Raw genomic sequence first — 57,671 nt, forward strand, 5'->3', positions numbered from 1 at the left:
CCTCAAAACCTGTTGGCGGGCTTACCAATATACCTGCATTCATATTGCTGCCTGATACATTGAAACTTTCCGACGTTGAAGCGCTTCCATAGGTACTGTTTAAACCACTTAATGTTCCGCTGGCTGCTATGATCGGGCTGGGTATTGTTACTGTAAAAGTTGTCGAAGGTCCTGCTGTGCCGGCTGTATTGCCTGCATTATCAGATGCGGTACCTGCCGGAAGGCTGATTCCCATCGTGCCTGCCCCGGTTATGGAACCGATCGTAATAGTTCGGGTGGCGCCTGATCCGGTTACCGCTATCGATCCATAGTTAGCCGTACCCGTAGTATTGATGATTACCTGTGCTGCTGACAATGAAATGGATGCAGTGTTCAGGTTTGGATCTGTCCAGGTTACTGTATAGCTTACCGGGCCAGTACTGGTGCTGCTCACCGATGGTGAACTGAAAGTTATGGTTGGTGGCGTGTTATCGATAATCACACTGCTGGATGCTACAGAGGCCGCAGAGGTATTCCCTGCATTATCAGATACTGTACCCGCCGGAACCGTAAAGCTCAGCGTACCGTCACCGGTCATATCATTGAAAGTTACCGGAAAAGTATAATTGTTGCCCGAATGGGTATATGCCCCCACTGAAATGCTGTTGATCGTGGCGGTGCCCGTTACCTGCGAATTCTCAAAAACCAAAAGCGCCCCGAAATTCGATAAGGTACTGGTATTCATATTGGCATCAGTAAACGTTACCGTATAGCTGATCGCTGCACTTGAATTGACTATCGTTACCGATGGTGCACTGATCGTTACTGTTGGAGCCGTTTTATCAATGGTATAAGTACTACCTGTAAATGGCAAAGTCGTGCTGATGCCTGGCGATATGCCGGTCGCATTGGCCAGGTTTAATCCTATCGTGCCATCCCCCGTTCCGGTATTTACTGTAATAGTATAAGTAGTACCAGAGCCGGAAATAGCAGTAATACTTGCTCCACTTACACCGGTGGTAGTTAATGAAAAATTACTGGTGCTTAATCCTGTTACCGATGCTCCGAATGTTGCTGTATATTGTACCGTTGCAGCATTCGTTAGGCTGGAGCTTACATCAGTGATTGAACTGATAGTGGTTGGCGCGGGAGCTACCGTAAAAGTTGTGGAAGGTCCTGCTGCTCCGGCGGTATTGCCTGCATTATCTGAGGCAGTACCTGAGGGAAGGCTGATTCCCATAGTGCCTGTTCCGCTGATCGAACCGATCGTAACAGTACGCGTGGCCCCTGATCCGGTGACTGCTATAGATCCATAATTGGCTGTTCCCGTAGTATTGATGATTACCTGAGCTGCTGACAAAGAAATTGAAGCGGTATTCAAATTAGCATCCGCCCAGGTTACTGTATAGCTTACCGGACCTGTGGAAGTACTGCTTACTGATGGTGCACTGATCGTTACCGTTGGTACTGTTTTATCAATAGTATAAGTACTGCCTGCAAATGGCAGGGTAGTACTTATACCCGGCGATACACCTGTGGCATTGGCCAGGTTTAAACCGATTGTGCCATCCCCTGTGCCAGTATTTACTGTAATAGTATAAGTAGTACCAGAGCCGGAAATAGCAGTAATACTTGCTCCACTTACACCGGTGGTAGTTAATGAAAAATTACTGGTGCTTAATCCTGTTACCGATGCTCCGAATGTTGCTGTATATTGTACCGTAGCAGCATTCGTTAGGCTGGAGCTTACATCAGTGATCGAACTGATAGTGGTTGGCGCAGGAGCTACCGTAAAAGTAGCAGAAGGCCCTGCTGCTCCGGCGGTATTGCCTGCATTATCTGAAGCAGTGCCTGAAGGCAGGCTGATTCCCATCGTGCCTGCCCCGGTTATGGAACCGATCGTAATAGTTCGGGTGGCGCCTGATCCGGTTACCGCTATAGATCCATAATTGGCTGTTCCCGTAGTATTGATGATTACCTGAGCTGCTGACAAAGAAATTGAAGCGGTATTCAAATTAGCATCCGCCCAGGTTACTGTATAGCTTACCGGACCTGTGGAAGTACTGCTTACTGATGGTGCACTGATCGTTACCGTTGGTGCTGTTTTATCAATAGTATAAGTACTGCCTGCAAATGGCAGGGTAGTACTTATACCCGGCGATACACCTGTGGCATTGGCCAGGTTTAAACCGATTGTGCCATCCCCTGTGCCAGTATTTACTGTAATAGTATAAGTAGTACCAGAGCCGGAAATAGCAGTAATACTTGCTCCACTTACACCGGTGGTAGTTAATGAAAAATTACTGGTGCTTAATCCTGTTACCGATGCTCCGAATGTTGCTGTATATTGTACCGTTGCAGCATTCGTTAGGCTGGAGCTTACATCAGTGATTGAACTGATAGTGGTTGGCGCAGGAGCTACCGTAAAAGTAGCAGAAGGCCCTGCTGCTCCGGCGGTATTGCCTGCATTATCTGAGGCAGTACCTGAGGGAAGGCTGATTCCCATAGTGCCTGTTCCGCTGATCGAACCGATCGTAACAGTACGCGTGGCCCCTGATCCGGTGACTGCTATAGATCCATAATTGGCTGTTCCCGTAGTATTGATGATTACCTGAGCTGCTGACAAAGAAATTGAAGCGGTATTCAAATTAGCATCCGCCCAGGTTACTGTATAGCTTACCGGACCTGTGGAAGTACTGCTTGCTGATGGTGCACTGATCGTTACCGTTGGTACTGTTTTATCAATAGTATAAGTACTGCCTGTAAATGGCAGGGTAGTATTTATACCCGGCGATACACCTGTGGCATTGGCCAGGTTTAAACCGATTGTGCCATCCCCTGTGCCAGTATTTACTGTAATAGTATAAGTAGTACCAGAGCCGGAAATAGCAGTAATACTTGCTCCACTTACACCGGTGGTAGTTAATGAAAAATTACTGGTGCTTAATCCTGTTACCGATGCTCCGAATGTTGCTGTATATTGTACCGTTGCAGCATTCGTTAGGCTGGAGCTTACATCTGTGATCGAACTGATAGTGGTTGGGGCAGGAGCTACTGTAAAAGTAGCAGAAGGCCCTGCTGCTCCGGCGGTATTGCCTGCATTATCTGAGGCAGTACCTGAGGGAAGGCTGATTCCCATAGTGCCTGTTCCGCTGATCGAACCGATCGTAACAGTACGCGTGGCCCCTGATCCGGTGACTGCTATAGATCCATAATTGGCTGTTCCCGTAGTATTGATGATTACCTGAGCTGCTGACAAAGAAATTGAAGCGGTATTCAAATTAGCATCCGCCCAGGTTACTGTATAGCTTACCGGACCTGTGGAAGTACTGCTTACTGATGGTGCACTGATCGTTACCGTTGGTACTGTTTTATCAATAGTATAAGTACTGCCTGCAAATGGCAGGGTAGTACTTATACCCGGCGATACACCTGTGGCATTGGCCAGGTTTAAACCGATTGTGCCATCCCCTGTGCCAGTATTTACTGTAATAGTATAAGTAGTACCAGAGCCGGAAATAGCAGTAATACTTGCTCCACTTACACCGGTGGTAGTTAATGAAAAATTACTTGTGCTTAATCCTGTTACTGATGCTCCGAATGTTGCTGTATATTGTACTGTAGCGGCATTCGTTAGGCTGGAGCTTACATCTGTGATCGAACTGATAGTGGTTGGGGCAGCAGTAACTGTGCTGCTGGCTGTAGCAACATTTACACTTGTTGCTCCTGAACTACTCAATACTATATTACCAGAATAAGTATTCACAGCATCTGCAGCAGCTAATCGTACATAAATTGTTGTAGCCGCAAGGGTGCCCGAAGAACCAACGGTTACTGTACTGCTAAAAGTAGAATTATCTGTACTCACTTCAAAGCCAGATGGTGGTGTAACTAACACGCCAGCAGTTAAGGCAGTTGCCGAAACACTAAAACTAGTAGATGATGAAGCAGTACCTGAGGTAGTACTTAATGCTGCTAATGTTCCACTTGCAGTAATAGTAGGCGATGAAAGATTAAATATCGGGTTACTTGAAGAGAAATAAGTACCTCCCACAGCCAAATTATAAGGAGCCGTTGCAGTAGCGGTTGCCGTCCAGTTGGCGTAGTTACCTATATCCGTCAGCAGCGTTGTTTGTGATCCTACTAAAGGACCTGTATAAACTGCATTATAGCGGGCTGTCTCCAGGGTAAAAGGTAATGCAGAAGGTGCTGAAACAGTACCGTTAAAAGGATTGGCATTAGTTAATCCGGTAGGTAATGCGCTTTGTGCTGCATTGTTTCCTACTGTTCCGGTAACCCATCCGGTAGTACCGACATTGGTGGCATTGGTATTGATACCATAAATAAATGTAGGAGAAGCCTGCGTTCCCTGGAAAATAAGAATCTGATTGCCCGTGGATGGAGAATACCCTACGGTACTGGTAAATTCTGTATTGGTTACACCACTGATGGTTCCGTTTGACGGCGTTACCGTAATTGTTGCTGGTAAGGTACCATTGGCAACAGAGAAATTGAACACCGTACCAGCAGTAATATTAGATCCCACTGTCCAGGTGAAGACTCCATCTATCGTGCCTGTACTGGTAAAGGCGCTTCCAGTCCAGCCCTTACTGGTAAACTGTATTACCGTTCCGGCAGTAACGTCTTTTAATACTACAATATCAAAATTATCGTTTCCTATAGGCGCCGTTGTTGTGGTATTGTAGCTAAAATCATAGCCAACAACCGCTATGTCACCCGGCGAAAGTGTTGTTTGCCCCTCTACGATAGAGGAAATAAACAAAAGAAATAATGCAGCGGTAAGCGCAAGTAATTGTTTCTTCATATCTGCAAGGTTTATCTATTCTTATAAAATAGCTTCTTTAATTTTTTATACTATTTGAATTTATAAATTATCAACAATGACGTAATCATCTTAGATTATCAGCATGGTTCCCAAAAAGCTGACCTGTTTTAAAACCATAAAGTCCGGCAAATCTTTTCGGAACAAAACAGTTATTTATCTTGAAGTAATCAATATTCAGCAACTTCCCATCTTTACAAACCACACTAAAATCTGAATTATCATTAACCACAGCAGTTCCGGCTACGTATTGCGATTTTGTTATTGTAGAAACTGTCGCATCCAAAATTTTCAGTTCAAAACCATTTATCAAAGTAGTGGCGCCCCAATTCCATGAATTACAAGCTTTAACCAAATCAACTACTTCATCCGCACTCATCTCATTCCAATTAATCATTACATCTATTAAACCGGGTTTTGTATAATAAACAGCATTGCTTTCACTCTGCACATTTTCCGGCAACTTACGTCCCATATTAATGGTATTTAATATCTCAATAACTCCTCTTACCTGTAACTCGCAAAACATATGGTTAACAAAATCGTAAGTAAAATGAGCATGGTTAGATATGTTATATTCCCAAACAACAGGTCCACTGTCCACCTTTTTTGTCATATGATGAATACTTATACTTAATTCTTTAACACCTTTCTTCAGTTGCCAGAAAACCGGCGAAGGCCCTCTAAACTCCGGAAGTTTGCCGAAATGAATATTGTAAACACCGTATTTAACATCGGCAAACTGATCTACTTTCACTATATTACCATAACCTACAAAGAACACTATATCAAGCCGGTAAAGCTGTTGCCAGCTATATAAATCCTGCTTATCATTTTCAATAGTTAATGTGACACCATTAGCATTACAAAAACTAATCGTATCTTTTGTACTCTGACTGATATCGGCCGATTTACCAACGTATAACATTACCCCCGCTTTATTTTTATAGTTACATAAATTAAAAAGCAGGGGTATATATAACTTAGCTGAGTTGGATACTATACCTATGTTCATTAAACTGTAAAATATCCTACTTATAATTTGTTAATTCCTTGACGGATATACCCCGGTTAATGCTATAATAAAATTTATAGTCAGGTATGGTTGCATATTATCGTGTGGTAAGGAACTACCAGATATACTCAAAGCATTAGGAGCCATAGTGGTATTAGCACTTGAGGCTTCGATAAAGTTAGATGGAGTGCCACCAACTCCGGCATCCGTAGATTGTGCCAGAATAAAATTTGTTGGCAATACTTGTGTTGCAACGGTTGTACTGGCGTTTATAAGGTGATTATGTGCAGGCATCTCAGATTGCAATAACGTTACAGCTTCTGAACCTGATTCTTCACCAATAACGCGCGGAGTTAATCCTATACCGTTACCCCAGTGAATTGGTGCCCTCCCCCTAAGGTCTGGCAGGCCAAATGTTTGAATACCATCCCCACCATAAGTAGTGCCTAATAATGAAAACAGGGCAGTATTTTGAGATATAGATAATAATTGTCCGTTACATAGAGCAAAGCCTCGTGGAGCAAAATTACCCCCGAACATCTTGATTTCGCCAAGATAAGTATCCATTTTTTTAAGGTATTAAATCTTCAAAAAAGCTTACAAAAACTCAAATAAACTTTGCCAGGTTTGTAATTGTTTAAATAACATTTTGCTATCTAATCATTACATTCCCGGCAACTATTCAATAATTTAATTTCTTGATGGGAAAACTCCTACTAAGGCAATTATAAAAGTTACGGCCAAATATGGCTGCATATTATTATGTGGTAATGAACTACCCGCCATAGAAACTGCAGTTGGCGCTAAAGTTGTATTTGCACTTGCTGGTTCGATAAAATTAGAAGGTGTGCCACCAACTCCTGCATCAGTAGATTGTGCTAAAATGAAATTTGTTGGTAACACTTGTGTTGCAACAGTAGTGCTTGCGTTTATCAAGTGATTGTGAGCGGGAATTTGAGAAATCAATAGCGTTACATTTTCTGTTCCGCTTGATTCTCCAATTACTCTTGTAGTAAGACCCGGACCTGTTCCCCAATGTATGGGAGCCCTGCCTTGTAAATTAGGCAGTGCAAATGTTTGAGAGCCGTTACCACCATAGGTAGTTCCGAGAATTGAAAAAAGAGCTGCATATTGTGAAATTGCCAATAATTGGCCATTGCACAAAGCCCAACCAGATGGTGCGAAATTACCGCCGAACATTTTGATTTCTCCAAGATAAGGTTCCATTTTTTTAGGATTTAGGTTTTTTTTATAATAAGTGCTTAGGTTTTAGATCATAAAGGTAACTAATTTTTATAAAAATGCAACTATCAAAATAAAATGATTAATGCTTTTTCTTTTTTTAATTATTTACCTTTTCAACACGATGAAAAATAGTCAAAAACGGTACCAAAGTTATCACATCTAAAAAAGGGAATTACTCATCAACCGTTATCTAATAAAATAAAAAACGTGAAATATGATTAATTTTACCTATAAAACCACATCATTAGTTAATAGATGGGGAATGTTTAAATAGTATTTAACCATTAACAGTAAGGTGATTATACTACATTTTGGGTATTTAAAAAGACGAATGTGGCACTATATCCACACTTTAAAAGATCAATTGGCCTGCTTCTAATTAAATAATTAGTAAAAAAATAATCCAAAACAGGCTTTGTTTTGGATTAAGATACAGTTATCCACTGCAAAACTTTTTAAGGTTTAGCTGATAGACTGTAATAAAAAAATAAGATAAGGTTTAGATTATTACTAAAAACTAAGCACTAGAAATCCTATTTGTATGTTTGTTGGTAACTAAAACCTTGAAGAATAAATTTTATTAATTGTAGTTTATACCGTTTAAAGCAATATGGCTTAATGTAGTAGTTGTATTCAAAGTTGGATCATCAAGAACACCACCACCTGTAAAATTATCTTTTTTAAAGCCATAAACTTGTTTGGTTTTTAATTTTTTGAGTTTAAATCCTGTTGCTTTCATAATCTATTTTTTTAATTATGACAGAAGTTAGGAAAGTGATTTCGCTTCAAAAAAGTTATTACACCAACTGCATTATTCTATATACCAACACGGTTATTGGCCTCATTTTTTTACTTGAATTAAAAAACCATTTTTTGGAATTGGGTTAGCATCACTAAACATTATATAGCTATTTTTGAAGATACCTTTCAATACCCTAATATTCTGATGAAGACACTCAAATTCGAAAACTTAAAAGTCCACGTTATTTTCTGGGCTATTTACATATGTTACGAGTTAGCGGTTATTTATAGCCTTGGTGGAAAATTTTCTAATTTCCCCGATTATGCAGGTCATTACCTATTAAATATTGCCACGTTTTATTTTAACGCTCATATTGTACTTCCGAATGCCGTTTCAGAAAAGGCAAAATCATACCTCACTATTCCATCAGCAATATTGGCAGAAATTATACTTTACCTTTTATTAAAGTTACTTCTATATCAATTTTATCAATTTTCAAACATTCAGATAAGCACACCAATAGTTAATATTTGGTTTTTTATAATTAGTAGTACCTGGAGAGCTGTATTTTTTATTGGCTTAAGTACTGCATACTGGCTCGCTTTATCAACCATTCAAAACTGGAAAAGGATAACCGATTTAGAAAACTCGCAATTAAGGAATGAATTACAAACCCAGGCATTAGAAAAAACATTACTTACTACCGAAAATGCGTATCTTAAATCGCAAATAAACCCTCATTTCTTATTAAACACTTTAAACTTTTTGTATAATTCGGTTTCAAAATACTCTGAAAAAATAGCAGAAAGCGTGCTATTACTTTCTGATATAATGCGTTATGCTTTGACCAATGCTGATGAAGACGGAAAAGTTAAATTAGAAGCAGAAATTGATCATATTAATAGTTTTATTAAATTGAACCAGGCAAGGTATGATGAGAGACTTTGCATTGATTTTTTAATTAATGGAGAAACGGAAGAATGCAGAATTATACCTCTTATATTAATTACGCTTACAGAAAACGTTTTCAAATATGGAGATTTGCTAAATGAAAATTACCCTGCAAAGATTACAGCTACAGTAGAAGATAATAACTTAACTTTTGTTACCAAAAATTTAAAAAGAAAAAAGACTTACTATCCCGGATATGGAATTGGAATTAATAACATTAAAAGCCGCTTAGAAATGTATTACAAATACGAATTAAATGTTGAAGAAGATGAAAATGAATATATATCCACACTAAAGATTGAATTATAAACCTTTATGTATACTTGCTACGTTATTGATGATGAATCGCATGCTATTGATACTCTTTCGGGATATATAAATAAATCTCCTGGATTAAACTTAATAGGAAGCAATGTAAATCCACTGGTTGCTATTGAACAGATTGACAATATAGCACAGGTGGATATTGTTTTCTTGGATGTGGATATGCCAGAGCTATCAGGGCTTGATGTAGCTGATATACTCTCGCCACGAAGTGCTATTATATTTACTACAGCTTACCCCAACTATGCTTTGCAAGCTTTTGAAAAAAACGGCTCCGATTTTATATTAAAACCAATTTCATTTGAACGCTTTACCAAATCGGTAATAAAGGTCCAGAATTTATTGAAATCAAAAAAGCCAATTGATGGCCAGACAGAAAGTGAACACTTCTTTATAAATCCAGGGGTTAAAGGCAAAATGATCCAATTAAGCTATGCCGATATTTTGTATATAGAAGGGTTGAAAAATTATGTTGTAATTTATACATCCGACAGCAAATACATTACTTATTTGTCACTAAGAGAAATAGAAGTTGCCATACCTGCTTCTAGATTTATCAGAATACATAAATCATATATTGTTAATGTTGATAAAATAAAATCAATTGATGGTAATATTATTTTGTTATCGCATACAATTGAATTACCAATAGGAATATCATTTAAAGACAGCTTCCTTAACATGATTAATGCTAAAACGCTTAGAAGCGGACGCAGCGGGCTGTAGTTCTTTTTCTTTCCTGGCCTCCAAAGACTGATAATATTTATACAATAAGTAATAGATTATAAATTCATGTTTCCGCTGTTTTTCATTAAATAACCTATTTAAATGCATATGTATTAAATCGCCAGAAAGCTTAACTAGATTACCATTTAATTGCCAGTCAAAATTCACCTTTAGTTCAAGAAGTTCTTTTTCAAAAGCAGCAAATACTTTTTTACCTGCAAGTTCAATAATGGTATTTTTGTTGGTTTTTATGTTGTTTATAAACAATGCATATTCCCTGTATTTGGTATCCAATTGAAATTTCACCTGCTTACTATCATCAAACTCATGTTTCATTCCATCATGCAGGCTTTTAAGAATGTACATTTTCCCTGAATTATCACGAAAAAACACACCAAGTAAGGCATCAACAGATACTAGGGCTAAATGTAACTCGGAAAAACCAGTATGTTCATCTTTAGTAATATTCCGCAGGTAATTAATTATGAGCTCGCTACTTGCTTGAAATATTTTTTCTACATATTCTATTTTATCAAAACCATATCTTTCTAATTCTCTTTTATAGGTGTCAAGTAATAAATTATCGATACTCCCGTTTTCGACATACTTGCGCATTTTTTTTTCGAAATACTGAACAACCTCTGTTACGTTACCTTGTTTAGTTTGTATACGGATTCTTAAATGCTGATCAGGGTCTGCATACCTTATAAAGTACCATCCTTTTAATTTGTTCTGTTTTTTAAGATTATTAACAATAACATTAATGCTTTTTATTAGCAAAGTATTGGAAATAGCCGGATGACAGTATAATTTAAAATACACCCATTCATCGCCGGGAAGATAAATGCGTTTAATTTTATTTTTCCTGTTATTTAATGTAGAAAACATACTTTGATGGTAAGCTACCTCACTTGAAAAAACAGAAGCCATAAACTGTCCAACCAATGGCTCTCCTGAAGTATTTTGAACAATAGATTCTTCTTCCAGAAAAACCTCCTGCAGAATAACAGTTTTTTTATTCTTAATAGTCTTAACAAAATTATTAACAGAATCAGGGTCATCAATATTAAAAATGAGCTGATTATCTCCTTCAGTAAGTGCAAATTGTTTCTTCAGTTCTATTTTTTCACTTAACCTTTTAAAATTGGTTCTTAAATCATTATCGCATGTGATTTCAATAATTTCATCACTATCTAAAACCCATGTACACGGAAATAATATACAGTTTTTATATTCTACCCGGGGATAAAAATTTAATCCGGGTAAAAGCGACTTCAAATCAAAAGTATAGTTGAATTTCAAATCCTGGTATTGCAAATCGCACAAAAACCTAAATATTGAAAGTTCGCTTCGGGTATAGTTATAAGCAGAGCTTAACCGCGGGATAATTATTTTATTCAATTTTTTAGACCGGAGTATAATTTTATTATCAACTACAGACACCATTATATCCGAAAGATCTATGATACTGCTCCTGTTAAGCGTGGAATGTACTCCTATCGGAATTTCATACATTCTCACCCCACCATTTGAATTTATATTTGCAGCATGCTCGTCGTTAAAGCAGGATATATCAGCAAATATTACATCTTCATTTAGTTTTTCTTCGGCTTCGGCAATGGAGCGAACCTCTTGTTTAACATCTTCATTAAACAAGGTAAACCGTCCTAACAACGCAGTAGCTGAACATCCACCAGCCTGTTCTATCCAAATCTTGTCGTTAAAGACCCTGAAAATCACAGAAAAACTTGGTGGAATAGTCAAATCTGATTGCATATGAATTTTATCAAGTTCCTTATCGGTTATGGAAATACAATGATTATCAACATTTTTTGAAAGCCTGGATAAAAAAAATTCGTGCACTTGCGTCCAGTTAAAATGCAGTGTATTGGATCGCAAATTCAATTGAATACCATCCAGCAACTCACTTGTTACCAGGTTAGCTTCTGATCCGTCATACCCCACTCCTGTTTCCCTGTCAAGGGCCTGCAGAACAGGAATTTCCTGATCTTCAAATTTTGCCTTGAATTTACTTTTGAATGTACCTAATGTTTGAGGAGTGCTATTGAATGCAAATTTATTAAGACACATTAAACCGTCTTTTATTTGCTGCTGATATTTTTTTCCAATAATTGATTTTGTTTTCCTTTCAGAAGCAACATAAAACATAGACTTAATATCTTTTTTCATTGATTGATATAAATCACTATTTGTCAACTCCTTAATATTAACATCATCCTCATTTACAATATTTTTAACTATATCATTATAACTTACAATCTGATTCGCCAGATCATAATCTCCATTTATTTCACTCGCTATTCTGGCTAACCTGCTAAAATATTTCTCGCCAGCCATGTTGGGATATAATTCAGGTATAAGTAGTCCGGCTTCAATCAAATCATTAATGTATTCTTCTATTTCATCCGTCTGATCAATAAACTTTTCTAACCAACTAATCATTTCTCCTTTACTTTTACCTGTTTTGCAAAAGCTGATTAACTTATTTAACAAGCCATCTGCCTGATACGAAACAATTAAAAAATCGGTCTTTTTAGGATTATTATTAAATCCATTGGTTAAATAACGTTTTTCACGTTTAGTGGTATAAATAGAATTATTGGAATAGTATTTAATATTCTCAAAATGTCCTGATTTTTCCATCTTCCTCGCTAAATCAACACTAAATTGAAAATCTGGATTAACATAGATTTGCCGACCGTCTTCCAAAATACAGATAGAAGAGCCTTTTGATAAATCCCATTTAAGTGAGCTAAAGGCTGAAAACATCCCGAATGGTGTTGGCCTATAACACATGCGGTTAAAATATTTCTGCAAACTAAGTTTCACCTTACTATCAAGTAGTTGATAATCAAAATCACACCTACTCAATTCGGCGTACAAGCTTTCACTGGCAAAAAATATGGCGGCCTGGAAAAACTGTGTTTTAAGTGTTTTTTCCAATTCTGAGATCTCATAGTTTTTATAACTTAAGGCCGGAGTTCTTAAAAAAAGATATGGGCTAAAAAAAATATTGAGCATATGTTTACAATTTAAAATACAAGTAATATCATATCGAGAAATCTAAACACGCGCAATAAATTAAATTATATGCCGGCCCTTATGTATCTAAATAGAACAGATAGGTTTTGTAAAAACATATTCGCAGTTGAAAAAACACATCAACCCAAAAGAAAGAAGTTTAAATTACAAAACTTAACATATTTATACGAATATTTACAAAGATTGTTGGTAAAGGGAACAGCGTTTTAAACTTAAAATGCATTAAAAAGATAAATTAAATATTGATGAATTTATTTAATTTATCTTTTTAATTTCAGTTAATCTTTTTCATGAATTACGGTTTACCGAACCAAAGAAACCCACCTTCTTTTCCAAAAAGTCGGGCTTTAGGTCAGCATTTAAAGCGCGATTTCTTCCCAGCTTAAAGCGCCAGTATTTAAACTTACGGGGTGTATATACGCTTCATTGCTCCATTTGTTACAGTCTGGCAAACTCTTTTATGCATTAATTAAAAAGATCAAAGTGTCTTTTTGACCTAAAGTGCTCTTTGGCAGATTTTTGAGGCCTAATTATAAAACTTATTTACGGAACCCTTTTATGAATTAATTTATTCCAATTAAAAATCTATTTAACAGAAATGTTGTTCTATATAAAAAATCATATATTAATGTTCATTTAAAAGAATATTTTGTTAATTAATCATATCATTACATTATGCGGTAATTCTTTTTTTATTGCCATATTTGACCTTATATTGTTATACCGATTTACCGAAAAAACACAAATATTATTATGCAAACAGCAGATCCCATTATTCTACAAAGAGCAAATGCCTGGCTCAATGGAAATTATGACGCTGATATCAAAAACGCTATTCAAAAATTAATTGACAGCGAATCTTATACAGAGTTAACAGACGCATTTTACCGCGATCTTGAATTTGGTACGGGCGGGCTTCGCGGAATAATGGGTCCAGGGTCAAACCGCATTAACAAATATACTATTGGCACTGCTACGCAAGGATTATGTAATCACCTTAAAAAAACTTATCCTGGCCAAAAGGTAAAGGTTGCCATTGCGCATGATAGCAGAAACAATTCTGATTTGTTTGCCCGCATAACTGCGGAAGTTTTTTCGGCAAATGATATTTATGTTTATTTCTTTAAAGAATTACGCCCAACGCCTGAGCTATCATTTGCTATTCGCTATTTAGGATGCAAAAGTGGGGTAATGCTCACTGCTTCACACAATCCGAAAGAATACAACGGATATAAAGCTTATGGTGCAGACGGTGGACAATTTGTTTCGCCTGAAGACAAAGCAGTTATGGATGAGGTAGCTGCAATAAGCAGTATTGATGAAGTTAAATTTAACCGCATTGATGCAAATATTGGATTTATTGGCGAAGAGATAGATAAGCTTTACCTGGATAAAATAACGGCTCTTTCTGTATCAAAAGATGCTATTAAGCGTCAGAAAGATTTAAGGATTGTTTACTCTCCTATTCACGGCACAGGAATTACCCTTGTGCCGCAGGCCCTTAAACAATTTGGTTTTGAGAATGTGATATTAGTTGAAGAACAAAGTAAGCCTGATGGCAACTTCCCTACAGTTGTTTATCCAAACCCGGAAGAAAAGGAAGCTCTTACCCTCGCGCTAAAAAAAGCAGAAGAAACAGATGCAGACCTGGTACTTGCCACAGACCCGGATGCCGACCGTGTAGGTATAGCCGTAAAAAACACACAGAACGAATTTATTTTGCTAAATGGCAACCAAACAGGCGCCATGCTGATAAACTACCTGCTTACTTCCTGGCAGGAAAGCGGTAAACTTACCGGTAAAGAATATATCGTTAAAACCATTGTTACTACCAACTTGATTGAGGAGATAGCAAAAGCTAAAAACGTAAAGTTTTATAACACTTTAACCGGGTTCAAATACATCGGTGAATTGATGACCAAATTTGAAGGTAAACAAACCTTTATTGGTGGTGGTGAAGAGAGTTACGGTTATCTTATTGGAGAATTGGTTAGGGATAAAGATGCAGTAGTGTCTAGCGCGTTTATTGCAGAAATGACAGCGTTTTATAAAGATAAAGGAAGCAGCCTCTTTGAGGCCCTGATTGATACTTATGTACAATACGGCTTTTATAAAGAAAAGTTAATTTCTTTGACTAAAAAAGGTAAAACAGGTGCCGAGGAAATAAAGGAAATGATGGAGAAATTCAGGACTAATCCTCCATCAAAACTAGGTGGTTCAAAAGTAATTACGCTGAAAGATTATGAAAAAGGCATTGAAACTGATTTAATTGCAAATACTACCCAACCGTTAGAGTTGCCTAAATCAGATGTTTTGCAATTTATTACTGCGGATGGCAGTATTGTTTCTGCACGCCCTTCAGGCACTGAACCTAAAATTAAGTTTTATTGCAGCGTTAACGGTAAGCTTGCCAATAAAAGTGCTTATGCTGAAACTGATAAGCAGCTCGATTTAAAAATTGCTGCAGTTATGCAGGATTTAGGCGTTTAAAATCTTGATATACCCATAAGCAAAAAATCCCGGAGCATACCGGGATTTTTTGTTTAGACGAAAAACTTGTCTTAAATGTTTTCAGGCTTAACCAATACTACTTGGCCCAAATGGTAAGCCACATGATTGGCACGGTTAAGAACCACACTTAAACGATTACGCGAAGGATCCTTTTCAAAATCAGCATCAGTCATAGCATTGTGCCTTTTAAACCAATCTTCGGGAGCTACATTGTTAAATAATTCTTTCAAATCACAATGAACTTCATTCCAAATGGCTTTTAATTCTTTAACTGGAGGCATTTCTGATTCCTGATTATCAGGATTTTGGAGAAAGAGCGGAGAAAGAACAGAATATTTGCCTGTGTCCAATCCCAGGGTTTCTTTCAAAAGATCATGATAAACGGCCAAATGTCCATACAGATAAATAATTCTATTTTTGCCGGGAGCTATTTGTTTATAGAATTCGCTTTCACTATAACTGTTAAAAACTTTTTCGGCCCTGGCAATTTGCGTATTCCAGCTGTGTAAGGCTATTTGAACAAATAGTTTTTGTTGATCCATCTTTAAAATATTTGGGGTAAAGATGCATTTGCTAAACCCATTTTGTTTAAATAAAAGAGAAATTGACAGGTTTTTGACCTATTTCTTTATGATGTAGTTTTCTTTGATTTGACAGAAGTTTAAGCAATGTCCGTAACTACGTCCGGATCCTCGCTTATTGTTTGGGTATTTTCTTTTGTAAAATCTGTATCACAGGCATATCCAAACAGGCAACGTTCTTTTATCATAGTAGCCACTTCGGCAGGCACATATTCTTCCCATCCTTCGGCTCCTTTCTTTATTAACTGCAGGACCTTATCTGTTTGAACGTTAAGGTTGTTTTCGTTGTAATGATGGATGTCCTCAATTTTATTATTGGCTATCAGGTAGCGATAAAGATCAATAAGATGAGGAGGCGGATAAAACCTCAGGCAGTTCCAGATTACACCATCACGTAACGTTGGATAAATAAATAATTTTACCTTCCTGCTAAACAGGGTGGCAAACGATTCCAAAATCCCCCCGGGCAAATCTTTATAATGCTCTTCAGAAAAAATATATTCCAGGTTAGGATAACCCAAAACCACTCCTAATTTTAATTTGGTAATTTTTGACAGATAAGCTACCAGTTTATAATATTCGTGAAAATCAGAAATCAATACCGTTTGTCCTAATGAACAAAGAATATCCACGCGATCAAGGAAATCCTTTTCATCAATTTCAGCGTTAAGTTCAGCATTACGTTCTTTTAGTGATTGAAGAGTAAGCTCTGTAATAACACTCACATTGGTTTCATCAACATCAGGTTCCTGCATAAACTGCTTTACACCTGTATGCAGCATATCCAGATGCACATTAATAATAGGGCGAAAGCGGCCGCGTACTACTACAATATGTTTTTTATATAAAGCCTCATCGGGCTGCAGGTTTTTACCGTCGGGGCCAAACACAGCGGCATCAGAAAACCCGTATTTTACCAGGTGCAAACTCATCAGCCTATTATCAACCTTTTTAAAATTGGGCCCCTCAAATCGAATCATATCTATCTGGATACGATCATTAGACAGTTCATCCATTAATGAAAGCAGAAATATGGGTGGGTTTTCGTGATAATTGAAGCAGGCATAAATCAGGTTTACCCCCAATACGCCTACTACCTGCTGTTGTAAGTTGTTATCGTTATCTAATAATTTAACGTGCAGTACAACATCGTTAAACTCTCCATTAGGTTCTAATTGAAAACGCACACCCATCCAGCCATGACCTTCGTTTGTTTTGTGGTAATTAAGAGCTGAAACGGTATCAGAGAAAGCAAAAAATGTTGTTGAATCACCGCGCTGACTTGCCAATCGTTCAATCAGCAAGCCATATTCATGATCTAACATGGCTATTAATCGGGGTTCGCTTACATAGCGGCGGACTTTCAGCGCTCCATAAATAGCATCAGAAACAACCATATCATAGGCCGACATGGTTTTGGCAATAGTGCCGGATGATGCTCCGGCCTTAAAAAAATTAGCTGCTACATCCTGGCCTGCACCTATTTCAGCAAATGAGCCATAAATTTGGGGGTCGAGATTAATAGCAAGCGCTTTTTGTTTTGTTCCAATATCTTTATTGTGAATAATACTCATACGCTTAATTATTAATCAGTTACTATTTCCACTGTCACTATCGGAAATGATGCCTTAAAATTACTACTTTTTGCAGAATATGGGCGTTCAATAGTGTAAAAAGCAGATAAAATTTCCGTCAGAAAGAGGTTAATTTATTATTACTAAAAGCTAATACGCCGGGATATAAAAAGAAGTTGCAGCCGCAATTAAAAAACCAGGCAAAAGGATGTACTCCTGAAAAACATTATAAAAGATCTTAATTAATATTATTACAAAAATATATCAGACTGATCTGAAAGATCCTTTGCGGGCGTACTTATAATATAAACAATTAATGCCAGGCAAACCAAAAGAATAATTCTGGTACAATAAAAAACTAAATTCTCCATATTTCAATTGTGTTTATTGCGTCAATATATTCAATAACAATACCTAAATATAAAATATTGATTATAAGACGATTAAATAAAAAGTTTAAATATAAAAGTAGCTATATGTCGTTAATTATTGAATACTATGACGAAATACCGAAGCAGTTGCCTGCTTATACTTTATAGAGAAGACGAATCAAAACAATAAAAATTCTTTATGAAAGAAAATTTTTGCAATAATTCATAAAATTAGTTTGCTAAAAAGGAAGACTGAACAATTCCGTCTGTAAGTAATACCCCTTTTTCTCCGGTAAATACTTCAATAGCATAAATACATTTATACGATTCACTGAGGTAATCATATACCTCATCAATTAACAGGATGGAATAAGATTGATAGGGAAAAGTATTACTATTTTGCAAACACATCAAATAATTATTGCCTAATAATATAAAATCAGCATCAAAACCTTTACCATGTAATTCTATAAGCCGCTTTGTCATTAAACAATTTAACTTTCTTTTGTTGTAGATTTCACTGTTCATAACGCCATAATTTTTAATATAATCTTGATTCTATTCCATACTTTAAATCTATATAAAAATCCTGCCATTAATTAAACAATTGATAAACAGAATAATACACAAAAACTTTCAAGATCAATGAAAAACTGCTAATTACTCAACAAAATGATGATATAGCGTTATAAATGGTATTTTAATTTACTACTCACAACAATTTCAAAATTCAATAATTTGATATTTCTTAAAAGGAAATATTCATTCCATTAAAGATGATTAATATCTTATAGAAAAACTATTGGTTTCAAGGGTAAACATACAATTAGCAGCACTCTATTATCTATTGTAATCGAGCATTCGGTAATGGAGTAGTGTGTGGAAAATTCACCCCATTTTTTAGCATCTTAAAAGAGAGTATTCAAAACTACAAAACAAATAAGAACCACCGGTTACGAGGTTACAACTGACGGAAAAGAACAATTGCATTACTTAATTGGCGAAGACGCTTAATTTTATATTGATGGGAAACGTAATAATAATAATGATGGTGACTATATAAAGCTAATGCGCGATTATTTTGTAAACTGATTTCAGGAATCACCATAAAGACCAAACCTTAACAGAGAATTAATTTTCAATCCTATCTTTAAAGCAATAAATCCGCCTATAAACCGGATTTATTGCTTTTAGAACGAGTCTTTCGAAAAAAGCCTAATCTTTAGTAAGATCTGTAATAAATTCTGATACTTCAGGATATTCTTTTAACAGATCTTTACGCTTGGCGATGGTATAATCAACAGGACTGAATCCAGGAGCCATACTTACTCCCATTAATGCATATTCACCTGCAGGTGTCAGTCTTGAGCCAATCCAGGTACCTCCTGGAATAACCTTCATAGGATAACTACCGGCAGACATATCATTACTAAAAGTACATATTTCATATCTGTTGGGATAATTCTCCGGATAGAGAAGCAGCATCTGCACAGGGTCTCCACTATAAAAATGATATAGCATATCACCATTTACCTTATGCATTGCAGAAAAGGTTCCCTGTTCCAAAAAATAATAAATAGCGCTGCACAGGGGACGTCCACCTTTAACTGGGGGAAAGCCGGGCAGTACGCTGTCGGGAAGATTTATTGCGGAGGTATAAACACTGGCAAAAAAGCCACCTTCAGCTTCATTCGGCTGTAATTTCAACCAATCTATTATATTTTGAGGCGTTGGCATGATTGATAATTTTAATTGGATATGATCCTGTTTGAAAATTATTATTTTTCTGATGGCAGTTGAGTACGGTTTAATGGGCTCAGATCTGTTAACGGTGGTTTAGGTGGATTAAATGGTGATCCAATACTCTGTTGGAAACTAAACAGATTATCAGGGTCGATATCTTTTTTAATCTTCTTTAACCTCTCATAATTTTCTCCATAATACATATCAGCCCAATTGTGCAGTAAAGGATCAATGTAATTCACATAAGCCCCCGTTGCATCGCCGGCTACACGCATCGCCTCAAAAAACTCATAGGCCCACTCCACATTACTGTAAGCATCGCCCGGCTTATCAGCATCCCATATTGATTTAACTTCGGGTATAAAACGTGCCTCCCTGTGAACATAAGCACTCTCGCCTGGGGCTTTCTGTGATATTGCACCGCCTCCAAGGGTCCATACCGCAAAACTTGCAGCAGATGGTGCCATGTTCATATATTCGGTTATAACCTTTGCAACATTATTATTCATTCCACCTTTTTGAAGGATTAGTGAACGCATATAAGCACTCCGGTTTTTAACCAGGGTGGTATACCCATTATAAAATTCCCAATCAGGCAATGTCATATTGCGCAGGTCTGCATTAATGGGTTTTAATTTGAGTAATCCTTTTAAAAGTTCAATACCTTCGGCGCACTCTCCGTTAAATACCGGTGTAAGACCAAGTACTTTCACGTTTTTCGAGCTGTCAAGCGCATCCGGTTGGTTTCCCATAAAACCATAGCAAGACATTGCATCAGGAATATTCTCCACCCATTCGTTATAATAACCCAAAACTTCTTCTGTTTGCTCAAGCGGATAACGTATTTGTCCTACCAGCATCAGTTTACTGTATGGTTTATGTACCCGCATTTCCATCTCCACAATAATCCCGAAGTTTCCACCGCCGCCACCACTGAAAGCCCAAAATAGATCCTGGTCTTCTTTTGAATTGCTTTCCCTGTCTATCCGTCTTAATTTTCCATCAGGCGTTACAATCTGAATAGCTAACAGACTGTCAATACTCATACCGTACGACCGGGAAACAAAACTATAACCACCTCCCTGCATAAATCCTGGCGGGGCAACTGTTGGGCATCCGCCGCCAACAGGAATTAAACCTGTACCGGTGTCAACCATAAACTGGTACACATCGCTCCAAATAACGCCCATCTGAGCGGTAACACTTTGTCGTTTTGCATCGAACGACATTTTATTAAGGTATTTCAGGTCTATTACAACGCCATTGTCATTTAAACAATAACCGGCTGCACTATGCCCCCCACCTTTTATGTTGAAAGGAAGATGATGTTTAACAGCAAATTTAAGTCCCAATACTACGTCTTCTACTACTATTGGTTGAACGATAACCATGGGACGAAGCTGTATGCGCCCATTATCAATTCTGATAACACTTTCGTAATTGGGATCCCCAGGCTGTAATACATAGCCACTCAATTCCTTTATTAATTCATTAATTGCTTTTGTCATGACCGAAATGTGATAAGGTTAGTAAATAAATCTGTCGCAATACACTGATACTATTCTACCAGGTAGGAATCAAAAATATAAGTGTCTGCAATCATACCAGGAGTGGCCGCAAAAAAAGCAACATGCTCTTTACTGGTCAAATAGGCACTATAAGCAGCCTTATTTTTCCATAAAATATTCACTGCTACATCATAGTCGGTAATAGATACATCTCTTTTCATATTAGCTAAACCACCAACGGCAAATACGCAGGCTCCCGGATGCCCGGAAAGGTATTTAACACAAATTTCAATGAACTTAGCAATTGATTTTTCTGATTTATCGGTGAGCGAAAAATAGATATTATGCAACATGCGTGGCGGCTGTCCTGCAGCTGGCGGCGTATTATCATCGCCATAGATAAGATTGGTAAGGAAGGAATCGTATACCCTCCTTCCGGTACCTGGTGCCCACCTGTTTACTTCTATTACAAACTGACTATGCTCTTTATCGTTTGCGTTATATTTGTCAAACATGTTAACGTTCTCAAATATCTGGTTCATCGCCACATTAAAATTCCTGTCATTTTCCAACCGGAACATATCTTCAGCCAACTGGCCTACCCAAAACGAAAGCATCCCTTCAGAATCAGACAAGTAAGCGCCGCAGGCATCGATATAACTATCCCGCAGACCGGGAGTACTTCCCATACTTAACGTAAAGTAGGTACTGTGCATCATTTTGGGTAATATAGTGTTTGTCATTGTTTTTACTTTTAATGTAAATTGTTGTTAATTAAAAACTCTTCAAAATAGCATCTGCAGCTTTAAAGGTAAGTGCAGCCATCGTTAAGGTTGGGTTTGAAGTAGCTGTTGTAGGAAATGAACCACAGCCTACCAGGTATAAATTGTCGTGATCCCAGCTTTTCATATTCGCATCGGTTACCGAATCTTCATTGGTAAAACCCATGCGGTGTGTACCCATTACGTGACCTGCTCCCTGTGAATAATATTTAACACCTTCATAAGTAAATACACCACCATCTCCTACGGGGATGCCAGTTTTATTATCAGCATCAACTGCTTTAAAAATGGTCTCTGTGGCTGCCGCTGCTGCTTTAAAACCTTCCATAGTGTAGTTGTCAAAACTATAGTGGATCTCAGGGCGAGGAACACCCAAATTGTCTACACATGTTTTTGAAGGAACGATATAACAATTATCATCCGGCAACTGCTCTATAAGGAACCCAATACGGAATTGACGTGTAAATACACTTTGTATATTTTTCCTGAGCTGTGAACCAAAAATACCTATAGTTGGCTTTCCTGATTTATCAGGAGGCAAAGGGCTTACCATGTCAATAACCTGATTGTATGGCGCTCCGGCAGGCCAGTTCCATCCTTCGTTACCAATTTCTATACGGAAGGAAGCACGCTCACTGCGAAATGCACCATCACGTGGCCCTTCAATACCTGAAGTTGATAATGGCCCCCTGAAAGGGTAAACTGGTTTAGGCATTAGCCCCCAGCCCAGGTACATCGGGTGATCCATCAGATTTTTACCTACCTGCAAGCTATGATTAGCAACACCATTAGGCAATTGCTTGTTAGACATTAGCAATAGTTTTGCCGCTTCAATAGCATGTGCTGCAATAACATATTTTGTACCTGTAGCTGTAAATGTGCCGGTACTTGGGCCGTCGATTTTATCGTACGTTTTATACTCAACACCATTCACTTCCTTAGTAGCTTCATCTATGGTGATGTTAAAAGCTACCGCCTGGTAAATAATATCCACATTACCGGTCATCAATGCCTTAGCCATACTTATAGTTGCATCATACTTAGCTTGTATAGGGCAAATAGGCGTACAATTGGTATTACCCTGGCATTGACGGCGTCCGTTATCATAAAAGCTACCATCCTTCAATTGATTTGGCACTCCATTACGGCCTGCCGGAGTACCGGTAACCTTTAGCGAACTGCCATCAAAAGTTACGTTGGCAAGCGCTTTGTCCATGGTATTATCCAAAATTGTTGGTGGGATTTTAGCCATTGGATATACATAACCATCACTAAAGGTGATTCCATGTATCTTTTGTTCATCAACATCGGCTGACACTCCTATTTCAAACTCAGCTTCATCATAATAATTTGAAAGATCTTCGTAAGTTAAAGGCCAGTCTACGGCTTTGTTATAAACAGATTTCATCTTAAAATCATTAGGCATCATGCGCAGGCTGGTACCTAACCAATGCCAAGATGTACCACCGCCACGACGCTCATAAGTACTGCCAAATGGTATAGGTCCTTTTTGGATAAAATATCCATTATTTATTGATTTAATAGGGTCTGCACAATCTTCCGGAGCCGGAGGACTCGTAACCGGCCGTATATCCAATACAGCTGGTCGTGGAGCATTATAGTTCTGTACATATGGCGACTCAGGGGTTTTGGCCATCGCCATAAAGAAATCGTCCATAAATTCGGCACGGCTACCTGTTTCCAGTTGATTTTCATCAGGATTGGTGATCAGGCCATCAATAGCAATACCGGCTTCCAATACCAATACCTTTTTATTGGCAGATGAAAGCTTATAGGCCAATAAACTTCCGGCCCATCCCCCACCTACAATCACTACATCATATTGTTTAGTTGAATTATCCATTGCAAAATATTTTTTCGGTTTAGGTTCTCGTTTATTTTAATTTATTGCTGGCAATTGCGGAACATTTTCCCAATACCCAAATACTCCTGTACTGAAGCCCATTGGGTGTGCACCCATTTCGCCCCACACTAATCCGTTTTTGTAGGCCAGTGGTGAAACAACGTGATCAATGTTTGGAGAAGTGAATGATGCCGGGTTTTTCGACAAATCGTACCATATGCCAAAAAACCATAAGTAAATAATGTTTTGAGCCAGACGCGTTATGGCCAGATTATCAATAATTTTTTCTTTTACTGCTGCCTCCAACTGAGGGGGCGGTGTGCCTGATATCTGGTTCCATACTAGGGTAAGCAGGTCCAATTGGGCAGAAGGTATATTGTTTGATGGCAGATTTAACTGCTCATACAATGTTTGCGCTATCATTTGCGTATCACGTGCCGGTTTTAAGGTACTGGCCGGGTAGCCTGTCAATGCTGACGAAAGGCTTACAAATTCATCAAGAGTCATATGATCGATTTTAGAATTGTTAATATTTATTTTTTTACAGCTTTGGCCGTTTTTAGAAGATAAGTAAAGTCCGCAGGGCGGCCTCCCCATGTTGTTGATCCGTTGTGACAGTCAATACAACTTGAAGTAACACCAGGCACATAAACTACTTTGCCATCCTTTATGGTTCCCTGGTCATAGGTTTCCAAAGTTGCATTAGCCATATAAACCGGAAATGGGTCGCCAGTATTACTTTGAGCAGGATGTACCGGCCATTGTGTGCCTACCAGTTCATAGTATTGCCAAACATTCCGAGGGTTTATTGCAACAAGTAGTTTGTGAATGGAATCGTTTAAGGCCTGTGTACCTGTATATATAGGTGTAAGACGAGCCACCTGACTTGGAATTTGCCCTTTAATACCAGGGTTCCATGGTTGAACAGGTGCTTTATTCAGTGCCTTGTCTCCGGCGGCTTCATTATAAAAGTTATAATGTTTTCCTTTTTCAACCTTACCAAAGTCGGGTACATTATCAACTTGTTCAAATGTTGACCAAATCCATTGTGGTGATGTTACAGTTTTGGTGCCGATGTGCAATCCTACTAATCCCACCCATGCTTCATAACTGGTATCTTTAATTCCTCTTGAAGGCAGCGCAGCAATATGAATAATGGCTTTAACTTTATGGAATCGTGATGTGTCATCACCAGCACCCAATATTTTCCAGGATGCCTTTACCATTACTGCACCATACTTTTTGGTTGCATTATTCCCTTCCGGGAAGATTACGGTATCGGTAAAACTTCTCTGGCCTTCAATATTGTAAAGGGTATGCTGATTAATATATTCAAACATTTCCCTGTTCATTGCAATTTCAAAACGGCAATACTGGCCATTCTGATCAATTAACGGACCTGTAAGAAAGGGTTGGAAAATAGCTGTCATTTCCGGCGGCGTTTTACCAATTTGTGAAAGAAATATCTCTTTCGTTTGGCTACCTATATCCCAGGGCTGCGGTTTTTGTCCACTATCTAAAAATACCTGGTAATTCTTTTTATAGGTTTCCCAAACAGTGGCGTTATCACCAAACTGACCTATAACCTGTCCACTTTTTGATGGCCAGCAAAGGGCTATGAATGAGTCCCATGAAAAAAGGTCAAAGCCTCTGCGCACAGTGGTTTCCAGCACACGTTGTGGTGGCGGCGGCAAAGTAACATCAAAGGGCATTACCGGACTTAAAGGTGTAGTTACATGGGTTGAATCGCCGTTGTTACTGCCCGTTAAAGGTTTAGGGTTATGGCATGAAGATGAGCTGAGATAAGCTGCAAGCGCGCCAAAACCAATTAGCAGCGTAATAATGTTGATCTTTTTCATAGGTTCAGGATTTTTTAGTTTGAGATTGGATAAAAACCCGCGAAGCAAGTGATTTGCTTTGGTCTAAAAAATAAAAAAGATGATGAAAGGATGCGCCCCTCCGGACGCCAGAAATGCTTAAGTGAGCCATGATGATAAAGTTTAGGTGTTAATGAGCTTTCGCTCACCCAAATGTAGATTTAAATATTGAAATAATCAATACTTATTAATAATTAATTAAAAATTAATCAAACTCTGCAAAAACAGCATTATTTAACTATAAAACAATTAAACTTACAACTCAAAAAACGGATCTAAACAGGCGGTAACCTATATTTGTTGCTGATGAATGCTGAGTTAATAATGGTTATTTCAGAAATACAATCCGACATCTCGGCTATTGAAAATGATACAACTCTTTATGAAGAAATCAACTTTGATAAACGGGCGAATACTATAGACTTTATTGATTTTCATATCTTTGATCGTATCGAAGGATTACAGCAAAATACTGAATCGAATAAAAAACTGGATATACTAAAGCAACAAGCCGAAAAAATAAAGTTCAGGCTGGAAGAAATAGACATTAATTTATTTAAAAAAATCCGACAAAACATTACAGCAGGCATTTCATTACCTTTTAAGTACCTGATTGATAAATATATTGGAGCTGCATCCAGCAATATTAATCAGCCAGATAAGATTGGTTATGATAATTTGGATGCCTTTGTTAATGGACTATTAGCCTATAAAGAAATTCCGGAACCAACCTTAGATAGAGCGTCAGAAATGGTATTCTATCAGCAAACACCCGCCCGAATAATATTTGAGTTAACGCAACTGGCCCAATTAACTCCGGATGATATTTTTTTTGATATCGGATCAGGAGTGGGCCAGGTAGGTATCCTGGTAAATTTGATCAGCAAAGCTACAACCTACGGAATTGAATATGAACCCGCCTATTGTAATTATGCAATAGCATGTGCCTCACAGCTGAACTTAGCTAACGTTAATTTCATTAATTCTGATGCACTTAAAGGAGATTATTCGAAAGGAACGGTGTTTTTTATGTACACCCCTTTTGAAGGAAGAATGCTCAATGATATGCTATTAATATTGCAAAAAGAAGCACAAAAAAGACCAATCAGAATATTTACTTACGGCCCCTGTTCACCATATGTGGTAATGCATAACTGGCTTAATTGTGTAAATGGTGATGGAAACAGCTTGTACAAGCTTTATGAGTTTAGAAGTTTGGATAACTGAAAACTATTTCAATTGCCAGCAAAAAGACTAACCATGATTCAGAGCGTTTTAGTAAGAAGCTCTGGCCATACAATTTTCAATATTTACTCCTGATAATTATAATTCATACTTTCTTTTATTACCTATAGGTTAATAGTTATTTTTTATTCATAACTTTAAGACACCTTAACCATTATCATGTCAGTATCTTTTCAAAGGTATCAAAAGTCTGCTTGTGTTTATGCCTGCCTTGTCGGCACTTCATTGATCATTTACCAGCAATACAATGTGCATCAGCTATTTATTGGCTATACCTCCTTATTGAACATGATTATCATCTCAATGAAGCAACAACTTATCCAATCACCTTAAAATACCTTTATGACCTTATCACCATTACCTACAAAGGGTGAGGATGGCTTTTACCATCCTACAACCGAAAATGAAATTATAGCACTGGTAAAAAAAGCCGGCAATGAATCCCTCGAAATCAGGTGCAGAGGAGCAGCACACTCCATGTCGAGAGCCATTTATACAGATCCCGGTCAGGGAGAGAAACCACTTCCTAATGAAGTATCTGAACAAAAACCACCAAAAGGCCCAAACCTTAATGTTATGTTTGATCAGTACATGGCACTAACATGGATTGATGAAAAAAAAGGAATTATAGAGGTAGAAGCAGGTATACACCTGGGCTACGATCCTGAAGATCCTACAGGAACATCAACTTTAGAAAATAGTTTACTGTACCAGGCATTTGTTAAAGGATTTACTTTAAGTGATCTTGGAGGGATATCGCATCAAACGGTAAGCGGATTCCTGATGACGGGATCTTCGGGTGGATCGCTTTGGTATAGCATTGACGAAAATCTGCTGGCATTATCCATTATTGATGGTAATGGGACAGCTGAATGGTTTACCAAAGAAAGCGAAGAATTTGGCGCTATTGTTCTTTCATTGGGCTTATTAGGTATAGTAAGCAAAGTTCGCCTGCAATTAACTCCCATTTTTAACATTTACGGCCAGCAGATCACCTACCCTACTTCCCCGGCCGATTGCCCAATTGATTTATTCGGTGCAGGTTCTGCAGGGAAACTAAGCATGGAAAATTTCCTAAAACAGACCCCATATTCAAGGATACTCTGGTGGCCACAGGAAAAAGTAGAAAGGGTAGTAATATGGGAAGCTTCAAGAGGTACCGCAATGCCAGTATTTGATCCGGCCCCTTACGAAGAATTTGCCGATAATAACTTTATTACTAATGTTGAACAATTAGGAGCCTCGATGATATTTACAATGCTTGGAAATAGCAAATTTGGCATAGTATGGAAAAAACTTCAGCCTTCTTTTGCGGAATTCAGGCGCCTAACAGAATTATCATGGGGCGGTAAGTTCTTTGCAAAGCTGATGGCCGTTTTGGTTACCGGTATATTGAAAGTAATAGGTTTTTTATTAACTCTTTTCTTTATGACATTTAAAGGGCTGTTAGATGCTTTGTACCCTACTGTGATTGACGCCCTTCAACCGTTAACTAAAAAAGGCAAAGCACAGCTTTTTATGGATTACACCTATAGTAGTTTGCCTATGGACAATGGTGCAAACGATATACTGATGGGAACAGAATTTACAGAAATATGGATTCCATTGACTGATACACAACGTGCCATGGATCTGTTGGATAAAATGTTTAAGGAAGGCAAATTTAAAGCTACTGGATATTACTCTACCGAATTGTATGCAGGTAAACAGAGCAGCTATTGGTTGAGTCCATCATTTGAGCGGGATGTATTTAGGATAGATTTCTTTTGGTTTAGCACTAACGAAGGCAACCCGGCAGCAAAAGATGGTTTTTTCAGCCAGTTTTGGGAAGCTCTTAAAGATGAAAACATTTCTTTCAGACTGCATTGGGCAAAATTTTTGCCTGAATATGATTTCGAGAAGTGGGCCGCCTATTTCAAGGAACAATATCCACGATGGGACGACTTTATGCGCTTACGCGAACGACGTGACCCGCAAAATATTTTCCTTACCAATTACTGGTCACGGCATTTATTTGGAAAAGAAAAAAGCTAAAAAGTAATGTAAACGCCTCTTTAAACTAATTTTGAAGAGGCGTTTATGTATACCGCTAGTATTTAGATGACTCCCTCATTTATCTTTATAATTAAACACATTTAAAGTTCCCAATAGCTGCTGATTCTCTTATACTTTTTATAAATAGAATTGATCTATTTATAAAAAGTATATTATCTTAATAAAATGAAAGCTTCATTAAATTCAATAGCTGCTATTTTATTATTCGCAATGATTTCCAGCGGTTTAAAAGCACAACAAACTAGCATCAGCAACCAATATAAAGATGAAAATGGCCTCGCTCATCTGCATATAGACAGGCAAATGATCTATACACCCGAAAAACAATGGTTGTACAATCATCACCCTTCTATAATTGAATTTAAAGGCAAATTAATAGCCATATGGTCAAACGGGTTAAAGGATGAAGATTCACCCGGTCAGCGCATTGCTTTTTCAGTTTCTGATGATTTTGTAAACTGGTCAAAATTGGGCGTATTGGCTAGTCCATCAAAAACCAAAGGTGATACTTTAAGAGTGCTTACCGCAGCTGGGCTTTATAAATTCAATGATACATTAGTGGCTTACTATGGCGACTATAAAAAAGACCGTACAGATACCCATCTGTGGGCCAAAACAAGTACAGATGGCGAACACTGGAGTGAACCAATAGATATGCACCTGCCTATTATCCCCAATCACGGGCCGGAAGTAACCAAAAGTGGGAGGCTCATCATCAGCGGGAACTTTAGTTTTCCCTACACTGACGATCACAGGGGCTTATCTGGCTGGAAAATGAACAGCTTTTACCCAGACTCATTATATAAGCAGGATAATTCATCAACCTTTTACCGGCCTGCAGAAAAACTGGGATATCCTCCATTATGTGAAGGTTCATTTTTTCAGACTGATGACAATATCATACACATGCTTTTAAGAGTTACCGGAAAAGGCTGGAAAGGCTGGCTCTGGCTTACTGAAAGTAAGGACAATGGCAAAACATGGTCTAATCCCGTTCAAACAAAATTTACAGATAACGATAGTAAATTTCACTTCGGCAGATTACCTGATAAAAAGTATTACTATGTGGGTATACCTGACACATTGCACCATTATGATCGGAACCCGCTAATTTTAGCATTATCAAATAATGGAAAATCTTTTAGTAAACAATATGTTATTGCTGATGAGCTCTACCAATTAAAAGAAAAAGGATTGTGGAAGGGCGGACAGTATGGCTATCCGCACTCCATAATTTATAAAAATGAATTGTATGTTATTATTTCAAGACAAAAAGAATCGATAGAAGTAATTCGATTTAAATTGAACCAATTACAATAGTTAACATCGGTTTAATTATTGTACACAGATTTTGGCCTGAAAGCTTTATTTACACCCCAATAATTGGAAGGCTTATTGCTCATGGTTATGATCAATAAGCCGCCTTTTAACATATCGTTATACATTAAATATGATTTAGGGTAGCTTTTACCATTCAAAATCATACCCTGTATGTATTTATTACCGGCATTATTGTTTTTTACTACGATATGAAAAACCTTACCGTTAGCCAGTTTTAGTGTTGCATGGTTAATAACCGGGCTACCAAAAACATAAGCACCATTAGCCGGATTTACCTGGTAAAAGCCCAGGGCCGACAACACATACCATGCTGACATCTGCCCAACATCTTCATTACCAATTATACCATCGGTTTGATTAGTATAAAAATTATCCAGCACATACCGCACCTTTTCGGCCGTTTTATATGGCTCTCCAACATAATTATATAAATAAGCTATGTGATGACTTGGTTCATTTCCATGGGCGTACTGACCAATTAATCCCGTAATATCATTAGATGCCTCATTACCCATATCACCTTTGGCTACAAAAAGAGAATCTAACTTTTGAATAAACGGTTTTTCGCCACCCTGTAATGCAATCAATCCTTCAACATCCTGGGGTACTAACCAACTGTATTGCCAGGAATTACCTTCAGTAAAATCGTCCTTCATGTGGCGGGAAACAAATGGACTGAATGGGGTACGCCACTTATCAGCCGATATTCTGCCACGCATAAAATGTGCTTGCTTATCAAAATAATTCACATAGTTTTTGGCTCTCTTACTGAAATAAATATAATCTTCTTTATTGCCCATTTTAAGGGCCATTTGAGCAATGCACCAATCATCAATAGCAAATTCCAGCCCGCTTGCTACTGATTCTGTTACCGTATCAGCGGGGATATAACCTAAGCTTTTTACAAACTTCAATCCCCGGATATCACCCATTTGTGTTTTTTTAACGGCCTCGTATGCCAGTTGGGCGTCAAAACCCTTATATCCCTTTAAAAAAGCGTCAGCAATAACAGGCACGGCACTATTCCCTACCATACAATTGGTTTCGTTAGCCATTAAGTGCCATACCGGCAAACGGCCCTGCTGTTGATATATAGCCAGCATTGAATTAACAAGATTATTAACACGTTCAGGCTGCCAGAGGGTCATTAATGGATTTTCAGCCCGGTAAGTATCCCATAGCGACATAGTGGTTACATTATTAAAACCGGCATTATGGTGCACTTGCTTATCAGTACCAAAGTAGTCTCCATTACAATCATCAAAAGTTGAAGGAGCTATCATGGTGTGATAAAGTGCCGTATAAAAAGTCCGCATTCTTTGGGTATCAGCCTTTACCTCTATTTTTTGAAACTCATGGTTCCATAAGTTCCTTGCTTGTCTTTTAATTTTATCAAAATCCCAGGTTGTTGCTTCAGTGCGGACATTTATAAGGGCATTATCCATACTTACCGGGGATATGCCTACTTTAATTTTCACTACTTCACCTTTTGTTGTACTAAAGCTCAAAATACCTTTTATATATTTCCCTTTTAAGGCCGTTCCCTGTACTGATTTTAAGCTATCATAAACAGCAAAGTCTTTAATAGCTTTAGAAAAAACAGCAGCAAAATAAATTTTCTGATCAACTGCCCATCCTGTTGAATACCTGTATCCGGTAATAGTGCTGTCGTTAACCAATTTTATGAAGCATTCCACAGGACGGTCTGCCGTGCCATTTTCCAGGTCAATAACAATATGCGACTGACTTGATTCAGGAAAGGTATATCGATGATAACCTACGCGTGTGGTAGCAGTTAACTCAACATTAATATTGTATCTTTTTAATTTCACAGAGTAGTATCCTGGATGTACTACTTCATCCTTATGACTAAAAAGTGAATAATAACCACTTTGGTAATCATTTAAAGTACCAGGAACAACCTTTGCAGGTCCCGTTGTAGGCATAAACTGAATATCGCCTAAATCACCTATACCGGTACCGCTGAGATGCGTATGTGCAAAACCAACAATTGTTGAATCAGCATAATTATATCCGGAACACCAGTCCCATCCCTTTGACATATTGACTGCACCCAGCTGCACTGCCCCAAAAGGCACATTAGCCCCTAAAAACACATGCCCATGTAAACCCGTGCCGATGTAAGGATCAACATAAGATACCAGATCAGGTTGTGTAACTAATGTTTTTCTCTTAACGGATTGTCCTTTTACATCAGTAGACAAGTAAAACATCAACAATATTAACGGGATATACTTCTTCATTCTTTATAAATATACTTTGTTTAATTTATCTCAGCCCCTAATTCGGCCACAGCTATTCCGTTTCCACTAACCACACGTTTAGCTGTGAATTTAAAATAACGGGCATTGTAAACATGATCAAGCGGTACAACCTGTTCAATAGGATTCGATTTTATATTAGAAAATTCACCCTCAGCAACTGTTTGCCATGTAATGCCATCATTGCTTATAGCATAAGCGTAACTATCAACAATACCCGCAGCGACTTTATCATGACGTGGCAAATAAGTAAATGCTTTTATTGGTTGTTGCTTACCCATATCAACCGCAATACTTTGTGGAAAAGTTGTTGTAGCTGAAGCATCCAGTGTGTTCCAATTGGTATAAATATTTTCATCAATGGCATATTCCGGAGATTTAGCGTTTCCTGTGGTTTGATCGGTTAATATCTTCCAGCCAGCTTTGCTTAAACCAAATTTTGTGCTTCCAATGTCACCATACTGATCTTTATTTTCGAAGCTGATGGCTTTTACTACACCGCCATCTGCAAGTGCTATTGCTTTTTCATACAATGGCGAGTTAATAGATGGAGAGGTACCATCAATAGTATAATGTATACTACCAACCGGAGCATCAGTACGAATACTAACATTGCCTGCTATATCACGTTCAATAATTGGCGCCGACAGATGCACAGGCTCCTTAAACAAGCCAAAACCACTTAGAGCAATGCAAACAGGTGAAGCTGTTATTCTGACCCTAAGTTTACTTGCTGTGATATTTTGCGGCAAACGGATCAATTTATTTGCACCTATGCTGGTTACCGTAGCAATTTGCTTCCAGTTGTTTTGCTCCCAAATGTCAATGGCTGTACCTTCAATACGTTGTCCCAGTTTAATATTTTCACGAAGCTGTATAACATTAAATGTTTTAGCCGTGTGTAAATCTATAATCAGATTGGGCGTTTTAACATCATCATTGGTTGCCCAATAAGTATACCTGCTGTTATCCAGCAAATTTGCAGGGCCAAATTTCAATTGATTATTTCCCCGTACATTACTGGCTTTAAATGTTGCTCCTTTAGCCAGGTTGGTTGAAAAGGTTTCTTTTAGTATTTGACCAAATTGTTTCAGGATATTTACATCTTCATCACTTAACTGTCCACTTTTATCGGGCGAGAGTCCCAAATCAAGGCAGGCTCCCCTGCCAACACTTTTGTAATAAAGATTAAGTAAAGCATAAGCAGATTTACTTTGTCCATCCTGAGATTGATGATAAAACCACCCTGAACGAAGCGGAACATCACACTCAGCAGGCATCCAGTATTGGCCATTGCGAGTGCCTTCGGTTCCTTCCTCATCCTTCACATAACCGTTTGAGGGTATTTTACCAGCATCCGGAGCATGAGGCGTATAAGTTGCCCAGTAAGTTTCACCAGCGTGCCCTTCTTCATTCCCAACCCATCTAACATCAGGACCTACATCACCAAAAATACTGGCACCGGGTTGCATTTTCCGGGTAATGGCCCAGTTAACAGGCCAATTATAATAAGTTGATCTATCAATTTTACGCACCTCACGGGCGCCACCGTAATAGCCATCACCACCGTTTGCACCATCGTGCCACGACATAAAGAGATTTCCATAATGGGTATAAAGCTCCCTTAGCTGGTTACGATATACATCTGTAACATATTCCGGTTTTCCATAAAGTGGGTTATTTCTATCCCAGGGAGAGCAATATACGCCCATTTTCATACCCAGTTTCTCACAAACCAGTTGATACTCTTTCAGGATATCGCCTTTTCCATTTTTATAGCCACTTTGAGTAATGTTATGTGTAGTAGTTTTTGTAGGCCAAAGGCAAAATCCATCATGGTGTTTGGCTACAACAACAATGCCTTTAAATCCACCTGCTTTTGCTGCGCCTACAATTTGCATAGCACTAAAATTTGATGGATTAAAAATTTTAGGATCTTCATCACCATAGCCCCATTCTTTATCAGTGTATGTGGCCACGCTAAAATGTATAATACAATACATATCGGTTTGCTGCCAATCGAGCTGCCTTTTTGAAGGAAGTGCTCCATAAGGTTTTGGGGCATCTTGTGCAAAAGCAGCTACATTACCAATAAATAATAATGCGGCTAATAGTAATCGTTTCATTTTATTTATTCTTTATCGTTTTAATTCGATTTATTAGTTCCTAAACCATGATGAAGGTAAATCAGCCGGGGCTGAACCATCTTTACTATATTTCAGTTTAAGGGTATAACCACCGCCACCTTCAATAAAATCAAGCTTAAATTTTTGCAGACCTTTCTTTAATGCTACCTGCCCGTTTTTTTCAATGGCCGAATGCAAACCATCATTATTTACTGTTTCACGATCAGCAATTTTTAAAACTCCGCCATCATCACAAGTTAAGTAAAAGCTATAAACACCATCAGCAGGAACATCAATATAACCACTATAAGTAATGGCGAATGAAGGTGCTTTTACAGTTTGCGGCACAGCAATAACATCGCTGATAAATGTGCTATCGGCATTGGCCTTGCTTATGAATTTGGTTTCTTTAAAAAAAGCTTTGTAATAACTGCATTTTAAACCAGGTTGCGTATTATTAACTTCAACCGGTGCCGCTAAGCTTTGCTGCTGATAGTTTAGATCATAAACATCACCCCTTGCCCCTGCTGATGTAAAAGCAGCTAAACGTATCCGTTCAGATTTGTTAATAATAAGCTTTCCTGTAAGTTCTTCTGAGTTTTTTCCCGGTAGTGTTCCATCGGTAGTGTATCTTATTTGCATGCCTTGCATAGGCTTCACTATGCTAAGGGTATCCAGTTCAGTAAATACATTTTGAGTGATCATTCCCGGAAGGTCGGGCAATCTGTAATGTACATTTAATACATCAAGACGCTTAAATTGATCTGTTAAACGGTTCACGTAACTATTGTAATCATTAACATTGTTTGTCCATAACAGCTCTGCTAATGCTGTCATTCTGGGCATAAACATGTAATCAGCTCGATTTTCGGACGGGATATTTTCTGTCCAGATGTTAGCCTGGGCTCCAATAATTAATTTTGCTTCTGTTGGGGCTAAGCCTGCTGGAACCGGGTTAAAATGATAAACATTATAAATAGAGTTTTGATCAGGCTGATTATCAAAATACAGCGGTGAACCCGGTGTCATAATTACTTTATTACCATTTCTGGCTGCCTTTAGAGGGGCATCAGGAACCCAGCCGCGCCAGTACATAACAATAGCTGTATTACTGATACCCCCCTCAATAATCTCGTCCCACCCTATCAGCTTACGGCCTTTTGAATTAAAGAATTTTTCCATACGATTAATGAAGTAGCTTTGCAATGCAGGCAGATCCTTAATGCCTTCGCGTTTCATTAATTCCTTACAAGCTTCAGATTTGGCCCAATCGCTCCTGTCGACCTCATCGCCACCTATATGTATATATTTTGATGGGAAAATATTCATAATCTCTGTAAATACATTTTCAGCAAACTCAAAGGTACTTTCGTTACATGGGCAAATTGGTTTGGTAAAAAGCGTTCCCCATTTATTTTCTCCATTACAGGTTAAAAATGGGTAAGCATTAATTGCAGCCATCATGTGGCCAGGCATATCAATTTCAGGTATAATATCAATATGTCTTTCAGCTGCATAAGCTACAAGTGCTTTCATTTGCTGCTGGGTATAAAACCCACCATACAAAGTTTTACCATTTTTATGAATGACGTGCTGCTCATCAATGTTAAAATCAGGATTATCAACAGCTTTTTTCATACATGCTGAATCCTGGTTATTGAAGGTGCGCCATGCACCCTCTTCAGTAAGCTTAGGATATTTCTTAATTTCAATACGCCAACCCTGATCATCAGTTAAATGCAAATGGAGCTTATTCATTTTATAAAGCGCCATAACATTAATAAACTTTCTAAGATAGGTTATGGATAAAAAATGCCTTGAAACATCCAGGTGCATTCCGCGCCATTCATATGCAGGTTCATCATTAATAATAACTACCGGTAGTGTTAGATTTTTAATCGTTTTAATGTTGGAATATTCAACATTAACAGGTAATAGTTGCCTGATAGTTTGGATAGCCATAAACATGCCCGCCGGGGTTCTGGCAGCAATGGTTATTTGATGAGTGGTGATCACCAGTCGGTAACCTTCATCAGCACTAATACCCGCATCATATTTCAATTGGATGGCGTGATCTTTTGAAGTTGTGCTTAATTTAAGGGGCTTCCCAAAACCATTTGCAAAAAACTCATTAAGCCGATTAGCTTCATTTATAAACTTTCCACCATTAGGGTAAACAATGTTTGTAGCAGGGGTTATTACAAAACGTCCCTGTCCACTAACTAAGGAAGTTGGGTAAGGGATAATATTATATTTACTATCAACCTGTTGTGCAATTACTTTAAAACCTGTAGAAACTACAATGGCTATAAGCAAAGCCACAATTTTATTTTTCATCTTTATTTTATTCGCTAATTTCCTTTTACTACCTGATTAAGAATGGCATTAGGCAAAGCGTTCAGCTCTGTATGTCCATCTTTTAATTCATCAAATACAGCTACTTGGTTAACACCTTTTTTTAACCAGCCAGAAGGGATATACAAGGTTTGTTGAGGGCCAATTTGCCAATATTTACCTAAATTATGTCCATTTAAAAAAACAAAGCCTTTACCAAATTTGCTCATATCCAAATAAGTATCACCCAGTTCATTTAAGGTAAATGTGCCCTTGTAAAATTCAGGTTGAGCAGTTAATGCCTTTGAAGTGTATTTAATGTTATTTAAATCACTAAATGGCAGGCTATAAATATTCCAATTATAAACTTCCCGGCCGCCAAGGGTCACTTTTTTAGTAATACCATGGCGGTTATCAGTTAAAAAGGGGCCATAATTTATACGGCCATTGTTTTCTACCAAAATGTCCAATACCGAGTTTGCGGGTATCTTATCTAATAAAACAGAATCCTGTTTCAATCTCCTGTCCAGTACGGTTATTTGTTTCCCGTTAAGGTATACAATAGCATAGTCCCTTAATTCCTTTATTTTTAACCATCCGTTATTTTCACCGTTAAGTTTAGTGCGGTATAATACAAAGCCATAAGCCTGATTGATATCTTCAAAACAAAGCGGCGTTTTAGATACAACAGGTTTGGGTAAATTATTAAACAGGGAAGCATAAGTATTTAGCTTAATATCGCTGATGGCAATTGTTTTCTTCTTTTCGGGTACCGGCGGTAATATTTCGCCTGCTGGTAAGTGTTTTTCAATTACTGTTCTGAATTCAAAATACTTTTCAGTGGCATTACCTGCTTCATCAAGCGGAGCATCATAGTCATAGCTCGAAACCTGCGGGGAGTAAGGGTTGTTTTTACTCATGTTAGCTCCATTCATAAACCCCCGCGTTGTACCACCATGAAACATATACATATTGATGGAAATTCCTGCACTCAGTATTTTATCAAGAGTTGAGGCTGCCTCTTTTGCGCTAACATTGGCATGTGGTTCTCCCCAGCTATCAAACCAACCAGGATACCATTCCGCTATATAGTACGGCCCTTTACCGTTATGATAGGTATTAATTAATTTCTTTACTGCTACAGGATCTTCCAGCCCGTTTACAGCAGGTAAATAACCAGGCAAATAACCACGAGGCAATTGTTCGGGGCCATCGCAGGTAAATAAAACCCCATCAAAGCCGGCGTCTCTGAAAATTTTACGATTTAAATCTAAATAGCTTTTGTCATTACTGTAAGAGCCGTATTCATTTTCAATTTGCACCATTAAAATATTACCGCCATGGGTTACTAATAATGGCACTAATTGTTTTGACAACTGATTGATGTAATTACGATAAGCCTCTATAAAACGGGGATCTTTACTCCTTACTTTAAGCGTGCTATCCTTTAACAGCCACCATGGGTAGCCACCAAATTCCCATTCGGCACATGCATAAGGGCTTGGGCGTAATACCACCCATAAACCTTCTTCCTGAGCTGTTTTTACAAATTCAGCAATATCATTGTTTCCGGTAAAGTCATATTTTCCTTTCACCGCTTCATGAGCATTCCAAAATACGTAAGTACCAATAGTATTTAAACCCATTGCCTTAGCCATTTTCATCCTATCACGCCAGTATTCACGCGGCACGCGTGCGCAGTGCATTTCACCGCTTATCATTTGCAGCGGTTTACCATCAAGCAAAAAAGTGCTATCACCTAAAGCGAAAGTATGCTTTTGCGCTATTGCTAAATTAATTCCTGAAAAACTGATAATAAGAAAAAGTATTGAATACCTGATACGAAGTGATCTCATGGGGTGAATAAACATTTTTAAATAACGTAAGCCTAAGGATAATTTATATGTGTATTTTTTCTCAAATGTAACTTTTAAAACTTATTTAAAAAGCCATAACCAGGACAAGCCCGGCTATGGCAACTAATCAACCAACATATTAAAAATCAAACTCCTTTTAAAGGGTTGGTATAACAATTAACTTAATTTACATCCCAAAATAATTTGGTAGTAGGTGTATCTTTTGATTTAACAGCACTATAATTAGTATTATAAGATGTTTCAACACTTGGATATGGCAAACGTGTAGGTGGATATTGATACAATGTAGACAACGTTTGTTTCGGGAAGGTTAAAGCTGGATATTTTGTCCGCCTTAACTCTGCCCATGCCTCATCTGATTGCAGGAATCCAAAGTGCACCCATTTTTGCGTATATATTAATGCAAGCTTTTGTTGTGTTGTACCAGCATAAACTACATTAGAATTTGCCAAAAAGGTTGCAATATCTGTTGCGGAAGGTGATGTTGAACCTCCTCCTAGGTTATTCAAATAGAAATAAAAATAAACAGATTGCGTTAATGCGGTATTATAAGCATCTGCTGCATTGCCTAAACTCCAACGTTCATAAGCCTCTGCTTTCAAAAAGTTAACTTCTGAGGCAGTGATTACTATACCCGGGCATTTAATATTATTTAAAAAGGTGGTAGAATCTACAACCGAATAATTATTAAAGGCTGTATCCTGCAGAGCTGAACCGTAGGTTACCGGCATTGCTTTGTAGGTAGCGTTACCATTTTTATTAAATGTAACCGGAATCCTTGGATCATTTGCTGGCAGCATCACGGTGTTTAACTTATAATCAGGAGCCCAATAGCTATCAATTTCAGTTAAAGCACTTGACAAAGTACTGCTGGTAGTTGTAGTTAAGGCTTGCAGAAGGATGTCAGTATTAGCTGGGCTATAGCTACCTACATTCCCACCGTCAATAAGCGGATAAGAAGTCGGATTGCTCAACATTGTGGTAACAGCAGCTTTGGCAGTTGCTTCGTCATAGCTTGAAATGCGCATTAATAAGCGTAAACGGGTAGAGTTTGCATATTCCTGCCATTTAAGTAAACTTCCGCTGTTTAAAATATCGGCCTTATTAAATGCAGATTGTACGTTACTGGCCAGCTTTACCGAGCCAAAATAAGTAGCGGCTTCATCCAAATCGCTGATAAATTGATAATAAAGCGTTTTCTGATCATCAAATACCGGATTCTTTATTGTACTTGTAGTTTCCAAACTCCCTGCCTGTGTAAAAGGTATATCTCCCCACATATCTACCATTTTGGCAGCACGTTCATCAAGCACAATTTTAGCAGCTTCCATATAAACTTTTTGCGCATCCTGATCGGCTGCTGAAAGAGCAGCAAATGCAGTTTGCATGGTACGATAGGTACCCAATGGGCCACTGCCGTTACCAGCTGGATAATAAAAATCCGACCAATACTCACCTATATAGCCATCATTAGGCTGATAAGACTGCCCGGCATTATAAAATGCGGTAGTTTGAGCATAGACAGATATTTGTGGAAAGAAAAAGGTACGCAGGTTCCAATAGGCTGGTCTTACACGGTCGCTATTCAGCATTCCGGTAAAAAAGCCACTTATAGAAGCGCTGGTCACCTTTTCTGGATTTAAATAGTCGTTTTTAATTGTTTTTTTACATGCACTGAACGATACAGCAAGCAAAAGTAAAATATAGGTATGTACAAATATTTTTTTCATCGTCTGATTAATTTTAAGGAATTAAAAAGTGGCGTTTATTGAGAAACCATAACTTCTGGTTGCAGGTATTGAACCATTATCAATACCCTCGTTCCACCATTGGCTACCCAAAGCTGTTTCCGGATCAAGATTCTTTAAGGTACGGTAGATGTACAATAAGTTACGACCTATTAAAGAGAACCTTATTTTTGACATGCCTAAATGGTGTACCAAACTTTGTGGCAATCCATAACTAAGGGAGAGCTCGCGCAATTTAATGTAGCTATTATTGTATATGGCCGAACCTTGGTTCTCATCAATTACATTATCGCCACTACCACCACCTGCTGAGAATTGGTTTTCGTAATAACTTGCTGCATCAATCATGATATTGTTAGGTTGCCCGTTAGCCAAAACACCTTGCTGTATCAAACCATCATGGTAAACAGTTTCGCCGTTAGGTCCTTTTGTTGCATTAGATGATAGTTGCACATAAGTACCAGCAGAATTAATATAATAAGTTAATCCGCCGTGAGCCGCATCCCTATACTTTAAAGTACTGGTGTACATACCTGAGCTGATACCATATTTTAAAGGAGTTGAAATTAACTGGCCACCCAAGTGGTAGTCAATTAAAGCAGTAATTGAATAATTTTTATAGGAGAAAGTATTGGAAATACCACCAACTGCTTTAGGAAGTATATTTCCCGCTTTTATATAGTGTGACTGATCTTCTTCATAATATCCGGATGCATCTACTAAATTTTGTCCGTTTGCACCTTTCTTTAAACCATAAGTATAGATATCACCCAAAGCCTCACCTGGTTTGGCAACTACTTTAATAGAGTTGCTTTCAGCAGTATACACATCTATTTCAGGCTCATTAGGTGCTAATGAATAAACTTTGGCATTATTAAATGAATAGTTTAAACGTACATCCCATTTAAAACCACTCGAAATAATTGGTGTAGCATTTAGAGCTACCTCTAAACCCTGATTGCCAATACTACCTACGTTAACTATCTGACTGCCTGAACCATTACTTGGTGATACAGTTAAAGGCAAAATCTGATCATTTATTTTATTTGTATAGTAGCTAACATCAGCGCCCAATCTATCATTTAAAAAACGAAGTTCAATACCTGCTTCATATTCATGTTTTCTTTCAGGCTTAAGGGTATTATTACCGTAAGCATTTGATAAAGTTAACTGAGATACTGAACCATTGCTCTGAGTTTGTAAAGATGTTTGTGTATAAGATACATTAGAAAGATAAATTGGCGCTGGGTTACCATTTTGCGTATAAGAAAGTCTTAACTTACCGTAGCTTAAAAACGATGGCATTGAACTTTTTAAGGCATCACTAAACACGAAACTTCCATTAACAGAAGGGTAGTAATAAGTATTATTTTGCGGAGGCAGTGTTGATGCTGATTCTTGGCGCAATGAGCCTTCTAAAAATAAATAGTTTTTATATGACAAGTCCAAAAGGCCAAATGCACCTTCTTTTACCAGGTATTGTCTGGCATAGCTAGTACTTAAAATTCCGTAAGAGTTACTAAGAGAGAAAAAGTTTGCTGTAACCAAACCATCTGTAGTACCTGAAGCCTCATCAAGGTAGCTTTCATGCCTTGCGGTAAAACCACCTGTAAAGGTTAAATTAATATCTTTTGTAATGTTATTATTATACGTTAACAAAGCATCACCATATAATATAGAATATATACCTGTAGCTACGTTATAGGCTCCTGTGCTTGAAGTAGTGTTAAATGCAACCGGATAGGTATTATAGTTATCTGCTTCTGTATTACGACCAGTATAGTCATTTCCTAACCTAACCCTAAATTTAAGGTGATTGATAATGCTCCAGTTAAAAGTAGCACTTGAATACAAACGATTTTCAGTTTCTGTATACGTATTTTTTAAAGTACTGAAAAAATAATCGTACAAATTTGGCCTAACGTTAAAAACAAATGCCTCGGCTGGGTTTAGCTGTGTATTATTATACGGGGCATATTCATAGCCTTCAGATGTAAGGTATTTTTGCTCTACCAGGCCCATTTTTTCTTCACGACCAAAAAAACCATCGAATGATTGTGCCAACCTGTTGGTTTGATACGGTCGATTGTCAGTTATGGTATTAACATAATTGGCAACCACATCCACACTTGTTTTATCACTTAGTTTCAGCGTGCTGTTTAAGTTAAAGGTATTTTTGTGCACACCTGATTCTCTTTGGATACCATCATAATCAAGCCTGGTGTAAGAGATTCTATAATCAGAATTTTCTGTTTGGTTTGATAAAGATAAGTTGGCACTTGAGCTGGTACCTGTTCTGAATATGTCTTTATAATTATTAGGTTGTGGGGAATAGGATTGTATAGATCCATCCCACCACTGAACTTTTTGTCCAAGCATTTTGGGACCAAAATCAGCGTAAGCCCTAAAGTTAGGCCTCCAGCCAGATGGTGAATTAGCATCAGGAACAGAGCCATCAGCATTAAACCCAAGTGCAATGTTAGTTGCCCGGTCATAACCCTGGCCATACACATTTTGGTAATTTGGTAAAAAAGCAGGTTGCTCTTCCGTTCCGTAATAATTAAATTCAACTTGCGGGCCTTTACCTTTTATACCTTTTTTGGTAGTAATAACAATTACACCACCCTCAGCATCCGAGCCATAAAGAGCTGTAGCACTACCACCTTTTAATATATTAATACTTTCAATATCAGAAGGGTTAATATCAAGTACGCCATTACCTTCAATACGCTGATCGCTATAAAAACCACCGTTGTTAAATCCGCTTGCGCCATATTGCTGCTGATTTCTGATAATGACACCATCCACTACATATAATGGTGGTTGGTTATAGCCGATAGAATTGATACCGCGTATTTGTATGGTAACTGCACTACTTGCACCACCCGGAGCCGTTTTCACTGCTACACCGGCTGCTTTACCATATAAAGCCGATGCAAAGTTTGTATTACCGGCTTCTGTAATTTCTTTTGAGCTTATTGTACTGGTAGCATAACCCAAAGCTGCCTGTTGTTTTTTAATACCGAAAGAGGTAACAACAATTTCATGTAAACCACCTACAGCAGCTTTCATGGCTACAGTAATTGGAGTTCCGGGAGTTGCCGGTAATTCCTGAGTTTCAAAACCGATAAATGAAAACACCAATACAGCTTTATCATCAGGCACATCAATACTGAATTTACCGTTTACATCAGTAACGGTTACGGCTTTACCACCTTTTACTTTAATGGTTACACCCGGTAAAGGCGTATTTTGATCATCAAGCACTTGCCCCTTTATAGTAACAGGAGCCACAACCATATTGGTAACTTTATCAATTACCGCAGCTTCTTTTTGTTGCAAAACAATTGTTTTATCAACTATTTTATAAGTTAACGATTGATTTTTAAGACACTCGGCTAAGGCTTCACTTACCGAGGCGTCTTTTAACTGAACACTTACCACTTTGTCTTTTACATCTTGCGAATCGTAAAAAAACACGTAGCCGGTTTGTTTGTTTATTTGTTGCAGAACCTTTTTTAAAGGAAAATTGGTTTCATTTAAATTGATTTTCTGACTGAAGCCTTTTGCGCTGCATTGCAACAGGGCGATAAACATGATCAGGGTAGTCAATTTCATAACTAAAGATATTTTACGTAGCCACGGCTGATGCGTGACTAAAGAAAAAGCATTTAATTTCATACTTTTGTTGAGTTTGGGTTAACAGATAGTTAGAGACACTAAACATATTCCCGTTTTTTCGGGAGGGTTAGCTCAAATATTTACACGCATTCCGATTGCCGTCGGAGTGCGTCTTTTTTTTGAATTAACCTGAGATGGGGATGACCGGAATTTAAGGTCGTTTTTGTAATTTTTTTTCCATTCAGTTTTAATTTTAATGAGTAATTAGTTAGTTAATTATTATCTTAAGGCATTACAACAATTGTTTTTCCTTCAATTTTGTAATGTATCTTTTTAAAGCTCAAAATGTCAAGTATCTGAGATGCGTTAACATTCCTTGAGATTTCGCCAGAAAACTCTCTCGATGGCAATTTGCCTTCATACTTAATATCTACATCATACCACCGGGCCAGTTGCCGCATTACTTCCTGGATATTATTATCCTCGAAATAGAAAAATCCGTTTTTCCAGGCTACTACTTCATCTACATCAACATTTTTTATGCTGATTTTTCCGTTGTTAAATTGTGCCTGTTCACCAGGTTTTATCATACTGTTAGCATTTTGTGATGATACCTTAACACTTCCTTCAAGTAAGGTGGTTTTAACTTCACCTTCATCACCGTATGCGTTTACATTAAAGTGAGTACCTAAAACCTCAACCGTTTGGCCGTTAGATACTACGCGGAATGGTTTTTTAGCATCATGAGCAACTTCGAAATAAGCTTCACCCGTAAGTTCAACTTTACGTTCATTGCCAATAAATTGTACAGGATATTTAATGGATGATGCAGAATTTAACCAAACCTTAGTTCCATCTGCCAAAACAAACTGGTATTGGCCACCCCGCGGAGTACTTGCAGTATTGTAAACCAGGCTTTTTAATGAGGCATTTTCTTTGGTATCAGCATAGCTGATCAAGCCATCGGCTGTTTTATTAATAACCATGTTTCCCTGGCTGGCCAGGGTGCCATTTTTAGCCCCGGTTAAAACGATAGTACTCCCATTTGATAAAGTTAATAATGCCTTATTCCCTCCAGGTGCTATATCGCTCTTTACTTTTACTGGTTTATTAAGTGCCAAAGGCTGTAGTTGCTTATGCGATATTAAAAAGAAGATACCAGAAGAAAGGAAAACCAGAATTGAAGCCGCTATGGCTAGCGTGTGCCAATACCCTCTTTTATTTTTACCGGTAATTTCAGTTATCAGTTCATTTAAGCTCTGCTCCTGATCTTCTTCTAATTGCTGATGAGGTACATCGGGTACTGTACTTTTGTATTTAGTATACCAGGTTTCTACTAAAGCAATCTCCTCTGCCGTAGCAATACCCTCGTTATACTTTTCTAATAATTGTTCAATATCTGATGGTTGCATATATGTAAAGGATGTATTTATCCTTATTTATATCGTATACAACTCAAAACTGGCGAGGGAGTAGATGAAAAAGAAAAAAAATTAAAAAAAACATCATAAAAAAATGAGTTCCTAATTTTACGCGTAATATCCGGAGTGAATTATTAACCTGTTTTTTTACTGTTAGCGGACTGATCTGTAATTTTTCTGCAATTTCCAGATGAGATAGATTGGCATTTCTGCTCATTTCAAAAATAAGTCGCATTTGAGGAGGCAGGGCGCGTACTTCAGCATTAATTATGCTTATCAGTTCCTTAATTCTTAAAGTTTCATCGGGAGTGGGCTGGTCATTAACCAAAAATGCTTCAAATGATGTAATGTAATCTGATTTGACTTTTTGGTGCTTAAACACATTTAATATTTTATTTCTGACAGCAGTATATAAATAAGCCTGTAGATTAATATTAAATTTTATGGTTTCTTTATTATTCCAAATATAAGTGAATAACTCCTGTAAAATATCCTTAACTTCTTCCCTGTCTGGTAATCGTTTGTAAGCATGGCTATATAAAACACCGTAATACCGTTTATGAATAGTGGTAAAAGCGTTCAGATCCCCCTTTCTCAACAAAATAATTAACTCTACATCGTCGTACGACTCGTAACCAAACATATTTTACCTTAGTGTATTTAGTTAAGAAATATTAAATTCAATATTAAGGATTTTTTTTATTGTTTCACAAAGAGTTGTATCATTTTTTTTACAAAAAACACAATTTAAATACACATTGATTACAATCAAGTAATATTAAAAAACATTTAAATACTTACAAAAACTCAATCAAAACAAGGTTTAAATTGAATTTTTATCATTTTTTCAAAACATTAATGATCATGTTCAATACACTTTCCTAAAATGTTACTTTAAAATCTATAACGCCAATTTCCTCAAAAATCAACTATCTATTACCTTCTTATTAAAATTTCATTAATCATTGCTCTCCCTGCCATTCACAACAGTTAGTGTAAACTTTACGCTTAGTATCAATCTATTTTTCTACTAATTGAGTATAGTTTTACTTATTTGTAGCTTTGCCCGTAATAAACAAGTAAAATGGACATCATTAAACAACCGTGGCCCTGGTATATTGCAGGCCCATTAATAGGATTAATAGTACCGGCTTTACTCCTGCTGGGCAATAAAGCTTTTGGTATATCTTCTTCCTTGAGGCATATCTGCGCAGCTTGTATACCGGCAAATATTTCCTTTTTTAAATATGATTGGAAAAAAGAAAGCTGGAACCTGTTTTTTGTTGCAGGCATTATGGCCGGTGGCTTTATAGCAACTTATTTTTTATCAGCGCCGGGGCCGGTAAATCTTAATCCAAACACCATAATAGCCTTAAAGCAGCTAGGTGTGAAAGATTTTAGCGGATTATTACCACACGACATTTTTAGCTTTAGTCAGTTACTTACTATAAGGGGATTTATTTTTATTGTAATTGGCGGCTTTCTGGTTGGCTTCGGCACCCGCTATGCAGGTGGTTGTACATCCGGCCATGCAATTATGGGCATATCTTCGTTACAATGGCCCTCACTTGTAGCTACATGCTGCTTTATGATAGGTGGCTTTGTAACAACATGGTTTATCCTCCCCTATTTACTTCAGTTTTAATCAATGAAAAATATTAAGTTCTTAATCCTTGGCATTTTATTCGGCATCATACTGGTAAAATCGCAGGTTATATCATGGTTTCGTATTCAGGAAATGTTTCGTCTGCAAGCTTTTCATATGTATGGAATAATAGGTAGTGCAATTATTGTTGGGATGATCTCTATTTTTATTATCAAAAAGCTCCAACTCAAAACAATCCATCACGAATCCATCGTTATCCCGAAAAAGAAATTCCATTGGGGTAATGTATATGGCGGACTCATCTTCGGCTTGGGTTGGGCCATTACAGGCGCATGCCCGGGGCCGCTATTCGCACAAATAGGAAGTGGTTTTATGGTGATCAGCATCACTTTGTTAAGCGCTATTGCCGGCACATGGTTTTATGGATTAATCCAAAAGAAACTGCCTCACTAGGAGACTAAATATAAAGGCTCCCTGAATAATCCATTCAAGAAGCCTTTATAATTTAATATTGGATCTTAAATACCGCTGCCTCTGCCAAACCGTTCACTGACTGTAAAGAAGCTGGTACATTAACTACTAAACCCGTGCTATCAGTAGTCCACTTTAATTTATGAGTGTTACCAAGCAGGCTTATTTTTTTCACTTTTACATGATAAGTTAAATGAAAGTGCAATTGACCGGGTAGCGTTACTACATCCTTTTCAGACAATACAAATGCATAAACTGTATTGCTATGGTCAGATTTAGTGTAATAAATATTACCCTCAGAGTAAGGTGCAATACTGGTACTGTTGTAAATACCTTCGCCATTTATCTGCATCCAGTTACCTATTTGTTTTAGTCTGTCGTATGCTATCGGATCCCAATCACCATTAGGTCCGGGACCTATGTTCATGAGCAGGTTGCCACCTCTTGAAACTATTTTCACCAATAGAGAAATAATCTGATTAGCTGATTTATAATTATCTCCTGGGACATAGCTCCACGAATTTCCCATAGTAATACAGCTTTCCCACGGATGGTCAAGCGGCTTATCCGGGACAGTTTGTTCAGGAGTGGTGTAATTTTCATATTGTCCGGCTACAGTACGGTCAACTACAATCAGGCCGGGTTGCTTAGCACGCCCCATAGCAGCTATTTTTGCCATATCAATATCCTGATCATAAGGTATAGTTTTTTCCCAATCAACACTGGTATCAATGGTGCTTTTAGGCCTTACCCAACCACCATCCAGCCACAAAACATCAACCTTACCATAATCGGTCATTAATTCCTGTATTTGGTTATAAGTATAGTCTTTAAATTTTCGCCAGCGTTCGGGGTGTTTGGCAGGGTCGTAATTCACGTTCCTGTCTTTAGGCGGAAAATAGGGCCACCAGTAATTTTCAGAGTGCCAGTCGGGTTTTGAAAAATAAGCACCTATCATAAAGTTCTCTTTACGAAATGCATTAAAGATTTCCTTAGTTACATTGCTTCTCGGGTTTAATGAGAATGGAGTTTTGGTACTGGTTATTTTATAATCTGTTTGCTTGGTATCAAACATACAAAAGCCATCATGATGTTTGGTTGTAAACACCACATATTTCATCCCTGCATACTTGGCTGCTGCAACCCATTTTTCAGGATTAAACTGAGTTGGATTAAAAGTGGTTTGTAAATTTTCATATGCCTTTACATAGCCGTTATAGGTTGCTCCGTAAGGCCCTCTCCTCTGTGTCCAGCCTTCATCTTCGGGGCATATGCTCCAGCTCTCTACAACGCCCCATTCGCTATAGGTACCCCAATGCATAAAAAGTCCAAATTTAAGATTCTTCCATTGGCCAAGCTTTTCTCTTACAAGTGTGTCATCCGGAACCACATAACTTTTCGACATCTGATGCTGCTGGGCCACCAGATTAAAAACGCTAAATATTAACGTTGTAAACAGGGAGATTTTTTTCATATATAATTAAAAAAAGTAAAAATTCTTTTACTTAAAAAAGCCGTTCCCCATATGGGAACGGCCACTTAAATTAAACTAACTAACCAACTAAATTAGTTTGCCTTATCCCACCAAACACGTGCAAGCGTGTTAAAGGTGTTTGTACCGCCGTATTGTGCAAGTGCTGCATTTACATTGGCGTTATTCAAATTAAACTCGCTTTGCGGGTATATCATTTTGCGTGGAATTACCTGTGAAACGCTGCCCGGATTAGGCGTAAGTACCGGATAACCCGTACGGCGCCAGTTGGCGTATTCATCTTCCCCATCAAAAGCAAAACCAGCGAGCCAGTATTCTGTATTTATCCTTGCAATCTGATCTTCAGTAGCCGTCGGAAGTGGGTTTTGAGTTAAATAGGCACTGATCTGGGCGCTTGTAATTGTTGGGTTTGTTGGTAATAAAGCCAGTGATTGCATTTGCGCCGTTACACCAGAGGTATATAAAGCATTTGCATCACCGGTAATATAACCACGTACTACAGCTTCTGCTTCCAAAAATGCAACTTCCGCATATTGAAAATCAAAGAAAGGTGTGGTTTGCAGTCCAAAAACAGCAGCATTTATTCTTACTGTAGGTGCCGGGTCACTGCTGTTAAAGCTATAACCAACAAAATCTGCCGGGTTGTCGTCCGTTATTGTACCTCCTTGCGATACCGGGGCACTGTATATAGCACCATAAATTGGTAAGCGCGGATCACTTGCATTCTGCATTTCTGATACCAGCGTTTTATCTAAAAAGAAATGCTCTACGCCATCCTGCACTACGGTATAAATACCATTGGCAAATTGTGCACTGTGGTATAATATCGGCATATCACTATTGCCTGTCATAACCCCATCAGCAACCGCTTCTTTTGCAAGAGATGCGGCCTGTGTAGGATCAATTTTAATTAAGCGCATCCCAACTTTTAGTAACAACGAAGCTCCTAATTTTTTCCATTCAGCAGCACTGCCGCTGTAAAACTGATCGCCTTGTACGGTTTGTGTACTGTTAGCTGCCAACAAAGCAATTGAGGCTCTTAGTTCTGTTACCAAACTGGCATATATTGCACTTTGTGCATCATAAGCAGGTGTATATACTTTTTGAGTTAAAGCTAATCCTGATTGACTGTAAGGTACATCGCCATAAAAATCTGTCAGCTTTTGAAAGATAAATACGCGCCATATACGTGCAGCTGCATAGGTACTTGCCTGCGTTGGATCATTTTGGGTTTGTTGAATCAAAATATCCAGACTTGTTAAAACCGGGTTATAAAAATGATTCCATAGTGATGATGCGGGACCGTCAGCAGCTACATACGTAGTACCCGACCAGAATGAGCTATACCCATATTGCATAAATGCATGGCAATAATTAAAACGGCTCTCCATATCAACCGTTGAGGTTCTTACCAATGCATCAGATAATAGAGAACCTGAAGGCACCGTTGTAGTCGCATCAGGATTGGTATTAATTTTAACAAAATTCTTAGTGCAACTTGTTATCATAACCGGTACAAAAAGAAAAGCTAATATTTTATAAGCTATATTTTTCATGATTTGTCTCCTCCTTTTGTTAAAAACTTACATTTAAATTAAACCCATAGGTGCGGCTCACAGGTGAACCACCACTATCATAACCGAAACCATTTCCAATACTGTCAGAAGCTTCCGGATCAAATGTTGGAAGGTCTTTTTTGATGTAGAAAAGATTGCGACCAATAAGAGAAAAAGTAGCGGAGCGGATAAAGGTCTTTGCCAATATGCTTTTCGGAATATTATATCCTAATGATACCTGGCGGAATTTGATAAACGTTCTGCTGAACACATTCGACTGATCAATGATCTTATCGGCGTTACCGTTGTCATTAAACTGGATATATGCGCTGTAAGGCAATGTATTTTTTGCATAAACCGGGGCTGTTGCTGTACCCACATTTACCACACCGTTAGGAATATAGGTACCATCACGACCCAATAAAGAGGCTTTTGAGTTACCAAAATAGTTAGTCCATATAGCATCAGCTTCATAAACCTGGCCACCAAACTGTCCATCTATCAGGAAACTAAAACTAAAGTTTTTGTAAGTAAAGGTATTGGTTATACCACCAGACCAATCCGGATTGGCGCTACCTAAATAGTTGTCGCCGCTGTTTTTAGCTATAATAACTGAATTAGGCGTTCCGGTATCACCGGTTTGTGAGTTTTCAGGCTGATAAACTATTTGTCCGTTAGGTGCTTTTTGATAAGTTGAACCAAAAATAGAACCAAGTGGATAACCTACCCTGGCCTCAATGTTATAATAAATATCGATACCTGTACCTAAACCAGGTGCAAGCGCTGTAACCATATTTTTATTTTTGGCCATGTTTAAGCTCACATCCCATGTAAACTTTTGAGTTTTTATAGGGCTCCCAGTTAACAATAGTTCTACACCTTTATTATACATATCGCCGGCATTTACATAAACCGAACTGAAGGTGGTAGAGTTACTTAAAGTTATAGGCAATAAAAAGTTATGTGATTTTTTATAATAGTAATCAAAGTCAAGCCCTATCCTGTTACCAAAAAATTTCAGTTCAGTACCTATTTCCGATTCGGTTGTTACTTCGGGCTGCAAATGATCAGGTGGTGCTGAGTCATTGGTAACTTCACTTAAAGGGATACCATTAAGCGTGCCTTGTGAAGTATAAGTAAGGTTTGTGGCCTGTGGCGTTGGATTACTACCTGTTTGCCCATAAGAAGCTCTTAATTTACCAAATGAAAGCACTTTAGGATCGATATGGAAGGCATCGGTAAAAACAAAGCTTAAGTTAGTAGAAGGATAAAACAAATAGTTTTTAAAGTTTGGTAAATTGGATGTTAATGCAGAATACCAATCATTACGCCCGGTAATTTCTAAAAACAGGTAATTTTTATACCCCAAATCGGCTGATGCAAAAACAGAATTTGTTTCGTAGCGCGGAGAGTGTAGTTGTACCGGATTATTAATTGTTTTCAGGTTATTAAAATTCAATTGCGAAGCGTCAACAAAGTTTGAACCACTTAAGGCGAGTGAATTTTGAAGAGCGTTTTGCGACTCGACACCTGCAAGTACATTTAGTGTAAAGTCTTTAAATTTATCTTCATAATTCAAAGTACTCCTCACATCTGTTTTTTGTTGTTGGATTGATGAAGTAGAATAAATACCACTGTTATTGGTTACATTATTCGGATACACTGCAAACTCACCATTAGTATTAATATAATCAAGCCCTGCAATAAAATTAAAATGGAAATGATTGGTAATATCATAAGTAATATTACCCGATGTTAATACACGGTTTTGAGTTTGATCGTTTCTTACCTTTTCCAACTCTACATATGGGTTAGCAGTATAGGTAGAAAGAAAGTTACCGTTAGCATCCTTTGCATCCAGTAATCTTATATCAGTAGTATTAGCTATACGCGGATAACTTTGTCCCATTGAACCACGACCATCGCCACGTTCAAGCGGTGCATTTAAGCGAAGTACACGTGATAAATCCACTTTAAAACTGGTATGCAAGCGCTTGCCATAATCCTGATTTAAGGTAAATACAGCATTATAGCGTTCGTAACCCTCACCAGGAGTAGGAGAATCATCGCGGGTATCTGATACCGATACACGGTATGAGCCATCATCATATCCTTTGGTTAAGGCAAGACTATTGGTTGTTGTTATGCCAATCTTATAAAATCTATCAAAATTTTGCGCAGCACTTTGAAGTACATATGGCTTAATCTTACCATCTATATCAAGGAATGGCTGTCCCTCAATTTTTGCTCCCCATGACCATCCCGGAGGATCTCCTGAATTGTTGCCAAGTCCACCATAAAAGAAACCCACGGTATCATCAGCAGCGGTATATGTCCGGCCATAATAACCGCGACCATACTCTGTTTGCAGGTTATCATATGGAATCATTTTTTCAAGTACCATATTGCTATTAAAGGTTATACCAACTCCGGCACCTTTTTTACCTTTTTTGGTAGTAATCAATATAACACCGGCCTGTGCGCCACCTCCATAAAGTGCAGCCGCAGAAGCACCTTTTAATATGCTGATTGATTCAATATCATCAGGGTTAATAGAGTTCAAACCATCACCGGGGTCAGAACCGCCATATATTTTGCCTGGGTCATTGCTATTTTCGCGGGTGTCACTATTAATTGGAACACCATCTATTACATATAAAGGCTGATTTGATCCTGAAAAAGAAGAATATCCACGCAAAATTACCCTTGATGAACCACCCGGGCCATTAGGCGGAGTTTGTACTACCAAACCAGCAACCTTACCCGCCAACGCATTAACAAATGTTGGTTCGCGTGTAGTTGATACCTCCTCACCACTCACCTGTGTAATAGAGTAGCCTACCCTTCTTTCTTCCTTTTTAATACCCAACGCCGTTACAACAACAGTTTGTAAGTTGCTTGACGATGAAAGTATAATGGTAATTTCAGCATTACTCTTAACGATAACTTCTCTGGTTTCAAAACCAATGTAGCTTATTATTAAAACACTGTTTAAAGGTGCCTCAAGGCTGAACTTGCCGTTTACATCAGTTACCTGGCCAATATTGGTGCCTTTAATTTTTACTGATGCACCTGGCAGTGGCATCCCCGTTGAATCAACAACTTTACCAGAAATGGGCGGCTGTACATTAGCTGAAACATTAGGTACCGACTGATACCGTATCAGAATCGTTTTATCTTCAATGTTATAAGTTAGTGGTTGTCCTTTTAAAGCTCTGTCCAGTACTTCATTTAATGAAGCATTTTCAAAATTAACGGACTGCGGTTGAACATCTTTTATTTTATTTGATGATACCAGCACATTATAGCCTGTTTGTTTCCTGATCTCTTTAAAGATCTGCTCTAACGAGGCCGAATTGTTTTTATAGGTAATTTTCTGAGCAATGCCCGCTGCACTTACGTGTAAGAATGTAACTATCAATATAATAGTAGTTAATTTCATAATCAGCAAGAATTTGTGAATGTAGCCCAAGTGGGTACAAAAAAATCTTTTTAATTTTTTATACATTTGAAAGTCTGTTTAACGTGAAATATTTGTCTCAAAGCAATTTTCTCGTTCGCCGGTTGGCGAACGGAGTGAACCGGCAGTTAAGCGGGGGCGGTACGAACGCTTCCGCTATTTTTTTCTCGTTCACTTTTCGTCGAGTAGTTATAGTCTTTGTTTATCCATATTTTTCCGGGATTAAATTTTTAATAATTAATATATGCTAATTGATTTGTTATTTTTTTGAAACTATTATCCTCTTCCCATCAACCCTAAACTTCACATCACCAGTTATTTGCAACATATTTAACACCTTTGATACATTACCATACCTGGTTATACTTCCCCAATATTCAACATCCAATTTCTGACCCTCAGGGTAAACTACATCCACATCATACCAACGGGAAATTTTACGCATCACACTCTCCAATTTTTCATTATTGAAAAGAAAATAGCCTTCTTTCCACGCTTTGGCTTCTTCAGTATCTACATCTTTTACATGTATGGCATCCATACTCAAAAGAGTTATCGCTTGTTGCCCAGGCACTAAAGTGGCTGATTTGCTTCCTTTGGATATTTTTATACTGCCTGATAATAAAGTAGTTTTAATAACTGGTTCATCATCGTAAGCATTAATATTGAAACTGGTACCAATATCTTCAATGGTTTGCCCTTTAACATCCACCTTGAATGGTTTGGCTGCATTATGAACTACATCAAAATAAACCTGCCCGGTTATAGCAACCCTGCGCTCATTACCACTAAATAAAACAGGGAATTTTATGGATGAACCTGCATCCAAATAGGCAACAGTTCCATCAGATAAAGTAACTGATGATTGGCCGCCTCTTGGAGTAGACAGCGTATTATAAGCCATTACCAAAGTATTATCATTTGATATACCCACAGCATTATTTGTATGGCTTGCCTGATAAATGATTTGTCCTTTTTTATTTTTCGTAATCTTTATTCCGGCTTGATGTGTGATAACTCCCTTTTTAGCATCATTAATGTAAATTTTCTCGCCGTTAGCCAGGGTTAATATAGCTTTGTTTCCTCCTGGAGCTACATCGTTAACCGTATTTTCAGCTATTTGCCTTACAGGTAGCCTATTATGCAGCATCCGGTATCCACCAAAAGTGCATATGATTAGCAACGAAGCCGCTGCCGCTATCCGCAATAAAAGACGTACTATCTTCCTGTTATCATTTTGTTGGTGCAAGCCAGTCCAAACTGCTTCTGCATCCACCAGACGCTCTTCCATCGTATATTCAGGCAAATCGCTTTCACGATGCTGAAGATACCAGCTCTCTATCAATGCGCGTTCCTCTTCGGTTACTGCATTGTTTTCGTATCTGTACAACAACTCTTCGAGTTCTTGTTCTTTCATATTAATAGAATGTTATTTGTTTGTTAATAGTAAGACAAGAAGCGGAGCGGTAACAGGTAAAAGAAAATGATTTTTCTTTATTTGGGGTGAATGATCCAAAGTAGGTAAACAAAAATACCTAAACGTACCCTCAATATCCGTAAAGCATTGGTTACGTGTTTGCTTACAGTTTGCTCAGAAATATCAAGCTGCTCTGCTATCTCTTTATGAGTGAAGTGCTGTTTACGACTAAGTTCAAATACCTGCCGCATTTTTGGTGGAAGATTGGCTATCTCTTTTTCAATAATGGATGATAACTCACGCTCCCTTACCAAATGATCCGTTATTATATAACTTTCGGCATCATTTATAAACCGAGTAATTGAAGACATGTACTTATCCAAAACAGTTTGATGTACCGCCTGGTTTAAAATATTGTTTCGTACAGAAGCATAAAGGTAGCCCGAAAGGTTAGTATGGCAATTAAAATCCTCGCGTTTGGCCCATAGCTTCGCAAAAACTTCATGTACCACATCCTTTGCTTCTTCGCGATTACGCGTTTTATTATAAGCGTGATTAAGAAGAACGAGGATATAACGATCGTAAATTTCTGTATACGCAACCCTATCCCCTGACTTTAACAAGTCAACCAATTCAGCATCAGAAGAGGTTTTTATGGCGCCCATTAAAAAAATACAGAAAACGAATTTATAAAAACTTTATTACAAAAGTAAATAATAAAATATTTGTTATCCGTTCTATATCAGTCTAAAACATTAATAATCCAATTATTATAAAGCAAATAATAAACTTTATAATCATATTATGACCTGCATAATAGCATGGTTAGATTTACAGTAATATTAAGTTTAGCTATTTTTTTAGAAACATAAGCGATACTGCTGACCCTGCTCCCAATAAATCACCACTGGCAACATCGCTTGGATAGTGTTCGCCCAAATACATTCGTGAGTAACTTATTGTGCCTGCCCATAAAAAGGAAGGCGCAATTACATACCATTTAGGATAAGCAATAGATAAAGAAGTAACCATAGCAATTGATGAAGCAGCGTGCCCTGATGGAAAGGATGTCCCCCCGGCCCTGTAAACCGGTACAATATTTATGTTTTGTATAAATGGTCTTGGGCGTTTAACAATATGCTTAATTAAATAGTTTAATCCGTAGGAAACTGCGGTGCTACTTGCCACATATAATGAATTTTGACGCATAGCTTCATTATGGTCAATTATCCCACCAACTAATAGCGCCGCCGGTACACCAGCATCAACATATTTGTTGGTGTTTGACATAAATAAAAAGAAACTGGTTTGACCTGGTGTACGGTTATCCTGAAGATCGATTAAAATCCGATCATCAAATTTGGGGGTTACAAACTGCGCACAAAGCCGGCTTGAATCAGTTATATTTATGGTTAAAAAAAGAAAAAGCACCTGCAAATGCCGTTTACCTATAACTTTAATCATTCTATTAATTGTTCTGATGCGGGTATTTGCTAACTATAGCATGATGATTAAATACCGCGGCTATGATAAATGCCAGTACGGCCGCAATAAGACCGAACATAAAAACATTATAAGCTATACGCAACAAACGGTATTTTTTTCCTAAAACCACTCCTTGTGAATAGATATCCTTAATGAGACTACCATATAAAAAATCTTTATCATCCATTAATTTGAGCATACCGTAATTGTATTCTTCGAGTTTCATTTTATAAAAATTGCCGAAAAATAAAAGATTAACTTTTTTTTCATCAACATCTTCCTTTGAGAAAACACCGTTGGGTATTGATGGCCGGGTTGATAGAATAGAAAAAGTCATGGATATAGCACTTATCGTCATTAAAATAAATGAGGGTAACATCAGGTAAGCGTATTGATCCAGCCGACGCAGCACCAAACTTATTATGGCCGACAAAA

At 37.8% G+C, this 57,671-nt stretch carries 39 protein-coding genes (1 of these 39 running past the window's edge); 9 read left to right on the forward strand and 30 right to left on the reverse strand.

Features of this window, described 5'->3' with window-relative positions:
• The 5 genes from JN11_RS16345 to JN11_RS24470 form a co-directional block, all read right to left on the reverse strand.
• Positions 1-4,804 (reverse strand): beta strand repeat-containing protein (locus JN11_RS16345; protein WP_144914284.1); only part of this gene is annotated, 4,804 nt, incomplete at its 3' end.
• A gap of 85 nt (positions 4,805-4,889) precedes the next feature.
• Positions 4,890-5,837 carry a formyltransferase family protein gene (locus JN11_RS16350; protein ID WP_144914286.1) on the reverse strand — a complete coding sequence of 316 codons (948 nt, stop codon included), beginning with the start codon at positions 5,835-5,837 and terminating at the stop codon, positions 4,890-4,892.
• A gap of 30 nt (positions 5,838-5,867) precedes the next feature.
• On the reverse strand, positions 5,868-6,404 hold the full coding sequence (locus JN11_RS16355; RefSeq protein ID WP_144914287.1) for a phage tail protein: 537 nt from the start codon (positions 6,402-6,404) through the stop codon (positions 5,868-5,870).
• A gap of 123 nt (positions 6,405-6,527) precedes the next feature.
• On the reverse strand, positions 6,528-7,064 hold the full coding sequence (locus JN11_RS16360) for a phage tail protein (protein WP_144914289.1): 537 nt from the start codon (positions 7,062-7,064) through the stop codon (positions 6,528-6,530).
• 598 nt (positions 7,065-7,662) lie between these two features.
• Positions 7,663-7,821 carry a hypothetical protein gene (locus tag JN11_RS24470; RefSeq protein ID WP_170227773.1) on the reverse strand — a complete coding sequence of 53 codons (159 nt, stop codon included), beginning with the start codon at positions 7,819-7,821 and terminating at the stop codon, positions 7,663-7,665.
• Positions 7,822-8,028: 207 nt separating this feature from the next.
• Here JN11_RS24470 and JN11_RS16365 point away from each other — a divergent pair, with 207 nt between their 5' ends.
• Entirely contained in the window at positions 8,029-9,084 is a 1,056-nt protein-coding gene (locus tag JN11_RS16365; protein ID WP_144914290.1) for a sensor histidine kinase, read from the forward strand.
• Positions 9,085-9,090: 6 nt separating this feature from the next.
• On the forward strand, positions 9,091-9,825 hold the full coding sequence (locus tag JN11_RS16370) for a LytR/AlgR family response regulator transcription factor (protein ID WP_144914292.1): 735 nt from the start codon (positions 9,091-9,093) through the stop codon (positions 9,823-9,825).
• Here JN11_RS16370 and JN11_RS16375 read toward each other — a convergent pair.
• The gene (locus JN11_RS16375; RefSeq protein WP_144914293.1) at positions 9,757-12,867 is read right to left on the reverse strand and encodes a lantibiotic dehydratase; all 3,111 of its coding nucleotides are present in this window, start codon (positions 12,865-12,867) and stop codon (positions 9,757-9,759) included. The genes JN11_RS16370 and JN11_RS16375 overlap by 69 nt on opposite strands.
• 774 nt (positions 12,868-13,641) lie before the next feature.
• Here JN11_RS16375 and JN11_RS16380 point away from each other — a divergent pair.
• The gene (locus JN11_RS16380; protein ID WP_144914295.1) at positions 13,642-15,378 is read left to right on the forward strand and encodes a phospho-sugar mutase; all 1,737 of its coding nucleotides are present in this window, start codon (positions 13,642-13,644) and stop codon (positions 15,376-15,378) included.
• A 71-nt stretch (positions 15,379-15,449) separates the two neighbouring features.
• Here the strand turns inward: JN11_RS16380 and JN11_RS16385 are convergent, their stop codons facing one another.
• From JN11_RS16385 to JN11_RS16425, 9 genes are all read right to left on the reverse strand, one after another.
• Positions 15,450-15,941, reverse strand: coding sequence for a DinB family protein (locus JN11_RS16385; RefSeq protein WP_144914297.1), 492 nt, complete (start codon positions 15,939-15,941; stop codon positions 15,450-15,452).
• Positions 15,942-16,060: 119 nt separating this feature from the next.
• Entirely contained in the window at positions 16,061-17,554 is a 1,494-nt protein-coding gene (locus tag JN11_RS16390) for a TonB-dependent receptor (RefSeq protein ID WP_144914298.1), read from the reverse strand.
• A 602-nt stretch (positions 17,555-18,156) separates the two neighbouring features.
• Positions 18,157-18,411, reverse strand: a complete 255-nt coding sequence (locus JN11_RS16395; protein ID WP_144914300.1) for a hypothetical protein — start codon at positions 18,409-18,411, stop codon at positions 18,157-18,159.
• A 729-nt stretch (positions 18,412-19,140) separates the two neighbouring features.
• On the reverse strand, positions 19,141-19,662 hold the full coding sequence (locus JN11_RS16400; RefSeq protein ID WP_144914302.1) for a cupin domain-containing protein: 522 nt from the start codon (positions 19,660-19,662) through the stop codon (positions 19,141-19,143).
• 41 nt (positions 19,663-19,703) lie between these two features.
• Positions 19,704-21,176 (reverse strand): FAD-binding oxidoreductase, encoded by a 1,473-nt coding sequence (locus JN11_RS16405; protein WP_144914303.1) that lies wholly within the window; start codon positions 21,174-21,176, stop codon positions 19,704-19,706.
• A gap of 50 nt (positions 21,177-21,226) precedes the next feature.
• Entirely contained in the window at positions 21,227-21,919 is a 693-nt protein-coding gene (locus JN11_RS16410) for a Dabb family protein (protein ID WP_144914305.1), read from the reverse strand.
• 31 nt (positions 21,920-21,950) lie between these two features.
• Positions 21,951-23,822, reverse strand: coding sequence for a GMC family oxidoreductase (locus JN11_RS16415; protein WP_144914307.1), 1,872 nt, complete (start codon positions 23,820-23,822; stop codon positions 21,951-21,953).
• A 36-nt stretch (positions 23,823-23,858) separates the two neighbouring features.
• Complete coding sequence (locus tag JN11_RS16420; RefSeq protein WP_144914308.1) at positions 23,859-24,329, reverse strand: hypothetical protein; 471 nt, start codon at positions 24,327-24,329, stop codon at positions 23,859-23,861.
• Between the two features lie 26 nt (positions 24,330-24,355).
• Positions 24,356-25,681, reverse strand: coding sequence for a hypothetical protein (locus tag JN11_RS16425; RefSeq protein WP_144914310.1), 1,326 nt, complete (start codon positions 25,679-25,681; stop codon positions 24,356-24,358).
• A gap of 324 nt (positions 25,682-26,005) precedes the next feature.
• Here JN11_RS16425 and JN11_RS16430 point away from each other — a divergent pair, with 324 nt between their 5' ends.
• The 4 genes from JN11_RS16430 to JN11_RS16440 all read left to right on the forward strand — a co-directional run bounded on the left by JN11_RS16430 (position 26,006) and on the right by JN11_RS16440 (position 30,319).
• On the forward strand, positions 26,006-26,926 hold the full coding sequence (locus JN11_RS16430; protein ID WP_144914312.1) for a hypothetical protein: 921 nt from the start codon (positions 26,006-26,008) through the stop codon (positions 26,924-26,926).
• A 177-nt stretch (positions 26,927-27,103) separates the two neighbouring features.
• Positions 27,104-27,277, forward strand: a complete 174-nt coding sequence (locus JN11_RS24475; protein ID WP_170227774.1) for a hypothetical protein — start codon at positions 27,104-27,106, stop codon at positions 27,275-27,277.
• A 9-nt stretch (positions 27,278-27,286) separates the two neighbouring features.
• A complete protein-coding gene (locus JN11_RS16435) occupies positions 27,287-28,978 on the forward strand; it encodes a D-arabinono-1,4-lactone oxidase (RefSeq protein WP_144914314.1) in 1,692 nt (563 codons plus the stop codon).
• A 186-nt stretch (positions 28,979-29,164) separates the two neighbouring features.
• Positions 29,165-30,319 (forward strand): sialidase family protein, encoded by a 1,155-nt coding sequence (locus tag JN11_RS16440; RefSeq protein WP_144914316.1) that lies wholly within the window; start codon positions 29,165-29,167, stop codon positions 30,317-30,319.
• A gap of 11 nt (positions 30,320-30,330) precedes the next feature.
• On the opposite strand, the gene JN11_RS16445 is transcribed toward JN11_RS16440, so the two are convergent.
• The 8 genes from JN11_RS16445 to JN11_RS16480 form a co-directional block, all read right to left on the reverse strand.
• Entirely contained in the window at positions 30,331-32,604 is a 2,274-nt protein-coding gene (locus tag JN11_RS16445; protein WP_144914318.1) for a GH92 family glycosyl hydrolase, read from the reverse strand.
• Positions 32,605-32,624: 20 nt separating this feature from the next.
• The gene (locus JN11_RS16450; RefSeq protein WP_144914319.1) at positions 32,625-34,748 is read right to left on the reverse strand and encodes an alpha-L-fucosidase; all 2,124 of its coding nucleotides are present in this window, start codon (positions 34,746-34,748) and stop codon (positions 32,625-32,627) included.
• 33 nt (positions 34,749-34,781) lie between these two features.
• The gene (locus tag JN11_RS16455; RefSeq protein WP_144914321.1) at positions 34,782-37,085 is read right to left on the reverse strand and encodes a family 20 glycosylhydrolase; all 2,304 of its coding nucleotides are present in this window, start codon (positions 37,083-37,085) and stop codon (positions 34,782-34,784) included.
• Positions 37,086-37,099: 14 nt separating this feature from the next.
• Positions 37,100-38,938, reverse strand: coding sequence for a glycoside hydrolase family 35 protein (locus JN11_RS16460; protein ID WP_144914323.1), 1,839 nt, complete (start codon positions 38,936-38,938; stop codon positions 37,100-37,102).
• Between the two features lie 182 nt (positions 38,939-39,120).
• Complete coding sequence (locus tag JN11_RS16465; RefSeq protein ID WP_144914324.1) at positions 39,121-40,689, reverse strand: SusD/RagB family nutrient-binding outer membrane lipoprotein; 1,569 nt, start codon at positions 40,687-40,689, stop codon at positions 39,121-39,123.
• Positions 40,690-40,710: 21 nt separating this feature from the next.
• Positions 40,711-44,325 carry a SusC/RagA family TonB-linked outer membrane protein gene (locus JN11_RS16470; RefSeq protein ID WP_170227775.1) on the reverse strand — a complete coding sequence of 1,205 codons (3,615 nt, stop codon included), beginning with the start codon at positions 44,323-44,325 and terminating at the stop codon, positions 40,711-40,713.
• Positions 44,326-44,612: 287 nt separating this feature from the next.
• Complete coding sequence (locus JN11_RS16475) at positions 44,613-45,740, reverse strand: FecR family protein (protein ID WP_144914328.1); 1,128 nt, start codon at positions 45,738-45,740, stop codon at positions 44,613-44,615.
• Between the two features lie 43 nt (positions 45,741-45,783).
• Complete coding sequence (locus tag JN11_RS16480; protein WP_144914329.1) at positions 45,784-46,392, reverse strand: RNA polymerase sigma-70 factor; 609 nt, start codon at positions 46,390-46,392, stop codon at positions 45,784-45,786.
• A 441-nt stretch (positions 46,393-46,833) separates the two neighbouring features.
• Here JN11_RS16480 and JN11_RS16485 point away from each other — a divergent pair, with 441 nt between their 5' ends.
• Entirely contained in the window at positions 46,834-47,394 is a 561-nt protein-coding gene (locus JN11_RS16485; protein ID WP_144914331.1) for a YeeE/YedE family protein, read from the forward strand.
• 3 nt (positions 47,395-47,397) lie between these two features.
• Complete coding sequence (locus JN11_RS16490) at positions 47,398-47,808, forward strand: DUF6691 family protein (protein ID WP_144914332.1); 411 nt, start codon at positions 47,398-47,400, stop codon at positions 47,806-47,808.
• Positions 47,809-47,860: 52 nt separating this feature from the next.
• On the opposite strand, the gene JN11_RS16495 is transcribed toward JN11_RS16490, so the two are convergent.
• The 7 genes from JN11_RS16495 to JN11_RS16525 form a co-directional block, all read right to left on the reverse strand.
• Positions 47,861-49,300 carry an alpha-L-fucosidase gene (locus JN11_RS16495; protein ID WP_144914334.1) on the reverse strand — a complete coding sequence of 480 codons (1,440 nt, stop codon included), beginning with the start codon at positions 49,298-49,300 and terminating at the stop codon, positions 47,861-47,863.
• 92 nt (positions 49,301-49,392) lie between these two features.
• Positions 49,393-50,874, reverse strand: a complete 1,482-nt coding sequence (locus JN11_RS16500) for a SusD/RagB family nutrient-binding outer membrane lipoprotein (RefSeq protein ID WP_144914336.1) — start codon at positions 50,872-50,874, stop codon at positions 49,393-49,395.
• A 19-nt stretch (positions 50,875-50,893) separates the two neighbouring features.
• Positions 50,894-54,316, reverse strand: coding sequence for a SusC/RagA family TonB-linked outer membrane protein (locus JN11_RS16505; RefSeq protein ID WP_170227776.1), 3,423 nt, complete (start codon positions 54,314-54,316; stop codon positions 50,894-50,896).
• A 277-nt stretch (positions 54,317-54,593) separates the two neighbouring features.
• Positions 54,594-55,751 (reverse strand): FecR family protein, encoded by a 1,158-nt coding sequence (locus JN11_RS16510; protein WP_144914339.1) that lies wholly within the window; start codon positions 55,749-55,751, stop codon positions 54,594-54,596.
• A gap of 77 nt (positions 55,752-55,828) precedes the next feature.
• Entirely contained in the window at positions 55,829-56,416 is a 588-nt protein-coding gene (locus tag JN11_RS16515) for an RNA polymerase sigma factor (RefSeq protein ID WP_144914340.1), read from the reverse strand.
• A 187-nt stretch (positions 56,417-56,603) separates the two neighbouring features.
• On the reverse strand, positions 56,604-57,215 hold the full coding sequence (locus tag JN11_RS16520; protein WP_144914342.1) for a phosphatase PAP2 family protein: 612 nt from the start codon (positions 57,213-57,215) through the stop codon (positions 56,604-56,606).
• 4 nt (positions 57,216-57,219) lie between these two features.
• A protein-coding gene (locus JN11_RS16525; protein ID WP_211360805.1) for a Pycsar system effector family protein crosses the window boundary here: on the reverse strand, positions 57,220-57,671 show its 3' portion. 202 nt of this gene lie beyond the right edge of the window; 452 of the gene's 654 nt are visible here — the last part of the coding sequence; its start codon lies off the right edge, out of view; its stop codon occupies positions 57,220-57,222.

The organism is Mucilaginibacter frigoritolerans (assembly GCF_007830615.1).
Taxonomy (GTDB): Bacteria; Bacteroidota; Bacteroidia; order Sphingobacteriales; family Sphingobacteriaceae; genus Mucilaginibacter; species Mucilaginibacter frigoritolerans.

Excerpts from the sequence above, each read along its gene's own strand:
- JN11_RS16350 (WP_144914286.1), bottom strand. The coding sequence starts at position 5,837 with ATGAACATAGGTATAGTATCCAACTCAGCTAAGTTATATATACCCCTG.
- JN11_RS16355 (WP_144914287.1), bottom strand. The coding sequence starts at position 6,404 with ATGGATACTTATCTTGGCGAAATCAAGATGTTCGGGGGTAATTTTGCT.
- JN11_RS16360 (WP_144914289.1), bottom strand. The coding sequence starts at position 7,064 with ATGGAACCTTATCTTGGAGAAATCAAAATGTTCGGCGGTAATTTCGCA.
- JN11_RS24470 (WP_170227773.1), bottom strand. The coding sequence starts at position 7,821 with ATGAAAGCAACAGGATTTAAACTCAAAAAATTAAAAACCAAACAAGTT.
- JN11_RS16365 (WP_144914290.1), top strand. The coding sequence starts at position 8,029 with ATGAAGACACTCAAATTCGAAAACTTAAAAGTCCACGTTATTTTCTGG.
- JN11_RS16370 (WP_144914292.1), top strand. The coding sequence starts at position 9,091 with ATGTATACTTGCTACGTTATTGATGATGAATCGCATGCTATTGATACT.
- JN11_RS16375 (WP_144914293.1), bottom strand. The coding sequence starts at position 12,867 with ATGCTCAATATTTTTTTTAGCCCATATCTTTTTTTAAGAACTCCGGCC.
- JN11_RS16380 (WP_144914295.1), top strand. The coding sequence starts at position 13,642 with ATGCAAACAGCAGATCCCATTATTCTACAAAGAGCAAATGCCTGGCTC.
- JN11_RS16385 (WP_144914297.1), bottom strand. The coding sequence starts at position 15,941 with ATGGATCAACAAAAACTATTTGTTCAAATAGCCTTACACAGCTGGAAT.
- JN11_RS16390 (WP_144914298.1), bottom strand. The coding sequence starts at position 17,554 with ATGAGTATTATTCACAATAAAGATATTGGAACAAAACAAAAAGCGCTT.
- JN11_RS16395 (WP_144914300.1), bottom strand. The coding sequence starts at position 18,411 with ATGACAAAGCGGCTTATAGAATTACATGGTAAAGGTTTTGATGCTGAT.
- JN11_RS16400 (WP_144914302.1), bottom strand. The coding sequence starts at position 19,662 with ATGCCAACGCCTCAAAATATAATAGATTGGTTGAAATTACAGCCGAAT.
- JN11_RS16405 (WP_144914303.1), bottom strand. The coding sequence starts at position 21,176 with ATGACAAAAGCAATTAATGAATTAATAAAGGAATTGAGTGGCTATGTA.
- JN11_RS16410 (WP_144914305.1), bottom strand. The coding sequence starts at position 21,919 with ATGACAAACACTATATTACCCAAAATGATGCACAGTACCTACTTTACG.
- JN11_RS16415 (WP_144914307.1), bottom strand. The coding sequence starts at position 23,822 with ATGGATAATTCAACTAAACAATATGATGTAGTGATTGTAGGTGGGGGA.
- JN11_RS16420 (WP_144914308.1), bottom strand. The coding sequence starts at position 24,329 with ATGACTCTTGATGAATTTGTAAGCCTTTCGTCAGCATTGACAGGCTAC.
- JN11_RS16425 (WP_144914310.1), bottom strand. The coding sequence starts at position 25,681 with ATGAAAAAGATCAACATTATTACGCTGCTAATTGGTTTTGGCGCGCTT.
- JN11_RS16430 (WP_144914312.1), top strand. The coding sequence starts at position 26,006 with ATGAATGCTGAGTTAATAATGGTTATTTCAGAAATACAATCCGACATC.
- JN11_RS24475 (WP_170227774.1), top strand. The coding sequence starts at position 27,104 with ATGTCAGTATCTTTTCAAAGGTATCAAAAGTCTGCTTGTGTTTATGCC.
- JN11_RS16435 (WP_144914314.1), top strand. The coding sequence starts at position 27,287 with ATGACCTTATCACCATTACCTACAAAGGGTGAGGATGGCTTTTACCAT.
- JN11_RS16440 (WP_144914316.1), top strand. The coding sequence starts at position 29,165 with ATGAAAGCTTCATTAAATTCAATAGCTGCTATTTTATTATTCGCAATG.
- JN11_RS16445 (WP_144914318.1), bottom strand. The coding sequence starts at position 32,604 with ATGAAGAAGTATATCCCGTTAATATTGTTGATGTTTTACTTGTCTACT.
- JN11_RS16450 (WP_144914319.1), bottom strand. The coding sequence starts at position 34,748 with ATGAAACGATTACTATTAGCCGCATTATTATTTATTGGTAATGTAGCT.
- JN11_RS16455 (WP_144914321.1), bottom strand. The coding sequence starts at position 37,085 with ATGAAAAATAAAATTGTGGCTTTGCTTATAGCCATTGTAGTTTCTACA.
- JN11_RS16460 (WP_144914323.1), bottom strand. The coding sequence starts at position 38,938 with ATGAGATCACTTCGTATCAGGTATTCAATACTTTTTCTTATTATCAGT.
- JN11_RS16465 (WP_144914324.1), bottom strand. The coding sequence starts at position 40,689 with ATGAAAAAAATATTTGTACATACCTATATTTTACTTTTGCTTGCTGTA.
- JN11_RS16470 (WP_170227775.1), bottom strand. The coding sequence starts at position 44,325 with ATGAAATTGACTACCCTGATCATGTTTATCGCCCTGTTGCAATGCAGC.
- JN11_RS16475 (WP_144914328.1), bottom strand. The coding sequence starts at position 45,740 with ATGCAACCATCAGATATTGAACAATTATTAGAAAAGTATAACGAGGGT.
- JN11_RS16480 (WP_144914329.1), bottom strand. The coding sequence starts at position 46,392 with ATGTTTGGTTACGAGTCGTACGACGATGTAGAGTTAATTATTTTGTTG.
- JN11_RS16485 (WP_144914331.1), top strand. The coding sequence starts at position 46,834 with ATGGACATCATTAAACAACCGTGGCCCTGGTATATTGCAGGCCCATTA.
- JN11_RS16490 (WP_144914332.1), top strand. The coding sequence starts at position 47,398 with ATGAAAAATATTAAGTTCTTAATCCTTGGCATTTTATTCGGCATCATA.
- JN11_RS16495 (WP_144914334.1), bottom strand. The coding sequence starts at position 49,300 with ATGAAAAAAATCTCCCTGTTTACAACGTTAATATTTAGCGTTTTTAAT.
- JN11_RS16500 (WP_144914336.1), bottom strand. The coding sequence starts at position 50,874 with ATGAAAAATATAGCTTATAAAATATTAGCTTTTCTTTTTGTACCGGTT.
- JN11_RS16505 (WP_170227776.1), bottom strand. The coding sequence starts at position 54,316 with ATGAAATTAACTACTATTATATTGATAGTTACATTCTTACACGTAAGT.
- JN11_RS16510 (WP_144914339.1), bottom strand. The coding sequence starts at position 55,751 with ATGAAAGAACAAGAACTCGAAGAGTTGTTGTACAGATACGAAAACAAT.
- JN11_RS16515 (WP_144914340.1), bottom strand. The coding sequence starts at position 56,416 with ATGGGCGCCATAAAAACCTCTTCTGATGCTGAATTGGTTGACTTGTTA.
- JN11_RS16520 (WP_144914342.1), bottom strand. The coding sequence starts at position 57,215 with ATGATTAAAGTTATAGGTAAACGGCATTTGCAGGTGCTTTTTCTTTTT.